Annotated in this window: 45 protein-coding genes; 17 read left to right on the top strand and 28 right to left on the bottom strand. The window is 68.1% G+C overall.

The annotated features are described in order from the left end of the window. Nucleotides 1-130 precede the first annotated feature (130 nt). Both SBI80_RS27475 and SBI80_RS27480 read left to right on the top strand, forming a co-directional pair. Nucleotides 131-388 (top strand): DUF7218 family protein, encoded by a 258-nt coding sequence (locus SBI80_RS27475; protein WP_318978271.1) that lies wholly within the window; start codon nucleotides 131-133, stop codon nucleotides 386-388. Between the two features lie 81 nt (nucleotides 389-469). Further along, complete coding sequence (locus tag SBI80_RS27480) at nucleotides 470-1,366, top strand: LysR family transcriptional regulator ArgP (protein ID WP_318978273.1); 897 nt, start codon at nucleotides 470-472, stop codon at nucleotides 1,364-1,366. 8 nt (nucleotides 1,367-1,374) lie between these two features. Here SBI80_RS27480 and pknB read toward each other — a convergent pair whose 3' ends face one another. The 6 genes from pknB to SBI80_RS27510 all read right to left on the bottom strand — a co-directional run bounded on the left by pknB (nucleotide 1,375) and on the right by SBI80_RS27510 (nucleotide 6,704). Further along, entirely contained in the window at nucleotides 1,375-3,234 is a 1,860-nt protein-coding gene (gene pknB / locus SBI80_RS27485; protein ID WP_318978274.1) for a Stk1 family PASTA domain-containing Ser/Thr kinase, read from the bottom strand. Between the two features lie 144 nt (nucleotides 3,235-3,378). Further along, nucleotides 3,379-3,612: a hypothetical protein gene (locus tag SBI80_RS27490; RefSeq protein WP_318978276.1), complete on the bottom strand. Its 234-nt coding sequence runs from the start codon at nucleotides 3,610-3,612 to the stop codon at nucleotides 3,379-3,381. A 145-nt stretch (nucleotides 3,613-3,757) separates the two neighbouring features. Further along, nucleotides 3,758-4,339 carry a hemerythrin domain-containing protein gene (locus SBI80_RS27495; RefSeq protein ID WP_318978278.1) on the bottom strand — a complete coding sequence of 194 codons (582 nt, stop codon included), beginning with the start codon at nucleotides 4,337-4,339 and terminating at the stop codon, nucleotides 3,758-3,760. Nucleotides 4,340-4,349: 10 nt separating this feature from the next. Continuing rightward, nucleotides 4,350-4,523 carry a hypothetical protein gene (locus tag SBI80_RS27500; protein ID WP_318978280.1) on the bottom strand — a complete coding sequence of 58 codons (174 nt, stop codon included), beginning with the start codon at nucleotides 4,521-4,523 and terminating at the stop codon, nucleotides 4,350-4,352. 50 nt (nucleotides 4,524-4,573) lie between these two features. Continuing rightward, entirely contained in the window at nucleotides 4,574-5,956 is a 1,383-nt protein-coding gene (locus SBI80_RS27505) for an NAD(P)/FAD-dependent oxidoreductase (RefSeq protein ID WP_318978282.1), read from the bottom strand. Continuing rightward, complete coding sequence (locus SBI80_RS27510; protein ID WP_318978283.1) at nucleotides 5,949-6,704, bottom strand: TetR/AcrR family transcriptional regulator; 756 nt, start codon at nucleotides 6,702-6,704, stop codon at nucleotides 5,949-5,951. Before SBI80_RS27510 ends, SBI80_RS27505 begins: the two co-directional genes overlap by 8 nt. Before the next feature lie 95 nt (nucleotides 6,705-6,799). Between SBI80_RS27510 and SBI80_RS27515 the strand changes: the two genes are divergently transcribed. Together SBI80_RS27515 and SBI80_RS27520 are read left to right on the top strand one after the other, a co-directional pair. Further along, on the top strand, nucleotides 6,800-7,093 hold the full coding sequence (locus SBI80_RS27515; protein ID WP_318978284.1) for a hypothetical protein: 294 nt from the start codon (nucleotides 6,800-6,802) through the stop codon (nucleotides 7,091-7,093). 38 nt (nucleotides 7,094-7,131) lie between these two features. Further along, the gene (locus SBI80_RS27520) at nucleotides 7,132-7,527 is read left to right on the top strand and encodes an SRPBCC family protein (protein WP_318978286.1); all 396 of its coding nucleotides are present in this window, start codon (nucleotides 7,132-7,134) and stop codon (nucleotides 7,525-7,527) included. A gap of 13 nt (nucleotides 7,528-7,540) precedes the next feature. Here SBI80_RS27520 and SBI80_RS27525 read toward each other — a convergent pair whose 3' ends face one another. Next, nucleotides 7,541-8,008 carry an Lrp/AsnC family transcriptional regulator gene (locus tag SBI80_RS27525; RefSeq protein ID WP_318978287.1) on the bottom strand — a complete coding sequence of 156 codons (468 nt, stop codon included), beginning with the start codon at nucleotides 8,006-8,008 and terminating at the stop codon, nucleotides 7,541-7,543. 138 nt (nucleotides 8,009-8,146) lie between these two features. Here SBI80_RS27525 and SBI80_RS27530 point away from each other — a divergent pair, with 138 nt between their 5' ends. From SBI80_RS27530 to SBI80_RS27540, 3 genes are all read left to right on the top strand, one after another. Next, nucleotides 8,147-11,602, top strand: a complete 3,456-nt coding sequence (locus tag SBI80_RS27530; RefSeq protein WP_318978289.1) for an indolepyruvate ferredoxin oxidoreductase family protein — start codon at nucleotides 8,147-8,149, stop codon at nucleotides 11,600-11,602. A gap of 93 nt (nucleotides 11,603-11,695) precedes the next feature. Beyond that, complete coding sequence (locus SBI80_RS27535) at nucleotides 11,696-11,944, top strand: hypothetical protein (protein WP_318978290.1); 249 nt, start codon at nucleotides 11,696-11,698, stop codon at nucleotides 11,942-11,944. A 213-nt stretch (nucleotides 11,945-12,157) separates the two neighbouring features. After that, complete coding sequence (locus SBI80_RS27540; protein ID WP_318978292.1) at nucleotides 12,158-12,490, top strand: hemophore-related protein; 333 nt, start codon at nucleotides 12,158-12,160, stop codon at nucleotides 12,488-12,490. 77 nt (nucleotides 12,491-12,567) lie between these two features. Here SBI80_RS27540 and car read toward each other — a convergent pair whose 3' ends face one another. Both car and SBI80_RS27550 read right to left on the bottom strand, forming a co-directional pair. Continuing rightward, the gene (gene car / locus SBI80_RS27545) at nucleotides 12,568-16,101 is read right to left on the bottom strand and encodes a carboxylic acid reductase (RefSeq protein ID WP_318978293.1); all 3,534 of its coding nucleotides are present in this window, start codon (nucleotides 16,099-16,101) and stop codon (nucleotides 12,568-12,570) included. A gap of 537 nt (nucleotides 16,102-16,638) precedes the next feature. Then, nucleotides 16,639-17,562 carry an SDR family oxidoreductase gene (locus SBI80_RS27550; protein WP_318978294.1) on the bottom strand — a complete coding sequence of 308 codons (924 nt, stop codon included), beginning with the start codon at nucleotides 17,560-17,562 and terminating at the stop codon, nucleotides 16,639-16,641. A gap of 84 nt (nucleotides 17,563-17,646) precedes the next feature. Here SBI80_RS27550 and SBI80_RS27555 point away from each other — a divergent pair, with 84 nt between their 5' ends. Further along, nucleotides 17,647-18,213 (top strand): TetR family transcriptional regulator, encoded by a 567-nt coding sequence (locus tag SBI80_RS27555; protein WP_318978295.1) that lies wholly within the window; start codon nucleotides 17,647-17,649, stop codon nucleotides 18,211-18,213. A 4-nt stretch (nucleotides 18,214-18,217) separates the two neighbouring features. Here the strand turns inward: SBI80_RS27555 and SBI80_RS27560 are convergent, their stop codons facing one another. From SBI80_RS27560 to ligD, 3 genes are all read right to left on the bottom strand, one after another. Next, the gene (locus SBI80_RS27560; RefSeq protein ID WP_413232829.1) at nucleotides 18,218-19,702 is read right to left on the bottom strand and encodes a sugar porter family MFS transporter; all 1,485 of its coding nucleotides are present in this window, start codon (nucleotides 19,700-19,702) and stop codon (nucleotides 18,218-18,220) included. A 116-nt stretch (nucleotides 19,703-19,818) separates the two neighbouring features. After that, on the bottom strand, nucleotides 19,819-20,274 hold the full coding sequence (locus tag SBI80_RS27565; protein WP_318978298.1) for an STAS domain-containing protein: 456 nt from the start codon (nucleotides 20,272-20,274) through the stop codon (nucleotides 19,819-19,821). Nucleotides 20,275-20,430: 156 nt separating this feature from the next. Then, on the bottom strand, nucleotides 20,431-21,684 hold the full coding sequence (gene ligD, locus SBI80_RS27570) for a non-homologous end-joining DNA ligase (protein ID WP_318978299.1): 1,254 nt from the start codon (nucleotides 21,682-21,684) through the stop codon (nucleotides 20,431-20,433). Between the two features lie 66 nt (nucleotides 21,685-21,750). Here ligD and fadD2 point away from each other — a divergent pair, with 66 nt between their 5' ends. Beyond that, on the top strand, nucleotides 21,751-23,466 hold the full coding sequence (gene fadD2 / locus SBI80_RS27575; RefSeq protein WP_318978301.1) for a long-chain-fatty-acid--CoA ligase FadD2: 1,716 nt from the start codon (nucleotides 21,751-21,753) through the stop codon (nucleotides 23,464-23,466). Nucleotides 23,467-23,541: 75 nt separating this feature from the next. On the opposite strand, the gene SBI80_RS27580 is transcribed toward fadD2, so the two are convergent. Then, nucleotides 23,542-24,474 (bottom strand): esterase family protein, encoded by a 933-nt coding sequence (locus SBI80_RS27580; protein WP_318978338.1) that lies wholly within the window; start codon nucleotides 24,472-24,474, stop codon nucleotides 23,542-23,544. Between the two features lie 263 nt (nucleotides 24,475-24,737). Between SBI80_RS27580 and SBI80_RS27585 the strand changes: the two genes are divergently transcribed. Together SBI80_RS27585 and SBI80_RS27590 are read left to right on the top strand one after the other, a co-directional pair. After that, a complete protein-coding gene (locus tag SBI80_RS27585) occupies nucleotides 24,738-25,529 on the top strand; it encodes an SDR family NAD(P)-dependent oxidoreductase (protein WP_318978302.1) in 792 nt (263 codons plus the stop codon). A gap of 145 nt (nucleotides 25,530-25,674) precedes the next feature. Further along, nucleotides 25,675-26,478: a transglutaminase-like domain-containing protein gene (locus tag SBI80_RS27590; protein ID WP_318978304.1), complete on the top strand. Its 804-nt coding sequence runs from the start codon at nucleotides 25,675-25,677 to the stop codon at nucleotides 26,476-26,478. Here the strand turns inward: SBI80_RS27590 and SBI80_RS27595 are convergent. The 7 genes from SBI80_RS27595 to SBI80_RS27625 form a co-directional block, all read right to left on the bottom strand. Beyond that, nucleotides 26,475-27,491, bottom strand: a complete 1,017-nt coding sequence (locus SBI80_RS27595) for an aminotransferase class IV (RefSeq protein WP_318978306.1) — start codon at nucleotides 27,489-27,491, stop codon at nucleotides 26,475-26,477. The genes SBI80_RS27590 and SBI80_RS27595 overlap by 4 nt on opposite strands. Nucleotides 27,492-27,521: 30 nt before the next feature. Then, on the bottom strand, nucleotides 27,522-29,012 hold the full coding sequence (locus tag SBI80_RS27600) for an APC family permease (protein ID WP_318978307.1): 1,491 nt from the start codon (nucleotides 29,010-29,012) through the stop codon (nucleotides 27,522-27,524). Between the two features lie 137 nt (nucleotides 29,013-29,149). Next, the gene (locus SBI80_RS27605) at nucleotides 29,150-30,079 is read right to left on the bottom strand and encodes a LysR family transcriptional regulator (protein ID WP_318978309.1); all 930 of its coding nucleotides are present in this window, start codon (nucleotides 30,077-30,079) and stop codon (nucleotides 29,150-29,152) included. Nucleotides 30,080-30,100: 21 nt separating this feature from the next. After that, a complete protein-coding gene (locus SBI80_RS27610; protein ID WP_318978311.1) occupies nucleotides 30,101-32,290 on the bottom strand; it encodes an acyl-CoA dehydrogenase family protein in 2,190 nt (729 codons plus the stop codon). Nucleotides 32,291-32,354: 64 nt separating this feature from the next. Then, complete coding sequence (locus SBI80_RS27615) at nucleotides 32,355-33,311, bottom strand: NAD(P)-dependent oxidoreductase (RefSeq protein ID WP_318978340.1); 957 nt, start codon at nucleotides 33,309-33,311, stop codon at nucleotides 32,355-32,357. Between the two features lie 52 nt (nucleotides 33,312-33,363). Beyond that, nucleotides 33,364-34,506: an alpha/beta hydrolase gene (locus tag SBI80_RS27620; RefSeq protein WP_318978313.1), complete on the bottom strand. Its 1,143-nt coding sequence runs from the start codon at nucleotides 34,504-34,506 to the stop codon at nucleotides 33,364-33,366. Then, nucleotides 34,503-35,135, bottom strand: a complete 633-nt coding sequence (locus SBI80_RS27625) for a TetR/AcrR family transcriptional regulator (protein WP_318978315.1) — start codon at nucleotides 35,133-35,135, stop codon at nucleotides 34,503-34,505. Before SBI80_RS27625 ends, SBI80_RS27620 begins: the two co-directional genes overlap by 4 nt. A gap of 83 nt (nucleotides 35,136-35,218) precedes the next feature. Between SBI80_RS27625 and SBI80_RS27630 the strand changes: the two genes are divergently transcribed. Beyond that, nucleotides 35,219-35,803, top strand: a complete 585-nt coding sequence (locus SBI80_RS27630; protein ID WP_318978316.1) for a VOC family protein — start codon at nucleotides 35,219-35,221, stop codon at nucleotides 35,801-35,803. Here SBI80_RS27630 and SBI80_RS27635 read toward each other — a convergent pair. Continuing rightward, nucleotides 35,800-36,420, bottom strand: coding sequence for a TetR/AcrR family transcriptional regulator (locus SBI80_RS27635; protein ID WP_318978318.1), 621 nt, complete (start codon nucleotides 36,418-36,420; stop codon nucleotides 35,800-35,802). The genes SBI80_RS27630 and SBI80_RS27635 overlap by 4 nt on opposite strands. An 81-nt stretch (nucleotides 36,421-36,501) precedes the next feature. Here SBI80_RS27635 and SBI80_RS27640 point away from each other — a divergent pair, with 81 nt between their 5' ends. The 4 genes from SBI80_RS27640 to SBI80_RS27655 all read left to right on the top strand — a co-directional run bounded on the left by SBI80_RS27640 (nucleotide 36,502) and on the right by SBI80_RS27655 (nucleotide 40,699). After that, complete coding sequence (locus SBI80_RS27640) at nucleotides 36,502-37,383, top strand: oxygenase MpaB family protein (protein WP_318978320.1); 882 nt, start codon at nucleotides 36,502-36,504, stop codon at nucleotides 37,381-37,383. Nucleotides 37,384-37,403: 20 nt separating this feature from the next. After that, nucleotides 37,404-38,312, top strand: coding sequence for a class I SAM-dependent methyltransferase (locus SBI80_RS27645; protein WP_318978321.1), 909 nt, complete (start codon nucleotides 37,404-37,406; stop codon nucleotides 38,310-38,312). 138 nt (nucleotides 38,313-38,450) lie between these two features. Next, nucleotides 38,451-39,713 (top strand): PP2C family protein-serine/threonine phosphatase, encoded by a 1,263-nt coding sequence (locus SBI80_RS27650; RefSeq protein ID WP_318978322.1) that lies wholly within the window; start codon nucleotides 38,451-38,453, stop codon nucleotides 39,711-39,713. 2 nt (nucleotides 39,714-39,715) lie between these two features. Beyond that, the gene (locus SBI80_RS27655) at nucleotides 39,716-40,699 is read left to right on the top strand and encodes a cobalamin B12-binding domain-containing protein (RefSeq protein WP_318978323.1); all 984 of its coding nucleotides are present in this window, start codon (nucleotides 39,716-39,718) and stop codon (nucleotides 40,697-40,699) included. Here the strand turns inward: SBI80_RS27655 and SBI80_RS27660 are convergent. Beyond that, nucleotides 40,696-41,583 (bottom strand): amidohydrolase family protein, encoded by an 888-nt coding sequence (locus tag SBI80_RS27660; protein ID WP_318978324.1) that lies wholly within the window; start codon nucleotides 41,581-41,583, stop codon nucleotides 40,696-40,698. The two genes, SBI80_RS27655 and SBI80_RS27660, sit on opposite strands and share 4 nt — an antisense overlap. 17 nt (nucleotides 41,584-41,600) lie before the next feature. On the opposite strand from SBI80_RS27660, the gene SBI80_RS27665 reads away from it, so the two are divergent. Beyond that, complete coding sequence (locus SBI80_RS27665; protein ID WP_318978326.1) at nucleotides 41,601-42,365, top strand: trans-aconitate 2-methyltransferase; 765 nt, start codon at nucleotides 41,601-41,603, stop codon at nucleotides 42,363-42,365. A 4-nt stretch (nucleotides 42,366-42,369) separates the two neighbouring features. On the opposite strand, the gene SBI80_RS27670 is transcribed toward SBI80_RS27665, so the two are convergent. The 6 genes from SBI80_RS27670 to SBI80_RS27695 all read right to left on the bottom strand — a co-directional run bounded on the left by SBI80_RS27670 (nucleotide 42,370) and on the right by SBI80_RS27695 (nucleotide 50,714). Continuing rightward, nucleotides 42,370-43,287, bottom strand: a complete 918-nt coding sequence (locus tag SBI80_RS27670) for an LLM class F420-dependent oxidoreductase (RefSeq protein ID WP_318978327.1) — start codon at nucleotides 43,285-43,287, stop codon at nucleotides 42,370-42,372. 72 nt (nucleotides 43,288-43,359) lie between these two features. Continuing rightward, the gene (locus SBI80_RS27675; RefSeq protein ID WP_318978329.1) at nucleotides 43,360-45,588 is read right to left on the bottom strand and encodes an MDR family MFS transporter; all 2,229 of its coding nucleotides are present in this window, start codon (nucleotides 45,586-45,588) and stop codon (nucleotides 43,360-43,362) included. Between the two features lie 99 nt (nucleotides 45,589-45,687). Further along, nucleotides 45,688-47,559, bottom strand: a complete 1,872-nt coding sequence (gene cysC, locus SBI80_RS27680) for a sulfate adenylyltransferase subunit CysN (protein ID WP_318978331.1) — start codon at nucleotides 47,557-47,559, stop codon at nucleotides 45,688-45,690. Beyond that, complete coding sequence (gene cysD, locus SBI80_RS27685; RefSeq protein WP_318978333.1) at nucleotides 47,559-48,479, bottom strand: sulfate adenylyltransferase subunit CysD; 921 nt, start codon at nucleotides 48,477-48,479, stop codon at nucleotides 47,559-47,561. The genes cysC and cysD overlap by 1 nt, the downstream gene beginning before the upstream one ends. Next, entirely contained in the window at nucleotides 48,476-49,276 is an 801-nt protein-coding gene (stf0, locus tag SBI80_RS27690; protein WP_318978334.1) for a trehalose 2-sulfotransferase, read from the bottom strand. Before stf0 ends, cysD begins: the two co-directional genes overlap by 4 nt. Nucleotides 49,277-49,352: 76 nt before the next feature. Further along, nucleotides 49,353-50,714, bottom strand: coding sequence for a sulfatase family protein (locus tag SBI80_RS27695; protein ID WP_318978336.1), 1,362 nt, complete (start codon nucleotides 50,712-50,714; stop codon nucleotides 49,353-49,355). Nucleotides 50,715-50,901 lie beyond the last annotated feature (187 nt).

Raw genomic sequence — 50,901 nt, forward strand, 5'->3', positions numbered from 1 at the left:
GAGTTCGAAGCCGCATTCTACGATGCACAGCGGACCGACCAAACCCTGGTCGAAATCCAATAGCTCGAGCCTCCGACAGAACCAGGGCGTTTCAAATCAGTGCAGACCAGTAAGCCAGTGGAGGTGGATCATGCCGAATTCATCGATCAAGGACGAAGAGCTGTACGAAGACCTGCGTAAGCAGGGTGATTCCAAGCAGAAGGCCGCGCGGATATCCAACGCCGTCGCCGCCCGTGGCGAGAAGTCCGTGGGCCGCAAGGGCGGCAAGGCGGGTAGCTATGACAGTTGGTCGGTGGCCGATTTGCGGAAGCGGGCCAAGGAGTTGGGGATGACGGGCTACTCACGCCTGACCAAGGACGAGTTGATCACCAAGCTCCGCAAACACTGAGCCAGCCCTTGGCGGAACGGTTCGCGCCGACGCTCGAAGGTCCGCGTGGGAGGATCGTCGGCGAGGAGGGTGACGCGTCGGATGACGGATCGAGGTCGCAAGCCCGTCGGCTACGAGAGTCGGTTGGACTCCGGGCAACTGGCCGCCCTGGCGGCGGTGATCGAGTTCGGCAGCTTCGACGCCGCGGCGGAGCGGCTGCACGTCACGCCGTCGGCCATCAGTCAGCGAATCAAGGCGTTGGAGCAGCGGGTGGGTCGGGTTCTGGTGGTGCGCGACAAACCCTGTGTGGCGACGACGGCCGGTATTCCGTTGCTGCGCTTGGCCGCTCAAACCGCGCTGCTGGAGTCCGAGGCGCTGGGCGAGACCGGGGGTGGTCCGCGGAACCAGACCCGGATTGCGCTGGCGGTCAACGCCGATTCGATGGCGACCTGGTTCACCTCGGTGTTCACCGAGCTGCCCGACGTGTTGTTCGACATTCGCATCGAGGATCAGGACCACTCCACCCGGTTGCTGCGGGAGGGGGAGGTGATGGGCGCGGTCAGCACGCAGCGCGCCGCCGTGCCGGGATGCCGGGTGTACCCGCTGGGCGTGATGCGGTACGTCCCGGTGGCGTCCGCGACGTTCGTCGAACGCTTCCTGTCCGATGGCTTCACCGCCGCCGCGGCGGCTCGCGTGCCCTCGCTCGCCTGGAATCGCGACGATGCGCTGCAGGATCAGTTGGTGCGCAAGGTGTTCGGCAGGAACATCGGCCGGCCGACGCACTACGTGCCGACGGCGGAGGGGTTCGCGGCGGCGGTGCACGCCAGCCTCGGGTGGGGGATGTTCCCCACCCAGCTCGTCGACGAGTCCTTCGTGCAGATCACCGCCGAGCACCTCGACGTGCCGCTGTTCTGGCAGTGCTGGAAACTCGACAGCCCGACGGTGGCGGCGCTCACCGACGCGGTGCGGTCGGCCACGGCGGATCTGCCGATGCGCTGAGGTGGGGCTCAGGCGCCGTATTGGACCGTGATGACGCCGGTGGACTTGTTGATGGGGGTGCCCGCCGGCGGATCCTGCGTGACGGCCTTGAAGTGCTCACCACCGGGCACGTCTGAGCCCTTCTGCGGAAGGATCGTGATTCCAAGTCCTTGCAACTTCTGCATGATTTCGTCGTAGGTCAGGCCCTTGAGGTCCGGCATCGGGACCTGATTGCCCAGCGACACCAGGATTTGGATCACGGTGGACACCGAGGCTTGTTGTGAAGCCGCGGGATTGGTGCCGATCACCTGGCCGGCCGGCAGCAGGCCGTCCTTGTCGACGCGGAAGGTCTGTTGGAACCCGGACTGCTTGAGCAGGGCATCGCACTGTTCGAACGTCAGAGTGGTGCAGTCCGGAACCTGACCGGTGTCCGGGCCCATGCCGACGACTAGGGTGATCGAGGCGTCCGTCGCTGCCGTGGCGTTGGCAGCGGGGACGGTCGTCGTGACCGTCCCCTTCTGCTCCGGCTCGGATGGGCCGGTGGTGCGGTTGATGTTGGTGAATCCCGCAGCCCGAAGCCGCTTCTCGGCGTCGTCGGGGGTCATCGTCGTCACGTCGGGGATCTGGACCTCCTTCGGTCCCTTGGAGACGTCGACGGTGACCTGGTCGCCTTCGGACAGGCTCTGACCTGCCCCCGGTTCGGTGCCGACGACGTGGTCGACCGGCACCGTCGAATCGAACACCGGCTGCGTCACCACCTTGAAGCCGAGGCCCTGCAGGGTATTGATCGCCGCGTCCTTGGCCTGGCCTTGGACGTCGGGCACCGGGTGGCTACGCGAGTCGTACACGGCGATCGCGATCGAGGCGACGATCGCCAACACGGCGAACACGGCGATGACGGGCAGCCAGCGCCGCACCGGGCGGGCGCGGTCAGTCGTCGCCAGCACCGGCTGCGCAGCGGTGGCGGGGTTGGTGCGCTTCGAGCGGCTGTGCGACGCCACCGGTCGCGAGGCACGCTCGGCGGCGGCTCCCTGTGGTGCCTCCGGGCGCTGACCGCTGTGCACGCGAATCAGGTCGGAGCGCATGTCCGCAGCCGATTGGTAACGATCGGCCGGATCCTTGGCGAGCGCCTTGAGCACGACCGCGTCCAGCTCGGGCGAGATCGCGGGGTTGCGCTTCGACGGTGCACTCGGGGCGGAACGGACGTGCTGGTAGGCCACCGCGACCGGGGAGTCGCCCACGAAGGGTGGTTCGCCGGTGAGCAGTTCGTAGAGCACGCACCCGAGGGCGTAGACGTCCGAGCGGGCATCGACCGGCTTGCCGCTCGCCTGCTCGGGCGAGAGGTACTGCGCGGTGCCGACGACGGCACCGGCCTGCGTGACCGGCGTGCCGCTGTCGTGCAGGGCCCTGGAGATGCCGAAGTCCATCACCTTCACCGCGCCCGCCTTGGTGACCATGATGTTGGCCGGTTTCACGTCGCGGTGGATGATGCCGTGCTGGTGGCTGAAGTTCAGCGCCTGGCAGGCGTCGGCGATGATCTCGATCGCCCGCTGCGGGTCGACGGGCTCGTCGTCGTGGATCAGCTCACGCAGCGTGACGCCGTCGACGTACTCCATGACGATGTACGGCAGCGTTCCAGCGGTGGTGTCGGCTTCGCCGGTGTCGTGCACCGCGGCGATCGCGGGATGGTTCAGCGCCGCGGCGTTCTGCGCCTCGCGACGGAAGCGCAGTTGAAAGCTCGGGTCGCGGGCCAGATCGGCGCGCAGCACCTTGACGGCAACGTCGCGATCGAGCCTGACGTCACGCGCGAGGTGGACCTCCGACATGCCACCGAACCCGAGGATCTCGCCGAGCTCGTAACGACCCGAGAGGAGTTGCGGCGTCGTCATGACCCTCCGCCAGCGATCTGCACCGCCGCCTCACCCGTCCGCATGCCAAAATCCTATGTGCAGGTGTGACCGCGTCGGCGCCCCGGTGTCTCGCATCCGGGCGCGAAGGTGGCTATCAGCTGACCAAGGGCTGGCGGCGGCCGGTCAGCTCTCGCCGAAGAACGTTGCCTTCACCGGGGGAACCGCGACGACGGGGGCGATGGTGCCCGAGTAGGTGATCGTCGTCGTCGCCCCAGTCGTCATCGAGTCGGACACCACGGCCGTCCGATCGGCTGGCGCATTGCCGGCCACGGACCCGATGATTCCCATCGCCACGAGCGCGGTGCCCCCCAGGATGGTGGCTGCCGTCTTCAGGCGTCGGCCGTCGCTTCGCGTCATAGTCTGTCCAATCGCTCGGAGGGTTCCGTCAATTAGCACCCGTCTGCAGCGATCTTCGTGCTGGGCTCAAGCACATTCACAGGAGGTTGGCACGCGAACGGCAGGCTCCGGGCTGGCGCGGTTCAGGCGGGTCGCGTTCGACCGGTCACTGCCCCTTGAGGCTGCCGATGCCTAGCGAGGTGTCCTTCGGCTTCGGCTTCGACTCCGACGGCGGACCCGCGTTCTCGACGTAGGCCTTGGGGTCGCGGTCGACGATCCGCAGCCCCTCGGTCGTCGGGTGAGCCGCCATGAAGTCGGCGTACTGCTTGCCGAGCGCCTCGCGGAGTCCGGCGGGAGCGTGGCGGCGGAAGTCGGACAGCCCCTCGCGCTCCTCCTCGCCCATGTGCTCGTCATTGGCGGCGCGGGCCCGCCCGACTGCCGCCCACCAGTCGTCGGTACCGACCTCGGCGGCGTCGGCGTCGCGGACACCGTCGCGAATGTCGTTGTGGTCGCCGATCGCGTCCAGCGTCTCGCCCTCCGGGTCGTCGACGCCGCGCTTGAGCAGCTGCGGGTAGAAGATCGCCTCTTCGACGTAGGCGTGCACGTCGAGCTTGTCGGCGAGCGGACGCCAGACCCGCTCCAGGGCCTCGGCCTGCACCGTCCGGCGGGCCTGGAGATAGTCCAATCGCGCGAACTGTTCGCGGAACCAGGTGTGGTCGTCGAGGATCAGCGTGGTGATGTCGGTCATCGCCGTGACACTAGGCGGCGACGGCTTCCGCGGAGCACGGCCCCGACAGCTCGACGTGGACGTGACCACACGGTTGGCAGGACACCTCGTAACGAAGAATGCCGCCGTCGGTCTCGCGGAAGCAGTAGTCGGTCAGTGCCATGCACCGGGGGCAGCGTGCCGTGCCCCGCTCGATCACCTTCATCGCGACCCCTTCGACTGTGGCGGTGCCAACCTCCCGCCTGCAAGGGATCTCTACCCGCTCGCGTCGCCGGTCAATCCGCGGACTTCCTTGGCAGCCGGCGGCCCGATCTGCGGCGGGCCGCAAGCCGACCAGGTGTAGGGCAGCTCGTGAGTCGTCGGGCTGCCGAGCATGAATGACCGGTCGGTGCGACGGGCGCGGGCGATCGCCGACAGCCAGGTGGCCACGGTACTGATGCGGTTCTGCACACCGGTCAGGAATGCGATGTGGATGAGACCCCAACCCAGCCAACCGAATACGCCGGACAACTTGACGGGACCAAATTGCAGCAGGGCGTGGCCGCGGCTGATGTAGGCCGCCGAACCGACGTCGCGGTAGCGGTACGGCTTGCGTGGCAGGCCCTCGAGATCGCGGCGCACGCACGCTGCGGCGTGCAGGCCGCCCTGCATGGCGTTCTCGGCGACCCCTGGCAGCCCGTCGCGCCCGGCCAGGTCGCCGATGACGAACACGTTCGGGTAGCCGGGTACGGACAGGTCCGCTCCGACGGCGATGCGTCCTGCGTGGTCGGTCGTCGCGCCGAGCACGTCGGCGACCCGCTTGGCGAACGGCACACCTTCGACTCCCGCCGTCCACAGCACGGTCCGCGCCGCATACTCCTCATCGGGACCGCCCCCCTTCGGGGTGACCGTGATGCCTTCGCGGCGGACGTCGGTGACGTGCACGCCCATGTGCAGCTCGACGCCGAGGCCCGCCAGGATCGCGGCCGCCTTGGCCGACAGCGCCGGCGCGAAACTGGACAGCACGCACGTGCCGCCGTCGAACAGCAGCACCCTGGCGTCCTCGGGTTCGATGCTGTGGAACTCGTTGGCCAGGGCGCGGGTCGCCATCTCCCGGATTTGGCCGGCCAGCTCGACGCCCGTCGGCCCGCCGCCTGCCACCGCGAAGGTGAGCCAGCCGTCGCGTTCCGGACCGGGACTCAGCGTCTCGGCGATCTCGAATGCAGCGAAGATGCGGCGGCGGATGGTGAGCGCATCGTCGAGGGTCTTCATTCCCGGCGCCCACTTGGCGAATTCGTCGTGGCCGAAGTAGGACTGCCGCATCCCGGCCGCGAGGACGAGCACGTCGTAGTCCAGCGTGAAGGTGGTCTCGTCGGGCCGGCGGGCCGTGAGGCGGCAGGACTCGGCGTCCAGGTCGATGGCCTCGCCGAGCAGGGTGGTGACGTTGCGGTGGTGCGCCAGTTCCTCGCGCAGGGACCGGCTGATCTGGCCGATGCTGAGCGTTCCGGTGGCGCACTGGTACAGCAGTGGCTGGAACACGTGGCTGGCACCGCGGTCCAACAGGGTGACGTCGACGTCGGCTCCGCCCAGTCTGCGTGCGCAGAACAGGCCGCCGAACCCGCCCCCGATCACCAAGACCCGCGTGCGCCCGTTAGTCATCGCTCCGAGGGTAATCGCGCGGCGAGGCGGCGAGACCGCGGAGCACCAGCTCCATCGTCGACTCGAACGAGGACCTGACCATGTACTCGCCCAGGTGCGGGGCGGCCGCCGCGGTGTGGGGATGGGCATTGTCGCCGTCGCCGTCGCCGTCGCCGTCACCGTCGCCGTCGGGCAAGCGGGTGGCGAGTTCCTGCCAGGCCGCGACGTCGGCGTCGCGGATCTCGGACGGCAGGGTGACGAAGGCGCTCTCCAGCATCGCCTGCCCCAGCAGGAAGTCCGACAGGCTGCCGAACCACCGCGTCGCCGACTCCTCGTCGAATCCGCCCTCGCGCAGCAACCCCAGGGTGATTTCGACCGCGCGGATCTCGTTGGGCAACCCGGTGGTGCGGGTGGCGACGGCGTACCCGGTGCGGGGGAATTCCCTGGCATAGACGGCGAACAGCGACCGCGCGAGATTGGCCAGGGACGACAGCCAGTCCGCGCCGGGCACCCAGCGGTCCAGTCCGATGCCGATCATCCGGTCGGCCACCGCGCGCAGGACGTCGTCGATGCCGGTGAAATGACGGTAGAGCGCCGAGGCGTCGGCGCCGACTGCCGACGCCAGCGTACGAGCGCTTAGGACGGCGGCACCGCGGTTCTCGATCAGGTTGACCGCCGCATCGATGTAGACGTCCCTGGAGAGCTCGGTACCCGCCAGCGTCTTCCTGCGACGCCGCCCCGACGCCTTCTGCCTCCCGGGATCCGGCATCCCGCTCACCCCTTATGTCAACACCATTGACGCCAGGTCGATCATCCCGGAAGTTAAGGCAGCAAGGGGGAGTGAACTTGGTGATTGCGAATCGAATGTCATTACAGCAAATCAGACGCTCGCCGGGCGAGGGTGGCAATGTCAGTTACTACGTCGACGTCCCGACGACCGAGGGTGGCACCCGTCATTTCGCATTCTTCGGCAACATCTTCGTCGGTCCCGTGGTCGTGACGAGCCGGGACGAGAGTGGGCACTGGGAGCACGAGGTGGTGGAGGAGCCGCGGCGCTTCGGTGAGTTCGTCACGGCCCAGTGGGTGCTGGAGTACCTCGATGCGTCGCGGCTGGCGAACCTGCCGGACCGCGGCGACGACGTCCGATGGTTCGGCTGAGGGTTTGACCGGACGCCAGCACGGGGATGGTGAGCTCGATGATCCTCGGCTGGCAGCACCGCATGCTCACGGTTGCGCGCGACACGACGGCCACTCCGGAGGCCGCCTGGCGGGTGCTCACCGACCTCGACGCGTGGCCTGACTGGGGCCCGACCGTTCGACGCGGTCGACTCGATCAGCCGGGGCCGCTGCGGCTCGGTGCCCGCGGCAAGGTTTGGACGCCCGGTGGGGTGCCGCTGCCGTTCGAGGTGACCGAATTCGAGGACGGTCACGTGTGGGCCTGGAAGGTCGCGGGTGTTCCGGCCACACGGCATTCGGTGACCGTGCGCGACGGAGGCTGCCGGGTGACGTTCGGCGTTCCGCCGTGGGCTCCGCCATATCTGGCCGTGTGTGCGCTGGCCCTCGATCGGATCGACCGACTGGCTCGCGCCTAGCCATCCGGTCGGCTTAGCGGGCCAGCTCCTCGAGCAGCGGCCGCGTGCGATACGCGACCACCTCGTGCATCGCCACCGACATGGTCGTGCGCTCGACTCCTGGGACCGCCAGCACCAGGCCGGCGACCCGGTAGAGGTCGTCGGCGTCGGTGGCGACCACTCCGATCAGCAAGTCCGCGGCTCCCGACAACCCGGTCACCTGGGTGATCTGCGCGATCGTGGCGAGTGCGCCGATCACGTCGTCCAGCCGGTGTTGATCGACCACCGCGGTGATGAATGCCTTGAGCGGATAGCCAAGGTCGCGCGGTGACACGCAGCGGTCGATCGGCGCCAGCACCCTGTCGCGCTCCCACCGGGCCAACCGCGCCTGCACGGTGTTGCGGGCCAGGCCGAGTGCGGCGGCGAGCTGCACGCCGGTGGCGCGCGGTGCGTCGCACATCGCCAGGAGCAGACGTGCATCGGTGCGGTCGAGCCTCGTCATGCCGCTCAGTATCGCACGTCACACTCGCACCGCAATGGGCAACATGCTCAACAATAGGAGTGTTGCTTGCTCATCTTGTATGTAGATGATTCTCTTGACTCATCAGTTAGCCCAGGCCAGACCAGGTGGTGAGTCGCCATGACCGATCTCGACGTCCGTCGGCCGGACCGTCGTCCCTACGAGTTGGGGGACCGCTTCCGATCGGGTTCGGACCCGGTTCTCCTGACCGGCGTCCAGGCAATCGCTCGAGCCCTCGTCGAGCAGCACGAGCGCGATGCGCGGGCGGGGCTGCGGATCGCCACGTTCGTCTCCGGGTACCAAGGCAGCCCGCTTGGTGGTCTGGATCGCATGCTCGCGGGCATGCCCGACGTGCTGCGGGCCCACGACATCACGTTCTCGCCGGGGCTCAACGAGGAGCTCGCGGCGACTTCGGTGTGGGGTAGTCAGGCGGTGCTGCCGATGGGCACGCCGACCCACGACGGCGTGATCGGCGTCTGGTACGGCAAGGGGCCGGGGTTGGACCGGGCCACCGACGCACTCCGGCACGCCAACATGTACGGCGCCAACCCCCGCGGCGGCATGTTGCTACTGGTGGGAGATGACCCTGCGTCGAAGTCCTCGACGGTGCCCGCGGTGAGCGAGCGGTCGCTGGCGGCGCTGGGGATCCCGGTGCTGTTCCCGCGCAACGCCAGCGAGATCGTCACCATGACCATGCACGGGGTGGCGATGTCGAGGGCCTCGGGGTGCGTCGTCGCGCTCAAGATCGTCGCCGACGTGGCCGACGGCGCCTGGTCGGTCGATGGGGGCTTCGCCGACGTCGACGTCGTCGTTCCCGAAGTGCGCTGGGAAGCAAGGCCATTCATGTACCGCCAACGTCCGATGGCCGCTCCGGCCGCCAGCCTCGACGCCGAGGCCGACCTGTACGGTCCGCGCGCGGAGGTGGTGCGGGCGTACGGAGCCGCCAACCGGCTCGACGTGATCGAACTCGATTCCCCCGGTGCGACCATCGGGATCGCGGCGACGGGGACCACGTTCGACGCAGTCCGCCAGGCACTGATCGATCTCGGGGCCGACGACTTCGCGCTGCACCGGGCCGGGGTGAAGCTGTTGCGCATCGGCATGCCCACCCCGCTGGGGCCCGATACCGTCAGGACCTTCGCCGACGGTCTCGACGAGATCCTCGTCGTGGAGGACAAGACGGCGTTCGTCGAGGCCCAGGTGCGCGAGATCCTCTACGGCAGAGCTGGTGCTCCCCGCATCATCGGCAAGCGTGACAGGGCCGGTCGCCCGTTGATACCGGTGGGCGGCGAGCTCACCGCCGGCCGGCTGCTTGCCCCGCTGCGCCGGGTGCTCGCGGACCGGCTCGAACTGCGGAGGGCCGCTCCGCCGGCGCTGGCGCTGGAGGTGCTGCCGGCCAGCCGCACCGCATACTTCTGCAGCGGCTGCCCGCACAACCGCTCCACCGCGGTGCCGGAGGGTTCGCTGGCCGGCGGCGGAATCGGCTGCCACACGATGGTGACGATGTCCAGCCGCACGGACAGCGCCGTCGTCGGGCTCACCCAGATGGGTGGGGAGGGCAGCCAGTGGATCGGGCAGGCACCGTTCACCGATGTCGGCCATCTGTTCCAGAACATCGGTGACGGCACGTTCTTCCACTCCGGCCAGCTGGCCGTGCAGGCCTGCGTGGCTGCCAAAGTGAACATCACCTACAAACTGCTCTACAACGAGGTCGTCGCCATGACCGGCGCCCAAGACGCCGAGGGTGCGCTGACCGTCGCGCAGCTCACCCACAAGCTGACGGCCGAGGGCGTGGCGCGGATCATCGTCTGCGCCGACGAACCCGGCCGCCACGACAGGCGCGCCCTGGCCAAGGGCACCGTCGTGTGGCCGCGCGACCGCCTCGACGAGGCGCAGAAGCTGCTGCGGGAGGTCCCTGGCGTGACCGTGCTGATCTATGACCAGCATTGCGCGGCCGACGCGCGCCGTCAGCGCAAGCGCGGGACGCTGCCCGCCCGCACCACCCGCGTCCTGATCAACGAGGCGGTGTGCGAGGGCTGCGGGGACTGCGGCGTGAAGTCGAACTGCCTGTCGGTGCAGCCGGTCGACTCCGAGTACGGCCGCAAGACGCGCATCGACCAGACCTCGTGCAACACCGACTACAGCTGCCTGGACGGCGACTGCCCATCGTTCGTCACGGTGCAGGTCGCGCCGGGCCGGGCGCCGCGAGTCGGGCATTCGGCGCCCCAGGCGCCCGTGCTGCCCGACGCCGACACCGAGCCGGTCACCGCCACGCACAACGTCTTCTTCGCCGGCATCGGCGGGACCGGAATCGTGACGGTGAACCAGGTGCTGGCTACCGCAGCACTACGGGCCGGCTACGAGGTCGAGAGCCTCGACCAGATCGGGCTCAGCCAAAAGGCCGGGCCGGTGGTGTCGCACCTCAGATTCGCCGCGGGCCGGCTCGACCCGTCGAACCGCCTGACGCCGGGCAGCGCCGACTGCATCGTGGCCTTCGACCTGCTCGCCGCCGCGGACGCGAAGAGCCTCGGTTACGGCGATCCTGGCAGGACCATCACCGTCGCCTCGACCAGCAAGACCCCCACCGGTGAGATGGTCTACGACAAGACCGTCGCCCATCCCGAGACGCCGTACCTGCTCAACCGACTGGATCGGGTGTCGGCGGCAGTTCACTCCTTCGACGCGCTCGCGGCCGCCCAAGCGCTGTTCGGCGACACCGCCGCCGCCAACCTGCTGTTGGTCGGCGCGGCGTATCAGACCGGCGCGTTGCGGCTTCCGGCCGCGAGCATCGAGGAAGCCATCGAGATCAACGGGGTCGCCGTCGAGGTGAACCGCGCTGCCTTCCGCTGGGGCCGCGTCGCCATCGCGGACGCTGCACGCTTCGAGGCGGCGGTGACACCCGCTCGCGTCCGGCGCCCCCGCCGCGCGCCGGACGGCGTCCTGGCCGGGACCGCCATCACCGGACGGGTCGGCGATCTGGTGGCCAGGCGGGCCGCCGACCTCGTCGAATTCCAGAGCGAGCGGGTCGCGCGACGCTACGTGACGCAGCTCCAGGCGATTTGGACCGCCGAGCGTGCGGTTTCCGATCGCACCGAGTTCAGTGAGGCGGTCGCCAACGGGCTGTATAAGTTCACCGCGTACAAGGACGAGTACGAGGTGGCGCGGTTGCTGACCGATCCACGATTCGTCGAGCAGGTCCGAGCGGAGGTACCGGCCGGAGCGAACCTGACGTTCAAGCTGCACCCGCCGGTCCTGCGAGCTCTCGGCCGCCGCGACAAGATCGGCTTCGGACCGCGCACCCACGGTGTGCTGCGCCTGCTGGCCAAGGGAAAGCGGCTGCGTGGAACCAAGTTCGACCCCTTCGGTTACGCGCACGTTCGCAGGGTCGAGCGGGAACTGCTCGCCGAGTACACCGCCGTCGTCACCCGCTTGGCCGGCGAGCTCGACGCGGCCAGCTACGACCGTGCCGTCGAGATCGCCGCGCTGCCGGACATGGTGCGCGGGTACGAAGGCGTGAAACTCGCTGCCGCGGATGCCTACCGCGCGCGGCTCCGCGAGCTGGGTGTCGCGGTGTGACGTAGAGGTAAATATGGTCGAACTGCTCCGATGTCGGGCAGGAAGCCCGACAATGTGTCCCCTCGGGGGAATGGAATTGGACGGTGAGTGACCATGAGTGAAAACGAAGGTGGCGGCGGGGACGATGCGCCCGAAGGCGTCACGATCACGGCGCGCGTGTGCGTCTTTCCCAGCACGGACAAGGAAGCGCACGGCGTCGTCGTCGACGACTTCGGCGATGCCGTGGGCATTCCGGTGGAGATCGGGGGAGACGTCATCGCCCCACCCGCGCGCCGGTGGGCGGTGATGCTCGACGACGACGACCTGGTGTTCGTCGACAGTCATCAACTCGTCGCGGAGTAGCGCTCCGGCTAGTGGGCCGAGCCCCTCCGGCGCTCCGTCGGTCCACCGAAAGTCCTGGTGACGGGCCGCTTCGGTCAAGGCACGCCGCTGCTCGGGGCCGCTGCGGTGATTTCGCTGGCAGCGAGCATGTAACGCGGGCGGGGGCTGCGACGGTTAAACTCATGACGACACTTCGATGATGCCGTCGTATACACGTGTCGGAAGGTGGATGTAATGACGTTGACAACACGAGTGGCCGTCGGTCTCGGCGGAGCAGCACTGGCCCTGATGGCGGGAAGCGGGATCGCCTCCGCGGCACCCGGGGACGCAGCGATCGTCAACTCGACGTGCACCTACCCGCAGGTGATTGCCGCGCTCACGGCTGAGGATCCGGTGGCCGCCGGTCAGCTGACCAGCAGCCCGATCGCCGTGGCGTATCTGCAGGACCTCGTCAACACGCCGCCCTCGGGCCGCCAGGCGAAGATCGACCAGGTTCGGGCCTACCCGCAGGCAGCGCAGTACAGCGGCTTGATCTCGCAGGTCGCCAACACCTGCAACAACTACTGACGTTCTGCGCTTCGGCGCAGCCGACACGAATGCCCACCTCGGAGTGAAAGTCACTCCGAGGTGGGCAGTTTCGTATGTCAGAGCAGTCCGAGTAGCTCCAGATCGGTGGCGTACTTGACGATCACTGGTGCCGACAGGTGCGGGATGTCCTTGTCGGGACCGATCTTGGCCTCCTGAACCGCGGCCCGGAAGTGGTCGGCCGGTGCGAGTGAGCCGTTGATCGGACGATCGGGCGTCTGATAGTTGTGCAGCAGCGGCAGGAGCGACGCTTGGCGTTGCTTCTCGGGCAGGGCCCGCAGTGCGGTGTCGAAACGTGCCAGCCAATCGGCGTACTCGGGCACCCGGCTGATCGCGTGACCCGCCTCGACGAGCCAGTCGACGAAGGTGTCCATGCTGATGCCGTCGTCGTACGGGTTCATCACGTGGAACGTCTCGAACCCCTCGTCGACGGCCGCTCCCAGGGTCGAGATCGCCTCGGCGATGAATTCGACTGGCAGACCGTCGAAGTGGGCACGCTGGCGGCTTCCGCCGGCGTCCAGTTCGTAGAAAGACGCAGGCGCCACGCCCGTCGCCACCAGGCTGAGGATCATCCGGGTGAACATGTCCGGCACGTTGAGCTGACCGGCGTAGGTGGTATCCGCCATGATCATGTCGCAGCGGAAGACCGAGACAGGCAAACCACAGAGGTCGTGCGCCTCGCGCAGCAACACCTCACCCGCCCACTTGCTGTTGCCGTAGCCGTTGGCGTAGCTGTCGTCGACCTTGCGGGTGGCACTCATCTCGCGGACGTCGGTCTCCTCGACGAAGTGGCCGGGTTCGATGCCGTCGCCAACACCGATGGTCGAGACGTAGACGAACGGCTTGATCCTGGTGGTCATCGCGATGCGGATCAGCTCGGCGGTGCCAACGGCGTTGGGGCCGAACAGCTGGCTGTAGGGCAGCACGTGGTTCACCAGGGCGGCCGGGTCCACGATCAGGTCGACGGTGTCGGCCAACCGCTGCCAGGTCCCTTGCGGCAGCCCCAGATCGGCCTCGCCCTTGTCCCCTGCGAGCACCTCGAGGTGATCGGTGAGGGACTGGTAGTGCGCCAGCAGCTTCGGATCACCGCTGTCGAAGGTGGCGTCGAGCCGGGCCCGTGCCGCCGCATCGTCCTTGGCGCGCACCAGGCAGATGACCTTGCCGTCGACCATGTCCATCCGCTCCAGCCACTCCAGGGCGAGGTAGCGGCCCAGGAATCCGGTGGCGCCGGTCAGCAGCACGGTGCGCACCTCGCGGCTCGGTCCCGGCAGTGCGGGTGCCGCAGAAAGGGTGGCGGCGTCGATGAAGGCATCGAGCGTCAGGTCACGGGCATGTACCTCGGTGGCAGTCCTGCCGTGCACCGCGTCGTAGGTGGGACGCTTGCTGCCGCCGGCGCGCTGGGACTCGACGTAGGCGGCGATCGATGCCAGGTCGCTGGCCGGGCTGACGATCACGCCGACGGGCACGTCGACGTCGAATATCTCGTTCAGCAAGTTGGCAAAGGTCAAGGCCGACAACGAGTCTCCGCCGAGATCGGTGAACGCTGCGTCTGGCGCGACGTCTGCCGACGGGGTGCCGAGCAGCGCACCCGCCGCCCGGCTCACGGTTTCGAGCGCGGGACGGGTGGCGCCGTCGCGCCGCAGCGAGCGCAGCACGTCGGCCTGGCCGTCGGCGAGATCGACGTAGAGCTGCTCGAGCGCAGGACCGTAGAACTCCTTGAGCTTCGGCCTGGACAGCTTGCGAATTCCGGTGAGGAACCCGTTCTCGAGGGTGAAGGGTTCGGTCTCGACGATGAAGTCGCGCGGGATCTCATACGACTGCAGACCGGCGTCCCTGGCGACGCTCTGCAGCGCGTCGGCGAGCACGGGCTTGACCGCCGCCACGTCGCCGCCGACGCCGGCCAGCGCATCGTCGGTGGGCACCACGACGGCCAGCAGGTAGGAGCGGGCGCTGTTGCCGTATACGAAGATCTGGCGCACCGAGGGGTGGCCCCCGTAGGCCGCCTCGAGCTTGGAGACCGTGACGAACTCACCCTGGGACAACTTGAGGACGTTGTTGCGGCGGTCGACGTAGGTGAGCTGGTCGGGGCCGATCTCGGCGAACACGTCGCCGGTGTGGTACCAACCGTCGTCGTCGAAGAGCTCGGCCGTCACCTCGGGGCGCTGGTAGTAGCCGGGGATCAGGTCCTGCGACTTGACCCACAGCTCACCCCGGGGGTGCGGCCGGTCGGTGGCGAAGTAGCCAAGGTCCGGCACGTCGACCAGCTTGTAGTCCAGCAGCGGAGGCCGACGGGTCTGGCCGTCGACCAGGATCACGCCGGCCTCGGTGGACCCGTAGCCGTCGATGAGGTGGATGTCGATGAACTCCTCGACCCAGGCCCGCAGCTCCGGGGAGATCGGCGCAGAACCGGTCATGGCCGAGAACTGCCGTCCACCAATGAGATTCACACGCTGCTCGGCCATCACCTGGAGCTCGACCGTGGCCCGGTCGGTGCCCTCGGCAGCCGTCCGTCGGTCGACCTCGCTCTGCACCTCCTGGAAGAGCATCTCCCAGATGCGCGGCACCAGGTCGAGCTTCGTCGGGCGCACCAACGCGAGGTCCTCCAGCAGCGTCGATAGATCGCTCTTGGCGGCGAAGTAGGCCGTGCCACCCGCACCGAGGGTCGAGTAGAGGATGACGCGCCCCATCACGTGACTGACGGGCATGAAGCTCAGCGTGATTGCGGGCAGCTTGCCCTCGGTGTCCCAGACGGGGCTGAACCAGCCGCGCCAGCAGTTGGCCATCAGCCGGTCGGTGTACATGGCGCCCTTGGGCGCTCCGGTACTTCCCGAGGTGTAGATGAGTAGTCGGAGGGCATCCTCGGCGCCATGCTGGGTGTCGGATGCGTCGGAGTGCCTGGCGCCCTGGGCGATGACGTCCTCGAGCACCTCGACGCGGACGCCGAGGTCCGACAGGCGCGCGGCGGCGGCTTCCACGGCCTCGCGCTGGTCGTCGACCTGCGGGTGGTAGTCGAAGACCACGAAGCGCTCGGGTGCGTGTGCGGTCAGTGCCAGCTCGACGGCGTCGTCGAGGTGGTCGATGCTCGACAGGACGGCGACGGGCCGGGTCTCCACCAGGATCGGGTGGAGTTGGGCGACGGGCGCGCTGGTCTGCAGCGGTACCGACACCGCGCCGGCGAGCGCGAGCGCCATGTCGACGACGGCGTAGTCGGCGCTGGTGAAGCCAAGCGTCGCAACGCGGTCACCGGGGCGGACGGGGTTGCCCGCCAAGGCATCTGCCAGCGCGCGCACCCGGTCCCAGGTCTGGCCGTAGGTGAGGGTGTCGAAGCGCGGCAGCAACCTGGCAGTCGTGCGGCCCGAGTCCTCGGTGACGAACTCGACCGCGCGCTGCCCGAGGGCGGGACGTTCGGCATAGCCGTTCATCACCGTCCTGATCACTTCGACGAGCCCAAGGCCGGCCTGGTCACGCGCGGCGGTCACCACCGGATCCGGTTGCGCGGCAACGAGTTGCGGATCACCAGTGCCCGAGATCGAGGTCAATTCGTCGAATCTACGGGATAGCCGCACCTCGCGAGCGTTGGCTGGAGCTGACATGACGTTCTCCTCTGACGATCAAGAATATGAATCGCTATTCGGTGCCAATGGGGCACGAGGAGGAAAACTACGTTAGCAAAAGTAAATATTCCTGGGGGATTGCTGGGAGAGCCGCCGTCCGGCGACCGTCCGGCACCGGGTCGCCGGGGTTCGAGCGAATGCGCAATGGTGCCCGGTGGCGTCTCCGCACCCGTGATGACGTGCGATCCTCGGCTCTACTGGCAGGGCGGTCGGCGCAACGAGCACAGCTGCGATCCACCGTGGGGTCCGCAGAACGGATGGGTCGGATGGGGGTTGCGGGTGATCGATCTCACGGCCTGGCGACGCCGTCGGATCATTCCTCGGGGGCGCGATGGCGCCCGACGTACGAATCCGCCCCGGCGGCGGAATCCGACGTTGGAGTCCACCCCTGGCCAAACAACTGCAGCGACGGATCACCCGCGGTGGGGGTGAATCGGGGCGACATCGAGTCGTCGTGGTCGATCATGGGCGCGGAATACCCGCATTGACCCCAGCGTCAAACGCGTGGCGCTGCGCTCAGGACGACTCCGAGAAGTAGTGTCCCTGGTCGAGGTCCTCCAGCAGTCCGGGGCCCGTCGGGTGCCAGTCCAGTAGCGAGCGCGTCAACGCACTCGATGCCGGGACGTCCAGCGCGAGAAACCCTGCCAGCCAACCGAAGTGTGCCCCGGCGTCCTCGGGAGTGATGGGACTGGCGGGTATGTCCAGGTGCCGTCCGATCGTCGCGGCGATGTCCCGCATCGGCACCCCCTCGTCGGCGACGGCGTGCAGGATCGAACCCGCAGGAGCCTCCTCGACGGCCAGCCGGAAGAGGGTGGCGGCATCGCTGCGGTGGACCGCGGGCCAGCGATTGGATCCGTCGCCGATGTAGGCCGCCACGCCCTTCTCGCGTGCGACGTCGATCTGCTTCGGCACGAACCCGTTGTCACCGTCGCCGTGCACCGTCGGAGGCAGTCGCAAGACCGCGGAGCGCACCCCGCGATCGGCCAGCGCCAACACGTAGCGGGCGTTGGCCTGTCTACCGAGCAGGCCGCTCTCGGCGTTCGCGGGCCCGTCGCGCCCGTCGTTCTCGGTCGCGACTTGGCCTACCGCCATGCCGGTGGTGCCCGACGCGATGACCAGCGGTCGGTCCGACCCCGCCAGGGCGTCCGCCAGTGCCTCGATGGAGGTGCGGTCGGCGGTGACCGCAGTGTCGAAGTCGCCGGTGAAGGCGATGTCGTGCTTGAACGCCAGGTGGATCACCCCGTCGACGGACCGGGCCGTGGCCGCCAGGACGTCGAGGTCGTCCAGACTGCCGCGCCGTACCTCGGCGCCGGCGGCCAGCAGGGCCTCGGCGGACGATTCGGAACGGGCCAGGCCGACGACCTGGTGACCGGCGCCGAGTAGTTCGGGCACGACGGCCGAGCCGATCCAGCCGGATGCTCCGGTGACGAAGATGCGCACGAGACCTCCACGAATTCGATGTCAGCTGCTGTCATCACCACCATAGCGACTATGTCAGTGACTGTCATCAACTAATATGCGCGCATGGGTCGATGGCAGCCGGACGCGCGCGGCCGCCTACAGGAGGCGGCCCTGGAGCTCTACGGGGAACGTGGCTTCGAACCGACCGCCGTCGCGGACATCGCCGAGCGCGCCGGATTGACCGAGCGCACGTTCTTCCGATACTTCGCCGACAAGCGCGAGGTGCTGTTCTCCGGCTCGGAGATGCTCGTCGAACTGTTCGCGAATTCGGTTGCCAATGCTCCCGATTTGCTAACCCCCCTCGACATGGTCGGGGAGGCGTTGAATGACGTCGCCGAATTGTTCGCGGAGCGCCTGGAGCATTCGCGGGCGCGCCAGGCGGTCATCGACGCGAATCCCAGCCTGCGGGAACGCGAACTGATCAAGCTCGCCACCCTCGGTCAGGCGGTCGCCGACGCGTTGCGGGCCCGCGGCGTCGGGGACTCGGACGCCATCCTCACCGCCGAGGCGGGCATCACGGTCTTCAAGGTGGCCTTCGGTATCTGGGTGGCGGGGCCCGACGATGGCGATCTGGCGGCGGTCATGCGCCGGACGATGGCGGATCTCAAGGCCGTTGCCGCCGGCGGCTGACCGATCAGCGCGCGAAGTCCTTCGGCCGGAACCGCCCGGCGCCCAGCTTGCTCTCGATCTCCTCCAGGCTGCGGCCGGTGAGGTCGGGCATCCGAAAGTACACGAACAGCCACGCGGCGACGTTGAACAGGCCGTAGAGCCACATCGCCGGGCCGACCCCGATGCCGCTGATCAGGGTCAGCAGGGTGAGTGTGATGAGCAGGTTGGTGCCCCAGAGTGCGGCCGACTGCGCGGCGGTGCCCGCGGGCCGCACCGCCAGCGGGTAGGTCTCCGACCCAGTCAACCAACCCATGAGCTGAAGGCCGCCGGCGTTGAAGAGCATGAACACCACCAGGCACGCGATGATGAAGGGCACCGAGTCCCGGCCGCTGTTGCCGGAGACGAACAGCCATCCGAGGACTAACAGGCTCAGCGCCGCACCGGGAATCATGATCAGGGTGAGTCGGCGTCGGCCCACCCTGTCGATGATGGTCAGCCCGACGAGCTGGGCCACCAGATAGCTCACGCCGAGCGCCACCGACACCTGCAGCGCCACCGACTCGGAGAAGCCGTTGTCGGTCAAGATGGTTGGCGAATAGTAGATGATCATCTCGATGCCACTGAGCTGAGTGAAGATCGCGATGCCGCAGCCCAGGATGAGGGCTGGCCGCACCCAGGCCTTGCGCAAGCCGGCCCACCCCCGCGTCTGCGCCGTCTGCTCCTGGTGGCTGAGTTCGGCCATCTCGTCGAGTTCGTCCTCGACGTCGTAACCCGACGGCCGGACCCGGTCGAGCACGGCCTTGGCCTCGTCGCGCCGATCCTGCTTGACCAGCCAGCGCGGGCTTTCCGGCAGACGAAGAAGCAGGCCGAGCATGATCGCGGCTGGGACGGCCGCGATCCCGATCGACCACCGCCACGGAATCGATTCCGACGCACCGACGATCGTCGCGATGACGATGCCGACACCGATCGCGATCTGGAAGCAGAGCACCAGCCGGCCGCGGTACTTGGGCGGAGCGAGTTCGGCCACGTACATCGGTGCGGTCTGGGTGGCGCCGCCGACGGCGAAGCCGAGGACGAGACGTCCCACCGACAGCAGCACCGGATTGGGCGCGATCGCACACCACAGCGCGCCGACGACGAAGACCACGGCCAGCATTGCCAGTGTGCCCTTGCGGCCGCGCCGCTCGGAGAGGTAGCTACACGTCAGCGCACCGACGACGGCGCCGAGCAGGATGCTGGCCGCGATCACCTGCTTCCAGCCCTCGACGATGCCGAAGTCCTTCGTGATCTGCAGAAGAGCACCGGAGATGATGCCGGTGTCGTAGCCGTAGAGCATTCCCGCGACCGCCGACACCAGCGCGACGATGACGACCGCACCGGTCAGCTGCCCCGGGGTGGCCTCGCGAGCCTTGGCGGATGTCTCGGGCCCGCTCTCGATGGAACTCATTGATCCGCCTCCAGCCGTGTCGTCTGCTGGAGCGGCATACCCGCTAGGTCGGGAAGTCAGTCCCGACGGCGCCAATCGTGGCGCAAGGAATCAGCGGCGGGCAACGGCCTTGTGGCGGGGATGGATCAGGTACCTCAACCAACGGACGTCGATCAGCATGTCTTCGTTCCCCTTGCTCAGGCGGACTTGGTCAGGATCGGCAGGATGCGGCGGCGCTCGCCAGCGACATCCGAGAAGTGGTGCAGCGCATCGGCAACCGATGCCGTGGCGGGGAAGACGTCGTCGACGCCGCAGAGGCGCAGGGTCCGTGACACCTGCTGGCTGATGACGAGCGCCCACTCGTCACCGGCGGCGTAGCAGGCCTCGTCGATTGCGTCGAGCAGTTCGATCCCCTGCGCAGCGAAGGAGGTAACGCCGCTGAGATCTAGCACGAAGGGCTTCTCCGCGATGATGCAGCCGCGGGCCTGGCTCACGACGAGGCCGACGTTGACCTCGTCGATGGCGCCGGTGATGGTCAACACGGTCGCCAGCTGCCGGCACTGCTTGTGCAGCTCGGCGCCATTGCACTCAACCGACGGATTTCCATAGCGGAAGCGGGAATTCGACGCTGAGCCGGTGCTCGTTGCGGTCATGGCACTGCCTCCCTTCGGTAGGTGCCGAGTGAGAAGGCGGCGGTGCCGTCACTTCGACTGAATCCCAAACTAGGGGGCCAAAATAAGGTACCGGGGAGTAACTCCTAAAACATCGTTAAGAAGTCTCGGAGCCCCATGGCAGCAAATCCGCTCGCGTCAGCCTCGATGCCACTGTGCACCGGAGTACCGCTCCCATGGGGAGTAATCGGCTATCAGCTCCTCCTGCGGGGGACGCTGATCCGCCGGAACGTGCTGCAAGTTGATGCGGACGCGGTACCAGATCGAGCTGGGCCCACGCATCCCGTCGACCAGCACGTCGATGGGCTCCAGCTGCGCAGCGGCCGCGGGCCACTTGGCCTTCCACGTCTCCAGCGCCGCCATGGCCTCGTCCTTGGTCTTGGTCTTGGCGATCTCGATGAGCGGCTTCGTGGGCACCCTCTGACCGGGTCCGCCATCTCCGCGCCGGGCACCCCGTGGTGCCTTCTCGGCCGGACCCAGCTCCTCGGCCAGTGCCAGTAGGCCCTCCAGGCCGCCGGCCGCGGCGTCCATGCCCTCCCACGGGTCGCCGATCTCGGCGTAGCGGGCGGGCACCGTCGCGACCGTGAACGCCTCGGGCCGGCAGTCGGGTACCTCGTCCCAGTGCAACGGGGTGGACACCCTGGCGTCCGGGCGCGATCGAACGGAGTATGCCGAGGCCACGGTGCGGTCCTTGGCGTTCTGGTTGAAGTCGACGAAGACGCCTTCGCGTTCTTCCTTCCACCACTTGCTGGTAGCCAAATCCGGTGCGCGCCTTTCGACTTCGCGAGCGATGGTCTCGGCGGCCAGACGCACCTGGCGGTACGGCCAGTTGGGCTCGATGCGCGCGTAGACGTGAAAGCCCTTGGAGCCAGACGTCTTGGGCCACGCCGTCAAGCCGTAGTCGGCAAGGACGTCGCGTGCCACCAGCGCCACGGCGACGATCTGCGACCACTCGACGCCAGGCATCGGATCGAGGTCGACGCGCAACTCGTCGGGGTGCTCCAGATCGTGGGCCCGTACCGGGTGCGGGTTGAGGTCGATGCACCCGAGGTTCACCGCCCAGGCCAACCCGGCGGCGTCGTGGATGACGGCCTCCTTCGCCGACGTGCCGGAGGCGTACTTCAGCTCGGCGACGTCGACCCAGTCGGGACGCTTCTCGGGAGCCCGCTTCTGGAAGATCGCCTCCTCGGAGATGCCCTTGACGAACCTCTTGAGGATCATCGGGCGGTCCGCCACGCCGCGCAGGGCACCGTCGGCGACGGCGAGGTAGTACTCGATCAGATCGAGCTTCGTCACGCCCGCTCGGCCGTCAAGGCTGGGGAAGACGACCTTGTCGGGATGGGTGACGCGCAGTGTCCGGCCGCCGATGTCCATGGTCAGCGCAGACGCCATGGCATTCATGGTAGTTGTGCGGTACTACCGGTCCCATGTGCGATCGCCGTCACATATTGTGGGGCCATGCCCAACCTCACCGAGCTTCCCCTGCAGGCAGCGGCCAAGTTTCAGCAGTATCTCGAGCGCGGTTCGGCCGAGCTGCACTACGCCAGGAAGATGTTCGAGGCGGGTGCGCTGCGGCTGGAGCCGCCGCAGAACATCGCCGCCATGCTCGCCGACATCAGGCGCTGGGGTGAGTTCGGGATGATCCCGGCGCTCAACGCCCGTCGCCATCCCAACGGTACGGCGATCATCGACGACGACGGCGAGTTGACCTTCAAGGAACTCGACGACGCCGCGAACGCGGTCGCCAACGGATTGCTGGGCCTCGGTGTCAGGGGAGGCGACGGCGTCGCCCTACTGATTCGCAACCACCGCTGGTTCCTCATCGCGCTGTACGGCGCGGCCAAGGTCGGGGTACGGCTGATCCTGCTCAACAGCGAGTTCTCCGGTCCGCAGATCAAGGAGGTGTCCGAACGCGAGGGCGCCAAGCTGATCATCCACGACGACGAGTACACGAAGGCGTGCTCGGCCGCGAACCCGGAGCTGGGCAAGCTTCGCGCCCTGCCCACCAACCCGGACAACGTCGACGCCGCCGCGGCCGCCAACGGCGAGGCCCCGCACGAGAGCTCCGACGAGACGCTGGCCGACTTGATCGCCAGGAGTCGGGCGACGCCGCCTCCGAAGGCCTCGGCGCACTCCAAGATCATCATCCTCACCAGCGGTACGACCGGAACTCCCAAGGGCGCCAACCGCAGCACTCCGCCGTCACTCGCACCCATCGGGGGTGTGCTGTCCCACGTGCCGTTCAAGGCCGGTGAGGTGACGTCGCTTCCGGCGCCGATGTTCCACGCGCTCGGCTTCCTGCACGCCACCATCGCGATGATGCTCGGCAGCACACTGGTGCTGCGCCGCCGGTTCAAGCCGGCCACCGTGCTCGCCGACATCGAGAAGCACCGGGTGACGGCGATGGTCGTCGTTCCGGTGATGCTCTCGCGCATCCTCGACGAGTTGGAGAAGACCAGCCCCAAGCCCAACCTGTCGAGCCTGCGCATCGTCTTCGTGTCGGGTTCGCAGCTCGGCGGCGAGCTCGCCACCCGCGCCCTTAAGGATCTCGGGCCGGTGGTCTACAACCTGTACGGGTCCACGGAGATTGCGTTCGCGACCATCGCCCGGCCCAAGGATCTGTCGATCAACCCCTCCACCGTCGGGCCCGTCGTCAAGGGCGTCAAGGTCAAACTGTTCGACGACAACGGCAACGAGGTGCCCAAGGGCGAGGTGGGCCGCATCTTCGTCGGCAACACGTTCCCGTTCGAGGGCTACACGGGCGGCGGACACAAGGCGATCATCGACGGGCTGATGTCCTCCGGTGACGTCGGCTACTTCGACGAGCACGACCTGCTCTACGTCAGCGGCCGCGACGACGAGATGATCGTGTGCGGCGGCGAGAACGTCTTCCCCGCCGAGGTCGAGGACCTGATCAGCGGGCACCCCGAGGTCGTCGAGGCGACCGCGCTCGGCGTCGAGGACAAGGAGTGGGGCCACCGGCTGCGGGCATTCGTTGTGAAGGCCGACGGCGCCTCGGTCGACGAGGATGCGATCAAGGCCTACGTCAAGGACAACCTCGCCCGCTACAAGGTGCCGCGCGAGGTGATCTTCCTCGACGAGCTGCCGCGCAATCCGACCGGAAAGATCCTCAAGCGCGAGCTCAAGGACATCGAGGTCGAGGGCGCCGAGTAACTTCCCGCCGCGTGTGAATCCTCTGCGGAATCAGACCCATATTTCCGCAGAGGATTCACTACCGGCGTTCGCCGGCTACGACGCCGTCGGCGTGGCGCCGAGCACCCGCTGGATGTCCGGCTTCATCTCCTGGAGCTGTTGACCCCAGTACCCCCAATCGTGGGTGCCGCTGTCGGGGAAGTTGAACACGCCGTTCTTGCCGCCACCCGCAAGATAGTCGTCCTGGAACGTCTTGTTGGTCCGCAGCGTGAAGCTCTCCAGGAACTTGGCGGGCAGGTTGTCGCCGCCCAGATCGCTGGGGGTGCCGTTGCCGCAGTACACCCAGATGCGGGTGTCATTGGCGATCAGTGTGGGCAGGTTGACCATCGGGTCGTTGTACTTCCACGCCGGGTCGGTCTCGGCGGGACCCCACATGTCGTTGGCCTTGTAGCCGCCGGCGTCACCCATCGAGGTGTTGACGAGCCCGGGCCACCAGCCCTCGGACAGGTTCAAGAAGCCCGACAGCGAGGCCGCGTAGGGGAACTGGGCGGGGTGGTGGACGGCCAGCGTGAGCGCCGCGGACCCGGCCATCGATAGCCCGACGGCGGCGCTGCCAGTCGGCTTCACCTGCCGCTGCGAGGACAGGTACGCCGGCAGTTCCTGGGTCAGGAACGTCTCCCACTTGTAGGTCTGGCACCCGTTCTTTCCGCAGGCGGGCTTGTACCAGTCGCTGTAGAAACTGGACTGCCCGCCGACGGGCATGACGACCGAAAGCCCTGAGCCGTAATACCACTCGAAGGCCTGGGTATTGATGTCCCAGCCGTTGAAGTCGTCCTGCGCGCGCAGACCATCAAGTAGGTAGACCGCAGGTGAATTCACCCCGCCGCTCTGGAATTGCACCTTGATGTCGCGGCCCATGCCCGCCGACGGCACCATCAGGTACTCGACGGGAAGGCCGGGCCTGGAGAAGGCGTTCGCCGTGGCGGCGCCGCCGAAGAACCCTACGAGGACGGGCAGCAGCACCGCCATGAAAGCCGTCGTGAACAACCGGCGCACGAAGATCTCCTCATCGTCGACCGTGGGATAACGCACGGACAGGCCCCACGGGCAGGTGGTGACGGACCACCGTCGGATGGGTTGGTCACATCCTCCGGAGTCACCTCGCGTCGTTGCTCAGGCGGGCGGTCCCGACAACGAAACGGTTCCATACTCCCCTGGGAAAGTCATGTGGACCCGGGTCACGTCATCGGGTTTCGCGGAATGCCAGCGCGCCCGCGGTGGTAGTACGAAGCGTGATCATCGACCTTTCTGGCAAGACCGCACTCGTCACCGGCTCCACCCAGGGCATCGGCCTGGCCATCGCGAAGGGCCTCGCCGAGAGCGGCGCCCGCGTGGTGGTCAACGGCCGCACCGCGGCCCGCGTCGAGGAGGCGGTCGCCCAGCTTTGCGGCACCGCCCAGGGCGAGGTGGTGGGCATCGCGGCCGACGTGACCAGTGCCGACGGGGTCGCTGGGCTCCAGGAGAAGCTGCCCGAGGTCGACGTCCTGGTCAACAATCTCGGCATCTTCGGGGCCGCCCCCGCCCGTGAGATCACAGACGACGAGTGGCGTCGCTACTTCGACGTCAACGTGCTCGCCGCGGTGCGGCTCATCCGCACGTACCTGCCCGGCATGGTCGACCGTGGCTGGGGCCGGGCGATCCAGATCGCCAGCGACTCGGCAATCGTCATCCCGGAGGAGATGATTCACTACGGGACGTCGAAGACGGCGCTGCTCGCGGTGTCGCGGGGGTTCGCCAAGGACGCGGCGGGCACCGGGGTCACCGTGAACTCCGTCATCGCCGGGCCCACCCATACTGCCGGGGTCGAGGACTTCGTCTACCAGCTGGTCGACCGGTCGCTGCCGTGGGACGAGGCGCAGCGCGAGTTCATGCGCAAGCATCGCCCTCAGTCGCTGCTGCAACGTCTCATCGAGCCCGACGAGATCGCGGCAATGGTCACCTACCTCAGTTCACCGCTGGCCTCGGCGACGACGGGTGCCGCCGTTCGGGTCGACGGCGGGTACGTGGACTCGATCGTCCCCTAGAATCTGGCCCATCACATCGGCGTGCTGTCATCCGGGGTCGGCGGAGGAGGTTTGGGCCGAGCCGGCGCTGGGTAACGATGTGCCGACGCGCTGCGGTCGCCGCGTCATCTACCAAATCCAAATGTACGGAAAGACGCGGTGAGCGATGAGGCGCGAAGTCGGGGCGCAGCTACAGGTCGAGGTCTTCGACGAAACCACTCTCGAGTTCCAGATCGCGGTCGCGCCGCAACCGGGTGCCGAGGTGACCGAGTCGCTGTCATTCACGTTGAACGGCAACGAGATCGAGCCGATGGAGCTGGTCGGCCAGCACGGCACCCGCATCCACAAGTTCGATGCGGGCAAGGGCACCGTGCTGGCCAACTATTCGGCGACCATCATCGGCCAGGCCGACCCGGCGCCGATCACCGAGATCGACCTGTCGACCTACTTGCGGCCCAGCCGCTACGCCGAGGCTGACAAGTTCTACGGTTTCGCCGCAACGGAATTCGGTGAGTTCGCCAAGTCGGTGACGCTGCTGGAGAAGGTGTCGTCCTGGGTCGGCACGCGGTTGCAGTACGTACCCGGCTCCAGCGACCCGATCGACGGCGCCGCCGACACGGTGCTGGCCGGCCAGGGCGTGTGCCGCGACTACGCTCACCTGGTGGTGGCGCTGCTGCGCGCGCTGAACGTGCCTGCGCGGCTGGTCGCGGTCTACGCACCCGGCTGCTATCCGATGGACTTCCACGCCGTCGCCGAGGCGTACGTCGACGGGCTGTGGCGGGTCGTCGACGCGACGTGCCTGGCGCCACGGCAGTCGATGGTGCGCATCGCCACCGGCCGCGACGCCGCCGACACCGCTTTCCTCGACAATCACGGCGGTGGCATCAACCTCACCAGCATGAACGTCACGGCCTGGGTCGAGGGAATGCTGCCCGTCGACGACGTCAAGGACCTCGTCTCGCTCGGCTAGTACTCGATGGCCTCGATCAGCGGGCCCGGCTCGTCCATCAACGCCCAGAAGCGGTCTCGGATGGCGACGGTCATCGGTCCCGGAGCGCCGTCGCCGATGGCCTCGCCGTCGAGGGAGTTGATGGGGGTGACGCCACCCGCGGTGGTGACGGCCATCAGCTCGTCGGCGTCGTAGAGCTCGCGGCTGCTGACGTCGCGCAGCGTGGCCTCGATGCCCATCTGGTCGGCGAGTTCGAACACCGTCTTGCGGGTGATGCCCGGCAACGCATTTCGCGATGGCGAGGCCAGCTTGCCGTCCTTGACGATGCATACGTTGAAGCCTGGTCCCTCGGCGACGCAGTTGTCGGAGTCCAGCAGGATCGCGGTGCGGGCGCCGCGGTCCTTGGCCTCGAAGCTGGCCGCGGTCAGGTCACCCCACTGATAGTTCTTGATGGTGGGGTCGACGGTGTTGCGCCCCGCGCGGCGGACGTGGCGCGGCACGATCGCGGTGGTGCCGAAGATCTGCTCGGCCGGCGGGAAGGCCCACAGGTACGGGATGGCGTAGATGTACACCTGGTGGGTGAGCTTGTTGAGATCCTTCTCGCCCTTGCGCTTTCCGTAACCCCGGGTGACGGTCAGGTTGACGAAGGATTCGCGAAGCTGCGACATCGAGATGCACTTCTTGGTGATCCGGGCCAGTTCGTCCTTGCTCATGCCCGCGTCCAGTCGCAGCTTGGCGGCGCCGTCGAGGAGACGGTCGAGGTGGTCGCCGAGCCGGAACACGTTGCCGTGCCACACGTGTGCGACGGTGTAGGTCAGGTCGGAGTGTCCGAAACCGGTGTCGAAGATGGAGATCCGGGCCTCTTCGGCCGGCAAGTATTCCCCCTCGATCCACGCCACGCCGCCGGCGAAGGGGCTCGAAGTGTCGAGTTCGTAGTCGCTGTACTGGATCACCGAGCCGACGGGGGTGTCCTCGCGGATCGCACCGGGCTCGACGGCGACCAGGTTGCTACTGAGGCTGGTGGTGACGGTCATGGTACGTAATTCCTTTGCTGATACGGGTTTTCAGGACGAATGGGTCTTGGCGTAGTCCGGTCCGGCTTCACCGGTGGCCAGCCGCTTGCGCAATCCGGTGAGTGCCCAGATCGCGGCCAGCACCAGCAGCCCCGCGAACACGTAGCCGTTGCCGGCGAACTGCGGCAGGAAGATAAGCGCGGCACACACCAGGAAGAAGGCGACGAGAGCCACCACGGCGATCGGGATGCGGGCCTTGCCGAGGTCGAACGTTCCCGGCTCGCGGGCTGGGATGGTGCCGCGCCGGCTGGCGATCAACACGGCGATGGTTTGCAGGAAGTACATGGCGCAGACCGCCAGTGACGAGAGGCCGAGGATCAGGAAGAACGCCTTCTCGCTGACGAGTGCCGACAGCAGCAGGATGGTCGAGATCGCGAAGAGGCCGAGCACGGCGTAGGTAGGCGTGCGGTTCGACGAGGACACGTGCCGCCAGACGTGGGAGAACGGCAGCATGTTGTCGCGGGCCATCGAGTAGGTCAGGCGAGTCGCCACCAGAATGTTGGCCAAGATGCAGGCCATCACGTTGGTCAGGGCGACGGCGACGACGATCTTGCTGATCACCGGGCCGGCCTGCTGGGTGATGATCTCTTCGATCGGGGCGGCAGAGGCGGCCTGGACGGCGTCGGCGTCCTTGATCGCCAGCACGTAGACGACGTACATGCCGAACTCGATGACGATCGAGGCGGTCAGCGCGTAGAACATCGTGCGCGGGATGACATGGCGGGCGTTGACGGTCTCCTCGGCGATGTCCGCGCTGGCCTCCACACCGATCAGGCCGAAGAACGGGCCGAGGGAGGCGGCCAGCCAGGCCAGGACGTAGGGGCTGCTGCCGTCGGAGGTGCCGCCGGTGAAGAGCACCGAGATGGACTGGTGGTTGTCCGGTGAGGAGAAGGCGATGATGGCGACGAGGATCGTGGCGCCGACGGTGATGACGAACTCCAGGCTCACGCCGATGTTGTTGACCATCGTCGCGAACCGCACGCCGTAGAGGTTGATGAGCATGCACACGGCCATCACGCCGATGGCGACCAGGATCTGGGCGGTCTGGCTCATGTTCCAGCCGAAGAGGCTGCCGAGGTAGCCCGAGAGGATGAACCCGACGCCCGTCATGCCGCAGATCCATCCGGCGAGCGCCAGCACGCCCGTGAACCACGCCATCGTCGAGCCGACGAGGCGGCTGGTCCACTGGTATGAGTAGCCGGCCAGCGGGATCTTGGCCGTCAGATCGGCGGCGATCAGCGTCCAGACGATGAACACCGCGGCGGCGAGCAGCAGCGTCCAGACGAACGGGCCGCCCGCGGTGAAGTACCCCGCGCCGAAGCCGGTGAACACCGCGGTGGTGGCGCTGATGGTGGCGAACCCGATGGCGAACGACGCGAGCCGGCCGACCGAGCGGTCGAGTTTCTGGCTATACCCGAACTGGGCGAGCTTGGCGTCTTCGTCGTTGGCTGGTGGGGTGATGGGGGAGGCGGTGTCGGTCATCGAGTGCTCCAGGGATGGGTGAGGGAGAAGCCACGACCTCGTAGTCGAATGGTTCGAGACAACCCCACGTGGGAGTACTGGCGGAAGTTCCGAATTCTGATCTACTGATAACCGTTGGTTATGAGTGACTGCGGTTATCAGCTGTACGTCGCCGGCCGCTCCATCGACTGCCCCTCGTCGAAGCTCCACTCGTCGCGCACCTGGCGGATCAGCGCGGCTGCGTCCTCGCCCAGCCGGGCTGGATGCCACGCCAGCGCGGTGTAGCTGTGCCGACGGTCGACGATGGGTACGTACACGATGCCCTGCCGGTTGTAGAGCCGGGCGATGGACTCACTGGTGAAGCTGATTCCGAGGCCGCGGGCGATCGTCGTGGTCTCCTCTTCGTAGGTGGCGGCGATCGCGGCGATCGTCGGCGGGATGCCGTCGCGCGCATCCATCGCCATCCAGTAGTCCCGCCACCGGCCGGCGGTGCCCGGCGCGACGACGATCGGATCGTCGAGCAACTCGGCGATCCTGACCTCGCTGCGGTGGGCGAGCCGGTGATCCCTCGGCAGACAGGTCACCCACGTCTCGGAGTCCAGGATCAGCATCCGGTGCTCGGGCAGGTCCACGGGGGGCCTGATCAGAGCCACCTCGGTGGAGCCGTCGGCCAGCCCGGCCGTCGGATCGGAGAAGTCGAATTCCTTGGACTCGACGCTGATCTCGGGGTAAGCCGCCTCGAAGTGCCGGACCAGGCGGAACAGCACGTCGGCCCCGGTGCCGATGAGGTAGCCCAGCCGGATGCGCCGGTTGCGCCGGACCATCGACGCCAGGTCGTCGACCGCCGCGTCGACCGAGCGCAGGGCCTCCCGGACCGTCGGAAGCCAGGCCGCCCCCAGCTCGGTCAGCGCCACCTCGCGCGTGTTGCGGCGGAACAGGGTGACGCCGGTCTGGTGCTCGAGCTGCTTGATCGCCGTCGACAGCGCGGGCTGGGTGATGAACAGCCGCTCTGAAGCGCGTCGATAATTCAGTTCCTCGCCGAGCGCGACGAAGTACCGCAGCTGGCGAAGCGTGACGTCGGCGCTCACCCGCACCAGGGTGTCATGGCGTTACGGATCGCGCGGCAGTCCGAGCAGCCGTTCGGCGATGATGTTGAGCTGCACCTCGGAAGTGCCGCCGTAGATCGTGGTGGCTCGGCCGGCCAGCAGGTACTCAGCCCACTTGCCCGACAACTCGCCCTGGTCGCCGATCGCGCCGTCGGTGCCGAACGACGACACCCCGAACTCGGCGTAGCCCTGGCCGGTCTTCATCGACAGCAGCTTGCTGATCGCGGCCGCGGGCATCGGGTCACCGCCGGCCAGGGTCAGCAGCGTGGAGCGCATGTTGAGCAGCTTGGCGGCGTGGCCCTCGGCGATCAGCCGGCCCGCCTCGTTCTGCTCGATCTGGTCGAAGTGCCCGTCGGCGAGGAACTGGACGAATTGTTCGAGACTGGCCAGGAACGGCGGTTCGCTGCTGCCGATGGATACCCGCTCGTTGGTCAGCGTGTTGCGGCTGACCTCCCAGCCGCGGTCCACCTCACCGAGTACGAGGTCGTCGGGCACGAACACGTCGTCGATGAAGACCGTGTTGAACATCGCATTGCCGGTGAGCTCGCGTAGCGGCTTGACCTCGACGCCCGCACTCTCCATGTCGAGCAGGAAGTAGGTGATGCCGTTGTGCTTCGGCGCGCTCGGGTTGGTCCGGGCGAGCAGCGCACCCCACTTGGAGAACTGCGCGCCGGTGGTCCAGATCTTCTGACCGGTGATGCGCCAGCCGCCGTCGACCTTGGTGGCCTTGGTCGTCAGGCTGGCGAGGTCGGAGCCCGCGCCGGGTTCGGAGAACAGCTGGCACCAGATCATCTCGCCGCGGAACGTCGGCGGCAGGAAGCGCTGCTGCTGGGCATCGGTGCCGTAGGCGACGATCGAAGGGATGATCCATGCCGCGATGCCCATCTGCGGACGTTTGACCTGTCCGCTGGAGAACTCCTGGGCGATGATGATCTGCTCGATGGGCTGCGCGGCCCGGCCCCACGGCTTGGGCAGGTGCGGCTGCACCCACCCGCCCTCGGCGATGGCGGTGTTGCGTTCTTCGCGTGGAATCGCCTTCAGCGCAGCCACTTCCGCGCGGATTTCCTCGCGCAGCTTCTCGGTGTCGGGGTCGAGGTCGATGTCGATCGAGCGCATGCCGGTGGTCGTCGCGAGCGTGATCACCTGCTGCGGGTAGTCCGCGGCGCGACCGAAGCAGGCGGCGAGCACGATTGCGCGCCGGTAGTAGACGTTCGTGTCGTGCTCCCAGGTGAAGCCGATCCCGCCGTGCACCTGGATGCAGTCCTGGGCCCCGTGCTGGGCGGCGACCGGGGCGAGGGTGGCCGCCACGGCCGCGGCGAACTCGAAGTTCGAGTCGGTCTTGCCGGCCCGCACTTCGTCTATCGCCCGCGCGGCATCCCAGACGGCACTGGTGGCGCGCTCGGTCTCGGCGATCATGTTGGCGCACTTGTGCTTGATGGCCTGGAACTGTCCGATGGGGCGGCCGAACTGCTCGCGGATCTTGGCGTACTCCGCGGCGGTGTCGGTGGCCCACCGGGCGACGCCGACGCACTCGGCCGACAGCAGTGTCGACATCAGCGCACGGGCCAGCGGGCGGCCGAGGTTGGACAGCACGCGGTCGTCGGCGACCTCCACGGCATTGGCGCGCACGTGGGCCAGCGGGCGCAGCGGGTCCACGCTCTTGACGGGTTCGATCTCGACCTGGTCGGCGTCGAGCACCACCCATTCCTCACTGCCGTCGATGGACACGGGCAGCACCAGCAACGAAGCCTGGGCGGCGGCGGGGACGCCGCGAACCTCGCCGCGGATCACCAGGCCGCCGCCCTGGCGGGTGGCCGTCAGCCCGGAGTCGATGGCGTAGGCGCCGATGGTCTCACCGGAGGCGAGGCCCTCGAGCAGTTTGTCCTGCGGATCGTTCGCCGAGATCAGCGCGCTGGCTATCGCCGAGGGAACGAACGGGCCTGGCACGGCGCCGTAGCCGAATTCGGCAAGCACGATGGCCAGTTCGAGGATCCCGAAGCCCTGACCGCCGACGTCCTCCGACAGGTGCACGCCCGGCAGCCCCTGCTCGGCGGCGGCCTTCCAGTAACCGGGCGGGTTGGCGATCGGGGTCTCGAGCGCTTCGTGCAGGACCTCGGACGGTGCGACGCGCCTCACCAGGTCCCGGACGGAGTCGGCTAGGTCGTTGTGTTCGGAAAGGATCGCGATGGGCATGCGTGCCTCCTTTGAGGGCAACCTCTAATCAACCGGTGGGTTGGGACCGAGGGTACCCGGCGCCTCACTGGGACCTGATGGTGACCTCGGTCACCAGGTTCACCAAGTCCCGTCCATCGCGCAGCCGGCGGCAGTTGTCGACCCCCACCTCGAGGTACCGGCGCATGGTGTCGGCGGTGTACCAGGTGACGTGAGGCGTGACGACGACGTTGTCCAGTGTCAGTAGGGGGTTGTCCGGCGGCGTCGGCTCGACCGCGAAGACGTCGAGGCCGGCAGCGGCCAACCGGCCCGCGCGCAGGGCCTCGACGAGAGCCGCCTCGTCGACGATCGGCCCGCGTGAGGTGTTGACCAGCACCGCATCGGACTTCATCGCGGCCAGTCGCTCGGCGTTCAGCAGGGCCGAGGTGTGCTCGGTCAGCGGCAGGTGCAAAGAGACGATGTCGCACTCGGCAAGCATCTCGTCGAGAGGACGCCAGCCTGGGGTGCCGTCGTCGCGGGTGCTGGTGTGCAGGACGCGGGCGCCCATCGCGGCCACGATCGTCTCGACCCGCTTGGCGACGTTGCCGTAGCCAATCAGCCCGACGGTGCAGCTGCCGACGTCGCGGACGGTCTCGCCGAGCGTCGGGTCCGACGGCCAGCCGCGGCCTTCCCTGGTGGCGGCGTCCAGGGCCGGCAATCGACGCAGCGCGGCCAGCATCAGCAGCACCGTGCCCTCGGCCACCGACGGGGCGTTGGCGCCCGGCATGTTGGCCACCCCGATGCCCAGCCGCGTCGCGGCGGCCACGTCGATGGTGTTGACGCCCGCGCCCAGCTTGTGCACCAGGCGGCACCGGGTCGCGCGCTGCAGATCATCGCCCGACAGCGGACGCAGGACGTGCCAGATGACGTCGGCCTGCGGCAGCTCGCGCTGGAAGGTGGCGTCGTCGTCCTCCGCGCAGTAGTGGACGTCGAGCCAATCCGATTGGGGCGCTAGGAATTCGCGTACCTTGTCGCCCGGGGTGAAGTGGGCCAGTACGCGCACCGTCACCGCTTCTCCTCTCGCCGAGTGGGGACTTCGGCCACGCCGGGGTGGGTCACCGCCAGCGCTTCGCCACCCACTTGGCGATGGTATCGGCCTGCTCGCTGCGGGCGCCGGGCGTGGTGAAGTAGTGGTCGGTGTCCATGGAACAGAGGGTCTTGTCTTCACTGGCCAGCGCGTCGTGAATGCGCTGGGCGTCGGACGGGAAGACGCCGGTGTCCTGATCGGCGTTTATCACCAGCGCCGGGCAGCCGATGCGCGCCAGGTGGGGTTCGGCGCCGGTCTGGGCAGTCCGCAGGCTCCACATGCCCATCCAGTTGCGCAGCGTGCACGCCGCGGCGATGCCACGGGCGGACCGGTTGGCCCGCATCGGCTCACCGGCGTAGCAGGAGTTGGGCGGGCGGTTGGTTGGCTCGATCGTCGGATCGACCATGCGGGGATCCGCCCAGGTGCGCAGCACGGTGAACGGGCGGTCCGAGAATCCGGCTGCGCGAACGTGTTTCAGCTCGGCGGCGACCCAGTCGGTGATGGCGTGGTTACGGGCGATCTGCGCGGCGCGGTAGCGCTGCACGAAGTCCTGGGAGAACGGTGGGCCGTTGTCTTGGTCGAAGAGATCCAGGCTTGGGTCGGAGGCAATGGGATCGTTCTCGTCGATCACGGCCGCGTCCATCCAGGCAGTCAGCACCTCGGGCCGACCGGGGTGCGCCGCGCTGGCGACGTAACCGTCGGCGGGCAGTAGGTCGCCGAGGCCGGCGGCCGGGCGCATGCCGTCCAGGGGCCGTACGTGCGGGTCGACGGCCTGGGCCTGGTAGGCGGCCATCAGTGAACCGCCGCCCGAATTCCCCAGCAGCACGATGGTTTCCACGTGCTGTACCTCGCGCAGCCACCGCACCCCGACGCCGATGTCGACCAGGGCGTGGTCCAGCAGGAAGCTGCTCTCGAAACCGCGGAAGCGAGTGTTCCAGCCGAGGAAGCCGATCCCCCGGGTCGCCAGGTAGTCGGCGAGGTAGTGCTCGGAGAAGTCGATTTGATAGTGGGCGGCGATCATCGCCACCTTCGGTTTGCGGCCCACGCCCCGGTAGTAGATGCCCTGGCAGGGGTGCCCGCCAGAACCGGCACGCCGCGCGGTGGGGGAGTCCAGGCCGATGAATTCGCGGGTGACGCCCGGCGTGTGCGCCGCGGCCGCGTTCCTGGTCATGTCGGCGCCGTCTCGCGGTGGTAGACGGTCCGATAGAACACCCCGGCGAGGGTGGCGATGCAGGCGTCGTCGTCGACCGGCGCCGCGCCGTCACGGCCGCTGAGTTGCACGTAGCAGAACTGATTGAGCATCGACACCAGGGCCACTGCCACCAGGTGCGGATCGTCACCGGCCGAGAAGCCCTCGCGCTGAGCCTGTTTCACCATCGAGGTGACCAGAGCGATCGGCAACTCGCAGATCTCGGCCCAGTAGCGGGCGAAGTCGTCGTTGACCATGGCGAGCTGCGAGACGCCGATCATCTCGGCGAGCCGGTGCCGGTAGGTGTGCCAGTGCGCAGCAACCGCACGGTGTGCCCGTTCGCGGTTGGTGAGGTCGGGTTCCCCGGCTGCCCTGACGCGTTCCCTCGCCTCGTCGCGGAAGCGCACCGCCCACTGCCGCAGCATCGCCTCCTTGGAGTCGTAGTAGTTGTAGAACGAAGCGGTCGACCGGCCTGCCTCGGCGGCGATGTCCGCGATGGTGGTTGCCAGTATTCCCTTGCGCGCGATGACGACTCGCGCTGCGGCATCGATGGCGGCTTGCGTCTGTCTGCCGCGAATCGTGGGGAGTTCCTCGCGCGGGGCAACGGTCACTGGCGACCTCTCTGCAGATCCTGGCTCAGAACTGAATCTGATGTTAGATTCAGATTCGCACTTTGACCAGACGGAGTCGCATCATGATCAAGCCCGCGAACCGCAACGCCGAATTCGACCTGGGCGGCATCAATCACGTTGCCCTGGTGTGTGCCGACATGGCGAAGACCGTCGAGTTCTACAGCGGCATCCTCGGCATGCCGCTGGTCAAGTCGCTCGACCTGCCGGGCGGCATGGGGCAGCACTTCTTCTTCGACGCCGGCAATGGAGACTGCGTGGCGTTCTTCTGGTTCGCCGAGGCACCCGACGGCGTGCCGGGCATCTCGGCTCCTGCGGCCATTCCCGGCATCGGTGAGATCGTCAGCGCCGTCGGCTCGCTCAACCACCTGGCGTTCCACGTCCCCGCGGACGAGTTCGACGAGTACCGGCGGCGGCTGAAGGACAAGGGTGTTCGCGTCGGTCCAGTGCTCAACCACGACGAGAGTCCCGGCCAGGTGTCGGCCACCCTGCATCCTGGCGTCTACGTCCGTTCGTTCTACTTCCAGGATCCCGACGGCATCACCCTCGAGTTCGCCTGTTGGACCAAGGAATTCACGGTGGAGGGCGCGGTGACCGAGCCCAAGACCGATGCCGACCGCCGGCCGCCGGCCGTCACGGCCGGACGCTAAGTGCGGTCCAGGTCGCGGACTGCCAGTGCATCGACGATGCGGGTGATTCGGTCGACGAGGTGGTCCGGGGTCATCTCGACGTCACCGGCGACCCAGGCCGCGATGGTCTGTCCGACGCCTCCGACGACGAAGTGAGCCAGCGCCTTGACCTCGTCGTTGCGGGGGACTCGGTAGGCGGTCGTCACGTGCTCGCCGGACAGCAGCGCGAACACGCCGCCCAGCTCGGCGCGCTTGCGTGCCAGCACGGGGTGGGACAGCTGCGCGTCGAAGAGTAGCCGGCCCACCCTGGCGTCGTCGGTGATGACGCGCACGAGGTTGGCGATGCCCGCTCGGTTCTGCTCCTCCCGCGGCGCCGCGGCCACGGCGGCCTGAGTGGTCGCGGCGATGTCGGCGATGACCCAGTCGAAGACCGCGGCGACCAGCTGGTCCTTGTCGGTGAAGCTCTCGTAGAAGTACCTCGCCGTGACGCCGGCCTCACCGCAGATGGCGCGCACGGTTAGCTCGGCGGGGTGAGCGGCTCCACCGAGGAGTTCTAGGCCGGCCTCCAGAAGCCGGCGTCTGCGGTCGGCGATGCGCTCGCTCGCCTGCACGCCGCCGTACGGCCGCACCTTGCCCATGCTCCGATCTTGACACCCGTCAGGCGCCGGTGCAATATCTGGAAACACGTGTTATCAGATTTGCGGAACGGGGAGTGCGCAGTGGCCGCCAGTGACAGCGTCGTCGAGCGTCCGGTGAGCGCACCGGCCCGATCCCCTCGGCGTCGGGGCCCGGCCATCGCCGACGGGCTGCTCGGCATCGGACTCCTGCTCGGTCCGGCCAACGTGATCATGCAGCTGGCCAGGCCTGGCGTCGGCTATGGCGTCATGGAGAGCCGCGTCGAGAGCGGGCGGGTCGACCTGCACCCGATCAAACGGGCCCGCACCACGTTCACCTACCTGGCCGTGGCGAGCCGCGGCACCGAGGAGCAGAAGGTCGCCTTCCGTCGAGCGGTGAATCGGGCTCACGCCCAGGTGTTCTCCACCGACGCGAGCCCGGTGAAGTACAACGCGTTCGACCAGGATCTGCAGCTGTGGGTCGCCGCGTGTCTCTACAAGGGCGCAGTCGACTCCTACCGCACGTTCGTCGGGGAGATGGACGAGCGGACCGCCGACCAGCACTACGCCGAGAGCAGCACCCTGGGCACCACGTTGCAGGTACCCGCCGAGATGTGGCCGCCGACCCGGGCCGCCTTCGACGCGTACTGGCAGGAACAGCTCGCCAAGGTGCACATCGACGACGCCGTGCGCGAATATCTGTATCCCATCGCGACGAGCCGGCTCCGCGGCGTGAAACTGCCAGGCCCGCTTCGGCAGTGGAACGAGGACCTCGCCCTGCTGATCACCACCGGGTTCCTGCCCCAGCGCTTCCGCGACGAGATGCGGTTGCCGTGGGACGAGAGCCGGCAGCGCCGCTTCGACCGGTTGACGGCGGTGTTGCGGATCGTCACCCGCACCTCACCGAGGGTCGTCCGGGAGTTCCCGTTCAACGCCCTGCTCGTCGACCTGGACTGGCGCATCAGGACCGGCCGCCCTCTGGTGTGAGCCGGCGTAGGGTCGGCGGAGTGCGTACTGACGACGATTCCTGGGACATCACCACCAGCGTTGGATCGACCGCGTTGTTCGTCGCGGCGGCAAGGGCATTGGAGGCGCAACGGCCCGAGCCGCTGGCCCTGGACCCCTACGCCGAGATCTTCTGCCGCGCGGTCGGCGGCGAGTGGTCCGACCTGCTCGACGGCAAGGCGTCGGGCAGCCACGGCCGACAGCTGCTCGAGACGGACTTCGGTGGCCACTTCGTCTCCTTCCAGGGTGCGCGCACCCGGTACTTCGACGCGTACTTCGCCGACGCCGTGGCCGCGGGGGTGCGCCAGATCGTGATCGTCGCGGCGGGCCTGGACTCGCGGGCCTACCGGCTGCCGTGGCTGGACGCGACGGTGATCTTCGAGATCGACCAGCCAAGGGTCCTCGAGTTCAAGCGTGACGTGATGGCCGACCTGGGCGATTCACCGCGGGCCGATCGTCGGGAAGTGGCCGTGGATCTGCGGGAGGATTGGTCGCAGGCATTGCGGGACAACGGTTTCGACCCATCCATGCCAACGGCGTGGATTGCCGAGGGCTTGCTGATCTATCTGCCCGCGGCTGCTCAGGAACAGCTCTTCGTCGGCATCGACGCGCTGTCCAGTCCGGGCAGCCGGATCGCCGTCGAGGAGGGCAGGCCGATGCCGTCGCAGGTCTTCGAGGCCAAGCGGCAGGAGGAGCGCGATTCGGATCGGGCGGGCAGCTTCTTCACCCTGATCTACAACGAGCAGGTGGCACCGGCTGCCGAGTGGTTCGGCTCGCGCGGGTGGAATGCCACCCCGACCAGGCTGACCGACTACCTGAACGGGGTCGGTCGGCCCATTCCGGCCGACGATCCCGAGTCGGGTCCGATGGCGGACGCGAACAGTCTGGTCACCGCCGTCAAACGAGGATGACGCGGTCGTAGAGGCCGTGTACCGTCGGGAGAGGTTGAGATTCCAGCCCCGCCCACGGCGGCATCTCCCCGCGGTTCGTTCCGACGGTGGTGCCGGCGACGCCTCGACGAGGTTCAGGTAGACGATTTGGTCCGGTTGGTGACGAAAGACGCTGCATTCGACGTGCTTGCCGCGCGCGCTGAGCTCGCCGAGCAGGCACTGGATCTGTCCAGTTCGTTGAATCTCCGCCGGACCGCGCTGCGATTGCTGGTGCTGGTCTGCCCCCGGTTGGCCGAGTGGGCCACGCTGGTCATGCCGGACAGCACCAGTGGCGGGCTGACCTTCTTCGGCGGTGAAGACGCCACCTTCAGCGCCACCGTCTCGCGCAGTGCGACCGGCGGCACGGCGCTCGACCGCGTGCTGCGCAGCGGCCGAACCGATCGCCTGCACGTTGCCCCGGGTACCGGCTCGGCCAGCGTGCTACCCGCCATGATCCCGCATCCCAGAATGAGTGCCGAAGCCGCGCAACGCAATCCAAGCGAAGTGCTGGCGCTTCCGCTCAACGCCCGCGGTGCCACCCTCGGCGTCCTGGTCCTCATCCGCGACGGCGGTCAGGGGTTCGACGACGGCGAGGTCGGCTTCGCCGAGCACATCGCCGCACGCGCCGCGCTGGCCTTGGACTCCGCTCGGCTCTACGAGGAACGCGCACTCATCGCATCGGAGGTGTCGCACCGGATACGGCCGCTCGTCCTGCCCGAGATCGACGGCGTTCAGCTGGCCGCGCGGTACCGGCCCGCGGCCGAGCACTTCGACGTCGGCGGTGACTTCTACGACGTTCATGGTGCGGTCGACGACTGGGTGATCTCGCTGGGGGACGTCGCGGGTAAGGGAGTCGAGGCGGCCGTACTGACCGACCGGACCCGGCAGAGCATCCGCACGGCGGCGCACTTCGATCGCCGGCCCGCCGCACTGCTCGGTGCGCTCAACACCGTGCTGCATACGACGGTGTCGCACCGATTCGTCACCGTCGTCTGCGCTCGTCTGCGCCCTGGGCCCGACCACGTCGACGTCGAGCTGGCCGTGGCCGGACATCCACCCCCAATAGTGTTGCGCGCCAATGGTTCGATCTGTCAGATCGATGCCACGGGCCTAGCGGTCGGGTTGACGGCCGAGGCGCGGTACGAGTCGGTGTCCTTCCGTCTGGAAGAGGGTGACTCCATGCTGATGTTCACCGACGGGATCGACGAGGCACACGCCGAGTCCGGCTTCTACGGCCTGGACCGTTTGATGGCCCTGTTGCCGCCCTACGCCGGTGCGGCGCCAGAGGTGATCTGCGAAGCCGTCGAACGCGACGTGGTCGAGTATCTCGACGGTCGTCCGCACGACGACATTGCGTTGCTCGCCGTCACCTGCGGTAACTGACGTTGCCGCAGAACGATCTTCAGCGGTACGAGGCGGCGCTGGCGGCCGGGGACCGTGCGGCCGCCAGAAGGCTCGTCGAACGGCTGCTGGAGGCGGGCGTCGCGCCGGCCGAGGTCTTGACCGACGTCATCGCCGCCGCGCAGCGCACCGTCGGAATCCGTTGGCAGACCGGGGAATGGACCGTCGCCGAGGAGCACGCCGCGACGGCTCTCTCGGTGTCCTCGGTCAAGGTGGTCATGCAATACGTTCGCCGCACCCCGGTCACCAGGGGGCGGGTGCTGATCGCCTGCGCCGAGCGGGAATGGCATGCGTTGCCGGGCATGATCATCGAGTGTGCACTGCGCGCCGACGGCTGGGAGACCACCCAGCTCGGCGCTTCGACCACACCCATGCGCTTCAACCAGTACCTGCAGGACATCGGACCCGACGTGGTCGCGGTGAGCTGTTCGATGCTCGGCGCGTTGGCGACCACCAGACGGTTCATCGAGGCGAGCACCGCGGCTGGCGTTCCGGTGGTCGTCGGTGGGGCGGCCTTCGGGTGGGACGACCGCCGCGCGTCGGCGCTGGGTGCGACGGCTTGGGCTCGGGACGCCCGCGGTGCCGTGGCCGCCATGCGCGGCCTGCCCGCGGTCGTCGCGCCCGTGCCGAAGCTTCCCGGGGGGCCGTCCGGTGAGCAGGCCGCACTCGAACTCGAGCACCGCAATCTCGTCGCGGAACTGCATGCGCGCTGGTCGCCTGCCGCGGCGGCGGACGTGGATGACGCGCTGCACCAGATCCTGCACGCGGTATCGGCGGCGCTACTGACCGGCGATCCGCGCCCCATCTCGCACACCGTGGCGTGGATCGAGGAATTCGCGGGGCTACGCGGAATCGCTGCTGCCGAGGTGCGTGAGCTGGGGACGCTGGTCGCGGCCGTGCTGCGCGACTACCCGCAGGCGCGGGAGTTGGTCGATCTGCACTTCGCGGGCGGCTTGACCACCGACTAGGAGGGCGTCAGCCCGAACAGCTGGGCGGCGTTGTCGTGCAGCACGCCGCGCAGCCAAGCGTCGTCGACGCCGTCCTGCTCGGTCAGCACCCGGATCGCCTCGAGGTACCGGTACGGGATGTTGGGAAAGTCGCTGCCGAACAGAATGCGGTCGCCCAGCTCGACGAGGCGGGGGCGATCGGCAGCTGGAAACGGCATCGTCTCCTCGACGAACGGCGTGAAGGCCATCGTGGTGTCGAGGCGCACCTCGGGGTAGGCCTCGCACAGCTCCAGGAAGTCGCCGTACTCGGGCATGCCCATGTGTGCCACGATCAACCGCAACCGGGGATACCTGGCCAGTACTGCGCGGATTGGCTCGGGGCCGGTGTGCTTGCCGGGCTGCGGTCCCGAGCCGCAGTGGATGACCACGGGCGTGCCGGCGTCCTGCAGCACGCCCCACACGCCGTCGAGCAGCGGATCGTTCGGATCGTAGGCGCCGACCTGAACGTGTGCCTTGAACACCCGGGTGCCGCGAGCGATCGCGGCGCCGACGTAGGCATCCGCGCCAGGCTCGGGGAAGAACGTCGAGGTTGCGAGGCAGTCCGGCGTCTCGGCGGCGAACTGGGCGGCCCACTGATTCAGCCACTCGGCCATCAGGGGCTTGTGCGGGTAGATCAGGGAGGTGAACGCGCGCACCCCGAAACCGCGCAACGTGGCCACGCGGTCGGCTTCGCCGGATCGGTAGGTGATCGGCCATGTCCGGCCCACCAGCGGACCTGCGGCGTCGAAGTATTGCCAGACCTTGTCCATGACGGACTTGGGCATGAAGTGCGTGTGCACGTCCACGATCCCAGGCAGTTCCAACGCGTTCCACATGGCACGTACGGCCGTCGCCTCGTCCGTCATCAGACAGGATGGTATTCATGTGGAATCCCGACGTGTACCTGGCCTTCGCAGACCATCGCGGTCGTCCGTTCTACGACCTGCTGTCGCGGGTGGGTGCGGACTCGCCCCGTCGCGTGGTCGACCTCGGGTGTGGGCCGGGAAATCTGACCGCGACCCTGTCCGACCGATGGCCGGACGCAGTCATCGAGGCGGTGGACAGCTCCCAGGAGATGGTGGACGCGGCGCGCGGCCGCGGCATCGACGCGACGCTGGGGGACCTCGAGTCGTGGCGACCGGCGCCGGACACCGACGTCGTGCTCAGCAACGCGGCGCTGCAATGGGTGCCCAGCCATCGCGAACTGCTGGCCCAGTGGGCGGCGGAGCTTCCCGCCGGCGCCTGGCTCGCGTTCCAGGTGCCCGGCAACTTCGACGCGCCGTCGCACGCGGCGGTGCGCGAGCTGGCCAGCAGCCCGAAGTGGGTCGATGCCTTGCGCGACATCCCGTTTCGGGTGGGTAAGGTGGTCGACTCGGCGGCCGAGTATGCCGGCCTGCTGGCCGACGCGGGGTGCACCGTCGACACCTGGGAGACCATCTACGTCCACGAGCTCACCGGTGAACATCCCGTGCTGGACTGGATCACCGGCACGGCGTTGACCCCGGTGAAGGACGCGTTGGACGAGGCAGACTGGGAGCGGTTTCGCCGGGAGTTGATCCCGATGCTCGACGAACGCTATCCCGCCCGGCCGGACGGCCGGACGTTCTTCCCGTTCCGCCGGATCTTCGTCGTCGCGCGGATCGGCTAGGACATCACTTGGGCAGCAACGGTTTCAGTGCGTCGCCGATCGCGGCGACGGCACCCGGCACATAGCTGGGCATGTTGAACACGACGCCATCGACGCCGGCATCGAACACCCTCGTCTTGATCTGGTCGGCGATCGACTCGGGGGTGCCGATCACGGCGCGCTGGCGCCGGTCCTCGGGTAGCTGATCGAGGTTTGCGTTCTCGTCGACGATCACCGAGATGAGCGTGCTGGTGGCCAAGGTGGCGGGGTCGCGGTCGATCTTCTCGCAGTTGTCCTTGACGACCTGGATCTTGCGGGGCAGTTCGTCGAAGCCGGCGATGATGTTGAGGTGGTCGAAGTGCCTGGCCGCCAACGGAATCGTCTTCTTCTCGCCGCTTCCGCCGATCATCAGGGGGATGTGGTCGCGGAAGCGGGGCTCGGCCATGGCCTCCTGGGTGCGGTAGTACTTGCCGGTGACGGTGGGGCGCTCGCCGGCCAGCATCGGCAGGATGATCTGCAGGGCCTCGCCGAGCTTGTCGAATCGGTCGGTGAAGGTGCCGAACTCGTAGCCCAGCGAGTCGTGCTCGAGTTCGAACCAGCCCGCACCGATGCCGAGGATGGCGCGCCCGGCGCTGATGACGTCGAGGGTGGTGATGGCCTTGGCCAGCAGGGTGGGGTTGCGGTAGGTGTTGCCGGTGACCAGGGTGCCCAGTTGGACCTTCTCGGTGGCGGCGGCCAGTGCGCCAAGGGCGGTGTAGGCCTCCAGCATGGGTTGGTCGGGGGTGCCAAGGCCGGGCAGTTGGTAGAAGTGGTCCATCAGGAACACCGAGTCGTACCCGGCGGCCTCGGCCTCGCGGGCCTGGGCGATGACGGTGGGGAAGAGTTCCTCGACCCCGGTGCCGTAGGAGAAGTTCGGGATCTGGTAGCCGAGTTGAAAGCTCACCCGTCGAGCCTAGCCAGCCCGCCGGGGGACCGGAACGCCCTTTCGCTGCGTGCGAACGCGGGAATACACCGATCACCAACCCCTTCCACCGCGCGGTGGCTCGGGCGGCCGCGGTGTGGGACCGGGGGGCGGCCGAAGGCGGGTGGTCGGTGGATCGCTCGGTCTTGGGGCGGGACCGCGCGGCCCCGCCATGGGCGGTGGCGGCGGCGGCCGCCGCGGCGGCTGAGGCGCCCTGCGCGGTGGACGCATCCGCATCGCATGCGTCGCGTCGTTGCTCCAATCTCGTTGCACCATCACACTTTGTGCGATGCGCTCCATCGCGTCACCGACCTGGCGAGGATCGGGCGGGGTCTGCATGCCCGAGGACTGTGCGAGCTGGCGGGTGAGCCAGTCGACCATGCCGCGCCGTACGAAGTCGACCTGGTGCGCGCCCGTCTTGGTCAGCCAGAAGACGTCTCCGCTGCGCTCGGCGAAACCGGTCGCGACGAGTCGGTCGAACGCCGGTTGCAGGATCTCCCACGGGACGCGGACGTTGTTGGCGATGTCGCTGGACCTGGCCTGCCCCGCGGCCTGCCCGAATCGGTAGACCTGAAGCAGTGCCCACAACCGGCCGACGTCGAGCGTGCTGTCGGGGCGTTGCGCCAACGCGCGCAACTGCATCCCGGAGCCCTGCTTGATCAACCGGCCGACGGCGTTCTCCAGCAGCTGGTCCGGCGAGTCAGTCGTGGGCATCGCGAAACCCTCGCCGAGGTCGACGGCCGTGCTGACGTCGTTGTTGCGCAACGGAACCTGCTTGAGCAGCAACGCCAACACGAACCCGACGATCGCCACCGGGGCCGCGTAGAGGAACACCTGATCGAGCGCGTCGGCGTACGCGGACGCGATCGGGGCAGCCATCTCGGGGGACAACGCGTGCAGTGCGTCCGGGGACTGCGCTGCCGCGGCCGGGGCGCCGCTGCTGGCAACGGCGTCGGCGAGCGGATCCTTCAGGAAGTTGTTGAACAACGAACCGAACACGGCCGCACCGAACGAGCTTCCGATGGTGCGGAAGAACGTGACACCGGAGGTCGCGACGCCGAGGTCGGCGAAGTCGACGGTGTTCTGCACGATCAGAACGAGCACCTGCATGCACATGCCGATGCCCGCGCCCAGGATCACCAGGTACAGCGACTGCTCCAGGGTGGACGTGTCCGGTCCCATCCGCGACAGCAGTACGAAGCCGATGGCCATCACGGCCGTGCCGGCGACGGGGAAGATCTTGTACTTGCCGGTGCGGCCGACGATTACGCCGCTGCTCATCGACATGGCCAGCAGGCCTAGCACCATGGGCAGCGTGTGCAACCCGGAGGTCGTGGCCGACACGCCATCGACGAACTGCATGAACGTGGGCAGGAACGTCAACGCTCCCAGCATCGCGAAGCCGACGACGAACGACAGCGCGCAACACACGGCGAAGACCGGTTCCCGGAACAGCCGCATCGGCAGGATGGGTTCCTTCGCGCGCAGTTCGACCATGACGAAGGCGATGATCGCCACCACCGAGCCGACGAACAGACCGATGATCATCGCCGAGCCCCACGCGTAGCTGCTGCCACCCCAGCTGGTCGCCAGGGTGAGCCCGGTGGCACCGAGACCGACCAGCACGATGCCGGCGTAGTCGATGACCGGGCGCTCCCGGCGACCCAGGTTCGGGATGGCGATGACCGCGACGATCAGCACGACGACGGCCACCGGCACGTTGATCCAGAACGCCCAGCGCCAGCTCAGGTGGTCGGTGAAGAACCCGCCGAGCAGCGGGCCGATCACCGTCGTCACGCCGAAGACCGCACCGAGGGCGCCCTGGTACTTGCCGCGCTCGCGCAGCGGGATGACCTCGCCGATGACCGCCGTCGCGGTGACCATGATCGCGCCGCCGCCGATGCCCTGCAGCGCCCTTGCCGCGACCAGCATCGGCAGCGACCCGGCGAGGCCGCACAGCACCGACCCCGCCATGAAGAACAGCACCGCCGCGATGAAGACGGGCTTGCGGCCGAACAGGTCGCCCAGCTTGCCGACGATCGCCGTCACCACCGTCGACGCCAGCAGATAACTGGTGACCACCCACGCCTGGTGTCCCGCGCCGCCGAGGTCGGCGACGACGGTCGGCAGCGCGGTGGCCACGATCGTCTGGTCCAGCGCCGCCAGCAGCATCCCCAACAGCACGGCGACGAAGATCAGGTTGCGCTTCGGCACCGCCACCTCGGTGTCACCGATGGCCGTCCGCCCCGTCGGGTGCGACGGGTCCGTCGTCGTTGCCGTCATACCTCGTCCTCGCTCGACTCCGGGCGGCAGTGCTGCGCCCGTCGGCATGGATACCCGCCGACGGCGGATTCCCACCCGATTTGGTGAGTCCGGCTCCGGTTATGCGCCGTCGCGGCGCGCCTTGAGGACCTCGAGCACCCTGGCCACCAACTCGTCGAGATCGGCTTCGGTGGTGTCGAGCACCAGGTCGGGGTTCTCCGGCGGCTCATAGGGGGCGTCGACGCCGGTCAGCCCCTTGAGTTCGCCGGCCCTGGCCTTGGCGTAGAGCCCCTTGGGGTCGCGCTTCTCGCACTCGGCGAGCGAGGTGGAGATGTGGACCTCGACGAACGGCAGCTTGGCCGCCTCGCTCAACGCGCGGGCGATCTCGCGGTCCGATTTCAACGGGGACACCAGCGACGCCAGCGCGACCACGCCCGCGTCGGCGAACAGCCGGGTGAGATGGCCGACGCGCCGGATGTTCTCGGCCCGGTCGCCCGCGGTGAACCCGAGGTCGTCGGACAGTCCGTGCCGGATGTTGTCACCGTCGAGCAGATACGCCACGTCACCCGATTCCACCAGCGCGCGTTCCACCGCGACGGCCACCGTGGACTTGCCCGAGCCGGGCAGTCCGGTGAACCAGATGGTGGCCCCCCGCTGCCCGGTGGCGTTCCAGCGGTAGTCACGGTCCAGCGACGACGGGTGCCACCGGATGTCGTTGCGGGCGTGATTGCCCGGCTTGACCTCGCGTGGCTCGAGGATGGTGCCGGCGCCGATCGTCTCGTTGGACGTCTCGTCGATCAGGATGAACGCACCGCTGTCGCGGTTGTCGGCGTAGCGGTCGGCGATCACGACCGAACTGGTGCGCAGGGTCACCTCGCCGATGTCGTTGAGCGTCAACTCGACGGGGTTGTCGAGTTCGTCGAGGGTCTCGGGGTCCAGCCGGGTGTGCAGCGCCTGCACGGTGGCCCGCACCGTGCGGCTGGTCTGCTTGAGCGCCACCCGGTCACCGGCGCGCAGGGGCGTCTCGGTGAACCAGCAGACCGTCGCGTCGAGTTCGCGGGCCAGCACCGGCAGCGCCGCGTCGTCGGCACCGCTGACAAACACGTCGCCACGGCCCACGTCGATGTCGTCGGCAAGTTCGATCGAAACCGACAGTGGCGCAACGGCAGTCGCGCGGTCGTCGTCGAGGGTGTCGACGGCTGTGACGGTCGAGCGGGTACCCGCAGGCAGCGTGACGATCGGGTCGCCGACGCTGACCGTGCCCGCCGAGAGGCGCCCGGTATAGCGGCGGCGCTCGTCGGCGACGGGTCGCGACACCCACTGGATGGGCAGCCGCAACTTCGACGCCTCGGGCTGCGGCGCCGAGAGCTCGATTCCCTCGAGGTACTCCAGCAGCGTGGGCCCGGTGTACCAGTCGGTGTTCTCCGAGCGGTGCACCACGTTGTCGCCGTGCTTGGCCGCGATCGGGATCACCGACAGCTCGGCACCGCCGAGGCGGGCGGCCATCTGCTGCAGTTCGCCGGCCACCTCGTCGAACCGCTTCTGGTCGAAGTCGACCAGGTCGATCTTGTTGACCGTCGCCACGAAGTGCTTGATGCCCAACAGCTTTGCGATCCTGGCATGCCGACGGGTCTGCCGCAGCACGCCTGCGCGGGCGTCGACCAGCAGGATCGCCACGTGCGCGTTGGAGGCGCCGGTGAACATGTTGCGGGTGTAGCGCTCGTGGCCGGGGGTGTCGGCCAGGATATAGCTGCGCGACGCCGTCGAGAAGAACCGGTAGGCCACGTCGATCGTGATGCCCTGCTCGCGTTCGGCGCGCAGACCGTCCGACAGGGCCGCCAGATCGGCCACGCCCTCCTCGTCGGTGACGGCCTCGAGGTGGTCCAGCGGCAGGCTGTCGGTGTCGTGCATCAGCCGGCCGATCAGCGTGCTCTTGCCGTCGTCTACCGATCCTGCCGTGGCGATCCGCAGCAGCTGGCGGGTGGTGCTCATCAGAAGTACCCCTCACGCTTGCGGTCTTCCATCGCGGCGACCGACGTCCGGTCGTCGGCGCGGGTCTCGCCGCGCTCTGACACCGTCGCTGCCGAGATCTCGGTGATGACGCCCGCGATGTCGGTGGCGTGTGACCGGACGGCGCCGGTGATGGTCAGGTCGCCGACGGTGCGGTAGCGCACCCACTCCACCGCGGCGGTCTCCTCTGCGGTCGGCTGGACGTACTCCGAGACCGCCAGCAGGATGCCGTCCCTGGCGACGACCTCGCGCTCGTGGGCGAAGTAGATCGACGGCAGCTCAAGGCCTTCCAGCTCGATGTAGCGCCAGATGTCCAGCTCGGTCCAGTTGCTCAGGGGGAACACCCTGACCTGCTCGCCCTTCTTTATCCTGCCGTTGTACAGCGACCACGGCTCGGGCCGCTGGGCGCGGGGATCCCATTGGCCGAACTCGTCTCGGAAGCTCAGGATGCGCTCCTTGGCCCTGGCCCGCTCCTCGTCGCGGCGGGCCCCACCGAAGGCAGCGTCGAAACCGCCCGCGTCCAGCGCGTCGAGCAGCGTGCGGGTCTGCTGCCGGTTGCGCGACGCGCCGGGCCCCGGGTCGGGCACCCGGCCCGAGTCGATCGACTCCTGCACCGAGCCGACGATCAGCTTGTGCCCGTGCTCGCCGAGCCGGCGGTCGCGGAACTCGATGACCTCGGGGAAGTTGTGGCCGGTGTCGACGTGCAGAACGGGGAAGGGCAGCGGCGACGGACGAAACGCCTTCTCGGCCAGGCACAGCAGCACGATCGAGTCCTTGCCTGCCGAGAACAGCAGCACGGGCCGCTGCAGCTCGGCGACCACCTCGCGGATGATGTGCACCGATTCGGCCTCCAGGAGGCGCAATTCGTCGACGTGGGTGTCGTCCCTCGTGGCAGCCGTCATACCGGCAGACCCTCCTTCTCCGCGTCCGCGCGGTATCGCTCGACCCATTCATCGGACCGCTGGTCGGCCTGCCTCTGCAGCACCGGCGCCGGCGCAAGCCGCGGGTCCAGACCGAGCGCCTCGAGAACCGTGCCGACGACCTCGGTCAGGTTTCGCCACAGCACGGGATATGAAACGTCGATGGGCTCGATTCCTTCCTCGGCGAACCAGGCGCGCCAGGCGGTCTCCTGATCACGCAGCATCTTCACGACGTGGGCGATCGCCTCGGCGTGATACTCGGCGCGGCCGTCGCGCACCGGATCTGGCCTGCCGCGCCACACCCTGGTCTGCACCGCGCGCCAGAACGACACCGCCTGGGACACCACGTCGGGCCGGTAGACGTGGACCAGGACGGGGTCGGAGCCGACGACGTCGCGGATCGCCGAGAGCAGGCCGGTGCCGGACCGGTCGGGCAGTCCCGCCGCCCGCTCGGTCAGGAGCGGGGTCTGGTTCCACATCAGCTTGCCACCCCAGACGCCGTTCGGGGTCCGGCCGACGGTGCGGATGTAGTCCCGCCAGATCTCGGGCGGCGCGAGGTCGGGCTTGCCCTCGTCCAGCGGATCCAGCAGCCGCAGGATCGACTCGTCCTCGACGCCTTCGAACCACTGCCGGGGCTGTGGCGACATGCTGGTGGTCGGCAGGTATTGGAAGAACTCCTGCGGCTCGCCCGCCACCCCGGTGGCCCTTAGCGATTCGACGAGCAGGGTGCTGCCACTGCGTTGCGAGGCGAGCACCAGGTATGCGGACGGCGCGGGCATGGCGAGAGCCTAGCCGGACGGAAATGGCGTTGCCCAGTCACCGGTCGGATGACGATTCGAATCCTCACGAGCACAACTATTGTGGCGTTCTGACCGCATCGTCGATGCCTCGTCCGGCCGCCAGGGCTGACCTACTAGGAAGCTGAATTGCGTTGATGTACATGTACGTTTCGGTGTATCTAGCCGAGATCCGGGTGCCGGCGAAGTCCGAGGGGATGACGTCGTTGGTCTTCATCCGCCAGTCGTTGAGCAGCAGCGCCAACTCGTTCGCGGTGGCCTCGGCTTGGGCGCTTGACGCCCCGAGCAGCAGGTTGTTCCGCTCGGTCGGATCGGTGCGCAGGTCGTACAGTTCCCGGCTCGGACGCGGTGCTGCGTTGGCGGCTTCCACCGCTCTTCCCGGTGCGCTCTCGGCGATGTCCAGGGGCAGGTCGAGCATGGGTCGCACCGCGTAGTTCTCGATGTAGCTGTGGTCCTTGGTCCTGATCGCGCGAATGGGATCGAACGAATCGTGGTAGGTCTTCATCGTGTAGACCTCCCGGCGCACCGGCTCGGACCGATCCTGCCGAAGGGCATCGGCGTGCGACATGCCGTCGACCTCGTCGGGGATGGGAACGCCGAGCAGCTCTAGCAGGGTGGGAACCAGGTCGACCCCGCTGAAGAGCTCGTCGTAGATGCGGCCGGCGGTGCCGTGCCGCGTCGGCGGTCGCACGATCATGGCGATGCCCGTGCCGGCGTCGTAAAGCGTCGACTTGGCCCGCGGGAGGGCAGGACCGTGGTCGGTCATGAACACTACCCAGGTCGAGGCATCCAACCCCGTCTCGGCCAAGGTGTCCAGCAGCCGGCCGACCGCGGCATCGGCGACGGCGATCGAGCCGTAGAAGTCGGCGAGGTCCTCGCGGACGTCGGGCAGGTCGGGTAGGTAGTCGGGCAGCTCCACGGCCCCGGGGTCGGCGGGTTCGTAGCGTTCGTGGGGGTAGGGCCGGTGGGTCTCGAAGAACCCCGCGGTGAGCAGGAACGGGGTCGCCGGCGGGTGCCGCAACCAGTCCGCCGCCCGTTCCACCACGTACTCGCAATACGAATTGGACACGTCGAACTCGGTGAAGCCCAGCCGGCTCGGGAACGACGTCTCGTGCTGCATGCCGAACAGGGCCGTGTACCAACCTGATTCGCCGAGCAGCTGCGGCAGGGTCTGGACGCCTGCGCGATACTCCCAGCCGTGGTGGGCCAGCCCGACCAGCCCGTTGCTCTGCGGATAGCGACCGGTGAACAGCGATCCGCGCGACGGCGAACACAGCGGCGCGGTGGCGTGGGCCCGGGTGAGCAGAATGCCCTCGGCGGCCAGCTGGTCGAGCCGTGGGCTGCTCACGTCCGTGTGGCCGTAGGCGCCGAGATGTCTACCAAGGTCGTGCCAGTGCACGATGAGCACGTTGTCGGTCATCGTTGATACACGGAACAGGGTTCTCGGCGAAACGGCAACCGTTGCGCTCGTGACGACGCGTGTCAGCCACGCCCCGCGGCGCCGCTGACCTGGGTCAGGCTGCGTTGGGCTGCTGTCCCTGTTCGTCCTCGGGTGGGGCGAGGAGGCGTTCGGGGTGGTGGTGGTAGTTGATGCGGGCTTGCCCGAT

Origin of the sequence: Mycolicibacterium sichuanense, assembly GCF_033741125.1 — a bacterium.
GTDB lineage: Bacteria > Actinomycetota > Actinomycetes > Mycobacteriales > Mycobacteriaceae > Mycobacterium.

Excerpts from the sequence above, each read along its gene's own strand:
- SBI80_RS27475 (WP_318978271.1), top strand. The coding sequence starts at position 131 with ATGCCGAATTCATCGATCAAGGACGAAGAGCTGTACGAAGACCTGCGT.
- SBI80_RS27480 (WP_318978273.1), top strand. The coding sequence starts at position 470 with ATGACGGATCGAGGTCGCAAGCCCGTCGGCTACGAGAGTCGGTTGGAC.
- pknB (WP_318978274.1), bottom strand. The coding sequence starts at position 3,234 with ATGACGACGCCGCAACTCCTCTCGGGTCGTTACGAGCTCGGCGAGATC.
- SBI80_RS27490 (WP_318978276.1), bottom strand. The coding sequence starts at position 3,612 with ATGACGCGAAGCGACGGCCGACGCCTGAAGACGGCAGCCACCATCCTG.
- SBI80_RS27495 (WP_318978278.1), bottom strand. The coding sequence starts at position 4,339 with ATGACCGACATCACCACGCTGATCCTCGACGACCACACCTGGTTCCGC.
- SBI80_RS27500 (WP_318978280.1), bottom strand. The coding sequence starts at position 4,523 with ATGAAGGTGATCGAGCGGGGCACGGCACGCTGCCCCCGGTGCATGGCA.
- SBI80_RS27505 (WP_318978282.1), bottom strand. The coding sequence starts at position 5,956 with ATGACTAACGGGCGCACGCGGGTCTTGGTGATCGGGGGCGGGTTCGGC.
- SBI80_RS27510 (WP_318978283.1), bottom strand. The coding sequence starts at position 6,704 with ATGCCGGATCCCGGGAGGCAGAAGGCGTCGGGGCGGCGTCGCAGGAAG.
- SBI80_RS27515 (WP_318978284.1), top strand. The coding sequence starts at position 6,800 with ATGTCATTACAGCAAATCAGACGCTCGCCGGGCGAGGGTGGCAATGTC.
- SBI80_RS27520 (WP_318978286.1), top strand. The coding sequence starts at position 7,132 with ATGATCCTCGGCTGGCAGCACCGCATGCTCACGGTTGCGCGCGACACG.
- SBI80_RS27525 (WP_318978287.1), bottom strand. The coding sequence starts at position 8,008 with ATGACGAGGCTCGACCGCACCGATGCACGTCTGCTCCTGGCGATGTGC.
- SBI80_RS27530 (WP_318978289.1), top strand. The coding sequence starts at position 8,147 with ATGACCGATCTCGACGTCCGTCGGCCGGACCGTCGTCCCTACGAGTTG.
- SBI80_RS27535 (WP_318978290.1), top strand. The coding sequence starts at position 11,696 with ATGAGTGAAAACGAAGGTGGCGGCGGGGACGATGCGCCCGAAGGCGTC.
- SBI80_RS27540 (WP_318978292.1), top strand. The coding sequence starts at position 12,158 with ATGACGTTGACAACACGAGTGGCCGTCGGTCTCGGCGGAGCAGCACTG.
- car (WP_318978293.1), bottom strand. The coding sequence starts at position 16,101 with ATGTCAGCTCCAGCCAACGCTCGCGAGGTGCGGCTATCCCGTAGATTC.
- SBI80_RS27555 (WP_318978295.1), top strand. The coding sequence starts at position 17,647 with ATGGGTCGATGGCAGCCGGACGCGCGCGGCCGCCTACAGGAGGCGGCC.
- SBI80_RS27565 (WP_318978298.1), bottom strand. The coding sequence starts at position 20,274 with ATGACCGCAACGAGCACCGGCTCAGCGTCGAATTCCCGCTTCCGCTAT.
- ligD (WP_318978299.1), bottom strand. The coding sequence starts at position 21,684 with ATGGCGTCTGCGCTGACCATGGACATCGGCGGCCGGACACTGCGCGTC.
- fadD2 (WP_318978301.1), top strand. The coding sequence starts at position 21,751 with ATGCCCAACCTCACCGAGCTTCCCCTGCAGGCAGCGGCCAAGTTTCAG.
- SBI80_RS27580 (WP_318978338.1), bottom strand. The coding sequence starts at position 24,474 with ATGGCGGTGCTGCTGCCCGTCCTCGTAGGGTTCTTCGGCGGCGCCGCC.
- SBI80_RS27590 (WP_318978304.1), top strand. The coding sequence starts at position 25,675 with ATGAGGCGCGAAGTCGGGGCGCAGCTACAGGTCGAGGTCTTCGACGAA.
- SBI80_RS27595 (WP_318978306.1), bottom strand. The coding sequence starts at position 27,491 with ATGACCGTCACCACCAGCCTCAGTAGCAACCTGGTCGCCGTCGAGCCC.
- SBI80_RS27600 (WP_318978307.1), bottom strand. The coding sequence starts at position 29,012 with ATGACCGACACCGCCTCCCCCATCACCCCACCAGCCAACGACGAAGAC.
- SBI80_RS27610 (WP_318978311.1), bottom strand. The coding sequence starts at position 32,290 with ATGCCCATCGCGATCCTTTCCGAACACAACGACCTAGCCGACTCCGTC.
- SBI80_RS27620 (WP_318978313.1), bottom strand. The coding sequence starts at position 34,506 with ATGACCAGGAACGCGGCCGCGGCGCACACGCCGGGCGTCACCCGCGAA.
- SBI80_RS27630 (WP_318978316.1), top strand. The coding sequence starts at position 35,219 with ATGATCAAGCCCGCGAACCGCAACGCCGAATTCGACCTGGGCGGCATC.
- SBI80_RS27635 (WP_318978318.1), bottom strand. The coding sequence starts at position 36,420 with ATGGGCAAGGTGCGGCCGTACGGCGGCGTGCAGGCGAGCGAGCGCATC.
- SBI80_RS27660 (WP_318978324.1), bottom strand. The coding sequence starts at position 41,583 with ATGACGGACGAGGCGACGGCCGTACGTGCCATGTGGAACGCGTTGGAA.
- SBI80_RS27665 (WP_318978326.1), top strand. The coding sequence starts at position 41,601 with ATGTGGAATCCCGACGTGTACCTGGCCTTCGCAGACCATCGCGGTCGT.
- SBI80_RS27675 (WP_318978329.1), bottom strand. The coding sequence starts at position 45,588 with ATGACGGCAACGACGACGGACCCGTCGCACCCGACGGGGCGGACGGCC.
- cysC (WP_318978331.1), bottom strand. The coding sequence starts at position 47,559 with ATGAGCACCACCCGCCAGCTGCTGCGGATCGCCACGGCAGGATCGGTA.
- cysD (WP_318978333.1), bottom strand. The coding sequence starts at position 48,479 with ATGACGGCTGCCACGAGGGACGACACCCACGTCGACGAATTGCGCCTC.
- stf0 (WP_318978334.1), bottom strand. The coding sequence starts at position 49,276 with ATGCCCGCGCCGTCCGCATACCTGGTGCTCGCCTCGCAACGCAGTGGC.
- SBI80_RS27695 (WP_318978336.1), bottom strand. The coding sequence starts at position 50,714 with ATGACCGACAACGTGCTCATCGTGCACTGGCACGACCTTGGTAGACAT.